The sequence below is a fragment of the Bifidobacterium callimiconis genome (genome assembly GCF_003952005.1).
GTDB classification, from domain to species: domain Bacteria; phylum Actinomycetota; class Actinomycetes; order Actinomycetales; family Bifidobacteriaceae; genus Galliscardovia; species Galliscardovia callimiconis.
Genome location: NZ_QXGJ01000003.1, coordinates 230,370 through 288,040, shown reverse-complemented (window position 1 = coordinate 288,040; position 57,671 = coordinate 230,370). Strand labels below are relative to the sequence as shown.

The following is a 57,671-nucleotide window of genomic DNA, read 5'->3' as shown; positions in this document are numbered from 1 at the left end:
CCGCCGGGCGTGCTGCGAGCTGTTTCGCCGTCATGCCGGTCGTACGCCGAACGAGTATCTGACCGACTATCGCATCGGCAAGGGTCGCGAACTGCTGGCTGGCGGCGATATGGCCGTCGGCGAGATCGCCGCGGCGTGCGGCTTCTCGTCGACCGCCTATTTTGGTTACGTGTTCCGCCGACGCATGGGCTGCTCGCCGAGCGAATACCGTGCGCGGGAGTGCGAATAGGCTGAGTCGGTCGCTGATCGTCGGTTGTCGGTCGTCGGGAGGTCTCGTTCCGTCGATGAGTATTGTCGGTGCGGACGGTTAGCGTGGTAGCCCATGTGTTCCTTGTGTTGCGTGATGGCGGGTGCCTGCCCGCAGACCGGCGGCCTTCCCGGCCGGTGTTAGTCGATGCCGCCATGTTCTCGGACGTGTCTCTGCCGGCGTCGTCCAAATCCGGCGAACCCGGGATATGGCAATATTCATCGTCATCATGACCATCGGCGCACGCCACGTAGTGCACTGCACATGCATTGCACATCGCACACGCATTGCACATCGCACATTCGTTTATTCATTCATCGAATGAAGTGGTTCCCGTGTGCGCCGTAACACAGAAAGCATACCCGAATCATGTCTGGGAATACCCAATCCGTAACGTCCACCGTACCGGAAACCGCATCGGCGGATCCGCGCGAAAACGGCTGGATACGCCACGTCACGCTACTGCTCACCGGTCAGGCGTTCTCGCTGCTCGGCTCCAACATCGTGCAATACGCCATCTGGTGGTGGATCGTCATGCAGGAGAAAAGCGGCTGGTCCATGCTGCTCGCCACCCTGTTCGGCGTGGTGCCGCAGGGTGTCGTGTCGATTTTCGGCGGGTCCATGGCCGACCGGTACGATCGCAAGCGACTCGTCATGCTGCCGGACCTTGTCATCGCCGCCGTCACCGTGCTGCTGTCGGTGAGCTTCGCGACCGGCTGGGCGAATCTGTCGCTGATCTTCGCGGTGCTGTTCATCCGATCGGCGGGCGGCGGCATCCAAACGCCCGCCGTGCAGTCGTTCATTCCCGACGTCGCGCCCGCCGGGAAACTGCTGCGCGTCAACTCGATCTACGGCATCATCAACTCGGCGAACCTCATCGTCGCGCCGGCGGCGGCCGCCGTGCTCATCAACATCGTGCCGCTATGGTCGATCCTGCTCGTCGACGTGACGACGGCCGTGATCGGCGTCGGATTCGTCGCACTGATCCGTGTGCCGAAAAGACCGGCGGCGGTACGGCACGATCAGGACGGCGCGATGCCGGCCGCAACCGACGGCGCGAGTCCGATCGTCTCCGGCATCCGCCGTACGTTCGCTGATCTCCGGGACGGCTTCGCCTACACGATGAAACACCCGTACCTGCGCGGCGTGATCATCGGCGACGCGCTCACCTGCATCATGTCTGTCGCGCCGATGAACCTTACGCTGCTGCTCATGACCCGCGAATATGACGGCATCGATCTGAACCTTGGATTCGTGAACTTCACCACCGCGTCCGACAAGCTCGCCGCCAACGAACTCGGGTGGAGCATCGGCATGCTGATCGGCGGCGCGCTCATGTCGTCGATCGGCGCACGGATGCTGCACAGCAGCCGCATGCAGATGCGTATGGCGGCGTGCGCGGTCTCGCTTGTGGGCCTGAGCATCGTCGGCCTCGGCATCGCGCCGAATCTGCTCGTGTATCTTGTCGTCGACGTGGTGAGCGGCGTGGCGTCGGCCATGTGCCTCGGCCCGGTGCGCACCATCATGCAATCCGAATCCGACGAGTCGATGACCGGTCGCGTGTTCGGACTCGACACCACGATGACGACGTTCGCGCTGCCGATCGGCATGCTCGTCTTCGCGCCCCTCGCCGACGTGATCCCGATCGGCTGGGTGTTCATCGCCGGCGGCCTGCTTACCCTGCCCGGAGCTTGGTACATGCTGCGAATCTCGCGGATCGACATCGACCGCTGACCGGGTACTGCAACGAAAAGCGCGTGACGCGTTGCGGGGCCGTCAGGTCGCCTGGCAGTCGGTGTGGTAGCGGTCGGCGGTGGCGACGCCGTGAAGCATGAGATCGGTCATGATGTCGGCGAGCTCGCCGTCCGGTACGTCCATGTCGTGCAGTACCCACTGGCTGACCACTTCGCAGATCGCGCCAGCCCAATAGGCGGCGGCGTACCGTGGCCCGACCTCATGACGGAAGGCGCTGCCGTTCATGCTCGCACGCATCCGTTCGCGTAGCCGGTCGGCCTGTCCGGCCCGCAGGATCAGCCGGTACTGCGGGGCGATGCGGCGCACGCCGGCCAGCATGGTCAGCCATGCCTCGCGGGTCTGCGTCATCGGATCATATCGGAGCAGACTGCGGTTGATCTCCTCGAAGATGGCGGTCAGGAAACCGTCGAGAATCGCCTCCTTCGAGGCGTAGTTGCGGTAGTAGGCGTTGCGGGAGACGCCGGCCCGCCGCGCGATGTCGGTAACGGTGATGGAGGCGAACGATTTCGTCTCCATCAGTTGAATAAGCGCCCCTTCGATGCATTCGCGCACGAAGGCGTTGGACTCCTCGTTGTTGCGATGCAGCGTGGCCAGTCGGCGGTCGTCGGGGCGCGCGTCGGATCGGACCTCGGTATATCCACCGGATTCACCGGATGAGCGGGAATGGTCGTTCGTCGCCATGTCACAGTTCCTTGCGTTCTGTCATCGCCGAGCCGCAACGGCTTGCGGCGGTTGTTCGTCGATGATTATCGTCGGTGATGTCACATCTGTACCACCATAATCGGGAAAGCGAACAACAGCCATGAACGACGCCCATCGCAGCAAGATCATCCTCGTTACCGGCGCATCCAGCGGCATCGGCAAACGGACCGCGCTCGCACTTGCGGCACAGGGGCACGTCATCATCATGCATGGTCGAAACCCGCGCAAGACACGGGAGGCTCGCGACTGGGTCGTCGAGCGAACCGGCAATCGCAACGTGCACGCCCGCGTCGCCGATCTGTCGCTGATGAGCGAAGTCGCGCGGTTCGCCGATGACATCGCCGCGAGCTTCGATCATCTTGACGTGCTCGTCAACAATGCCGGCGGACAGTTCGGCTCCGTCCGTGAAACCACGGCGGAAGGCCACGAGAAGACGTTCGCCATCAACACGCTCGCGCCGTTCCTCCTGACGAACCTACTGCTGCCGTTGCTGGAACGCAGCCCATCCGCGCGCATCGTCACCGTCGCCAGCGAATCCTACCGTCAGGGCGGGCGCCCGATTCTCGACGACATCGAATTGGAACGCAGCTATTCGATGCCGCGCGCTTACGGTCTTTCGAAGCTGTATGTCTGGTGGCTCATGCGTCAGTTCGATGCGCGGCTCAAAGCGGACGGTGTGCGCAACGTCACGGTGAACACGGTGGAACCGGGGTCCGCGGTGACTGCGCTGCAGCGGGAGTCGATCCGCAAATCACTGTGGATGCTGCCGTTGCTCATCCTATGGCTGCCGTTTATCCGCACCGCCGCCCACGGTGCGCGCACCAGCGTGCTTATGGCGACCGACCCGTCGGTGGAAGGCGTGAGCGGTGAATTCTGGGGCAATGGACGCCGTAAGCGCATCAGCGCCAAATGGTTGTCGGAGGAAGGGGAACGCCGCATCTGGGATTATTGCGCGCATGCCTGCGCGCCGTATCTCGGTGAGGCGTCCACGTTGGCCGGTCGGGGTACGGGCGAAACGGGGTTGTGGCCTGAATCCTGAGGCGTTATGCAGGGGATCTCCGGCGGGATTGAGCCGAATCGATTGATTTGACTTGTCTAACTCGGTGTTCTGTGTGGATTTAAGGGTCATGCGGACACCAATCCTCGAGTTCTGTGCGGAGAAAACGGCATAGGCGAAGTATGGCCGTTGGAATTCCAAGGGTCATACTTCGGATTTTGCTCCAGCGGCGCACAGAACTCGAGGATTGGTGTCCGCGGCCCGGGAAAATCCGCACAGAACTCGAGGATTGCCGTTGATATGGCCCGCACGGGGCGGTTCCAGGGTTGAGGGCGAGAGCGGGGGCGTGGAATCGTCGGATGGGCGCCGCGCGATCAAATCGCTGATCAACGTCGATACGATCCGAGCATGGACCCGAAAGCAATGCCCGATACCTATGGAAAAGCGGCTCCATCGTACGATGGAGCCGCCCGCTATGAATGTATGAATGCGCATGCGTCTCGTGCGAGCCACGAACTACTTGGACAGGAACTCCTGGTAGTTCTTCGCGGCCTCGGTCAGCGCCTCGTCGGAGATGCCGAAGGATGCGAACGTCACGAACGGCTTGACCCAGGTGGCGCCGATGTGGTGGGCGGTGCCGTCGAACGGGATGAGCACCTGATCGATGGTGTAACGGTTGTCGCCGTCCGGCTGGTACTTCGACTCGGGCGAACCGGTGGAGACGGCCACCGCGAACTCCTTGCCCTCGAACGCGTGACCGTCGCCGCCGTACGCCCAGCCGTGCTCAAGCACCTCGTCCTCCCAGGTCTTCAGCAGTGCGGGGGAGGAGAACCAGTACAGCGGGAACTGGAACACCACGCGGTCGGCGGCCTCGACGGCGGCCTGCTCGGCCTTGACGTCGATCTTGCCGTCCGGGTACAGCGCGTACTCGTCGCGCACGGTCACGTTCGGCGTCTTCTCGGCCGCGGCGGCCAGAGCTGCGTTGACGTGGGACTGGCCCTTCAGATCGGGATGGAATACAAGCACCAGAGTCTTCATGGGATATCTCCTTCGCTATATGGATGTCGATGTACGGTTCATACTAATACCTCGAAACGAGATATTGAAGTGCTGCATCCACTTTCTCAGACGATTCGCCGAAACGTTGGTGTATACGTTCTGGGCGAACGTTGGCGGAAAGTGCATGCCCGGAGTGGTCGTCTCGTGTGGTCATCTCGTGTGGTCGTCTCGTGTGGTCGTCTCGCGGGTGGCCGCCGTCGTGGGCGTGGGTGTGGACGCGGGGCGTAGGTGCGGGGCGTGGCAGCGGTCTCACCACGGCAGCGGCTGGCCGTCGCGGAAGAAGCCGCCGGTCGGACCGTCGTCGGGCAGCATGGCGGCCCAGGTCACGCTTTTTGCGCTCACCTCGACCGGGCGACCGAACATGCCCGAGCCGAACGTGTCGGTGATGTCCGGACAGGCCGCGTTGACGAGGATATGGTCCTTGGCCAGCTCCTTCGCGGTTTTGATCGTCAGGCCGTTGAGTGCCAGCTTGGAGAGGCCGTATCCGGAGGCCGGGATGCCCATCGCGCCGTGCAGGAACCCGTACTGCGGGTCGCCGTAGGAGCCGGCGCCACTGGACACGTTGACGATGCGGCCGTGCTCGGACCTGCGCAGCAGCGGGATGAACTTCTGCGTGACGTTCCACGTGCCGATCACGTTCGTGTCGAGCACCGCGCGCATCTCGGCGAGATCCTGCTGCTCGACGGACGCTCCCGCGCGCATCGACGCCGCGTTGTTGACGAGCACGTCGAGCCGGCCGAACCGGCGGCCGATCTCCGCCGCGGCCGCGGAGACGCTGACTTCGTCGGTCGTGTCCATCACCACGTAGTCGGCGGAGATGCCGGCATCGATGAGCTCCTGCGTGAGTTCGGCGAGCTCCGGCCGGCGCGCGGCGAGAATCACGTGGTATCCGGCCTCGCCGAGCTGACGGGCCGTCTCATAGCCCAGTCCGCCCTTGCGGCCCGAGCCGGTGATCAGTGCGATCTGCATGATTGCGTCCTTTCCGTTTCCCGTTGCTGTTTTCGTTGTCGTGCCGTGATGCGTTGCGGTGTTCCGGTGTGCCGGGGTAGTTCAGAACGTGCGGCCGAGCTCGCGCGCCTTGTCCAGATACGGCGTGGCGGCCACCTGACCGGGGGCGAAGACGCCGGCGGCCAGCACCGAGCCGCGGATCTTCCATTCGAGGCTCTCGCCGAAGCACATCTTGTAGTAGGCGAGCACGTCCTTGACGAGCACCTCCTCCGGGCTGGCGCCGGCGACCAGCAGCGCGGGCTCCTTGCCGGCCAGATCGTCGTGCGCGTCGAACGGCATGCGGTCCATCACCGCCTTGAGCTGTGCGGAGAACTGCATCCGGTAGGTCGGCGTGGCGATCACGATGCCGTCGGCAGCCTTCATGGCGTCCATCACCTGCGTCATGTCGCCCTCCGGCTGGTCCGGGGCGGTGTACGGCGCGATGTTCATGTCGGCGATCTCGAGTTTCGTCGCGGTGTTGCCGGCCGCCTCGACGCCCTCGATGAATGCGTCGGCGAGCATGTCGGCGTTACCGCCCTTGGTCGGGCTGCCCTGAATGACGAGGATGTGCTTGCTTATGATTGCTCCTTGCGCGAGATTGCGCGGAATCGAATCGACCGGAATCGCTCCGATTCGCAATAGTCGTTTTCTCGAACCATGTCTAGAATACATAAGTACATATACTTTTCAACCTAGGTATAGAAAACTGATTTTTGGAATACGGCGATGTTAGGATGGGGAAACATGAGCGAAAACGTTGGAATCACCGCGCCGACCTGCGCCATCGGCTATGCGTTCAAGGCGATCGAAGGCAAATGGAAACTGCCCGTCATGTACGTTCTGAGCGAACATGGCACGGCGCGATACAACGAGATCAAGCGCGAGCTCGGCATCACCAACATGATGCTCACCAACACATTGCGCGATCTCGAGGAATTCGGGCTGGTCAACCGCGTCCAGTACAACGAGGTGCCGCCGCGCGTCGAATACTCGCTCACCGACAACGGCTACGCGATCATCCCCGCCCTCAAGGAATTCGAAAAATGGGGCCAGCTGCTGCTCGACGCCAAGCCCGAGGCGGAGGAGGGCGAAAACGAAAACGACTGACGGGAATCTGTTTCCGGATTCCCGTCAGTCTCCTTCACATCGGCGGTCATGCCGTTACCGGCCGGCGCGTGGATCGGCCAGTCCGTGGTTCAGTATGGTGAAATTCGTGAAGTAGCGCTCGCCTCCGTCGCCGGTGGGGGGACTGCGCCTCGAAGCCGACGTTCATCCATCGGTCGAACGGCACCGAGCACAGGCGTGACATGAAGTAATGGTCGCCATCGAAGGAATAGTGGATGGAGAATACGTCGCCCGTGCGGGCGAGCTGAAGCCAGACGGCATCGCCGGGCACGGTGACGCCGTAGCAGTCGTCGGAGGTGCCGTTCGTCACCACGGTCACGACCGACTGGAATCCGTAGTCGCCCTGCTCGAAGCACGCCTTGACCCAGTGGGTGTCGTCCTGATAGGCGAAGAGCGCCCCGCCGTCGAATTTGCTCTCGTGGTGCAGCGACACCTTGGCCCTGCAGATGAAATCTCCTTCGGTCGGCTGGTAGGCGAAGGCCGCGTCGGCGATCACGCTGCCGTCGACGGGGTTCACGAAGAAATCCCTGCCCGGCTCGGCCTTCATGGCCAGCACATTGCCCCTGATATCGAATCTGCAGTCTCCCTGAAGCATGATCGCGTTCCTTTCCGGTCGCCGGGATCGTTCGGCGTGCATGGGTGTCCTCCGCCGACGAATCGCGGCGAATGCGACTACCGCCTCAACGGTGGAGAGGCGATCCGTCTGCGGCAGGGCGACGGCGTGTTCGTGAACTCCGAGACGCTGCACTCGGCGGACAACCCCTCGCCGGGAGCCGTCATGAGCTGCGTCACGTTTTCGCCGCTGTTCCTTACCGGGCAGCCTTCCGGCACGATATATGCCGATCACGTGCTGCCGGTGCTGAACCGTCGGTTCGCCGGCATGCGGCTGCAGGCGGACCGGGACGCCGACGTCGTTGAAGAGATACGCGCCATCACGGCATTGGGTGTGGGCGGTGACACGGTGGCGTTGGAATACGTCGAGCATGTGGCGCGACTGTGGCGTCTGGCGCTTGCCGCGTTCGGGCGTCAGACCATCGGGACCGCGGGCGCGATCGAAATGCGTCGCGGACGGCGGATGCGGACCATGCTCGCGTTCATCCAACAGCATTTCGGCGATGACATCGACGTCGCCGAAATCTCCGACAGCGCGGGAATCGGCCGGACCGAATGCTTCCGTCTGTTCAAGCGCCATACGGGCGCTGGCCCGGGCGACTATCTGTTGGCCTACCGGCTGCGTCGGGCGGCCGTGATGCTGGCATCCGGTGGGGGAGGGGTTGCCATCGTCGGACGACGATGCGGGTTTCGGGATGCGAGCTACTTCGGCAAACGATTCAAGGAACGCTATGGCGTCACTCCGGGCGAATACCGTGCCCGGCATCGAACGTGAGACGCGGCCGTCTATCGCTAGCCGAGCAGTACGAACGCCATGGCGATGGTGGCCAGCAGGGTCGCCACGCCGAACGCCGAGAAGATGATGCCTACGGCCGACGTGTAGTTCGGCACCCGCTGCGCGAACGCGTGCGCCGGATTCGCCGGATCGTAGTACACGGGCATCGTGCTGCCCTGCGGCCACAGCTGCTGCGCCATGGTCCGGTAGTTCGTGACCATGCCGGAGCGTATGTGCAGCACGTCCCTGTCCGACACGTAGGCGCCGGAATCCACGTAGGGGTTCAGCGGCGTGATCTTGGAGGTGGTGACGTATCCACGGAACCGGCGGTTGACCTTATAATCCCGGCCATCCACCTGATAGCCGATCACGGGGTAGAACTGGTCCCCGCCGGGGAAACGGTAGTCGATCACCCAGCCGGTGGTCACGGCCGTGCAGCGACGCGCCCTGCCGCGTTGGACGGCGATGACGGCGATGCCGGCGATAAGCAGAGCCAGTCCGGGAAGTCCGAGGGTGGCGAGCATCAGGATTGCGATCTGCGTGTGCGTCATTGCGGTTCCGTTGCCTTCGTTCGTGTGAATGTTGCGGTATATGGGCTAAATCTACTCCGCTGGCTCCGATTCTTCCAGATGCCCCGATCGATTCGAGACTCCGGTCCGTGCTGCATTCGGTTCCGGCTGATCGTCGGTGATGTCGGGCAGAGAGTTGATGAGGTGCGAGACCGTTTCCGGCAGACGGGTGCGGGCGATCCATTGGGCGCCTTCGGTGTTGAATAATGCGTTGGCGTTGGACAGCACGCCGAGAATGCCGTTGGATGCGAAGTCGACGATGAGCTGTTGGCCCGGGTTGAGCAGTTGGCTATCCAGCCCGATCAGGTCCATCCAGATGTCGACGATGAAGTTCTGCAGCTGCTTGGTCAGCCCGGTCGAGCCGTGCGGTCCGGTGATGAGCGAGACCTTGTGTACGCTGCGCTGGTATTGCGGAACGTTGATGAAGTGGCTGTATTCGTGATGCAGGTCGATGTCGTCCGGTTTGCGGATCAGCCGGGTGATGAATGCGATCAGTCCCGCATCCTGATAGATCGAAGCGATAGCGTCGTCGGCCAGTTCGGCGATGTTCGTGTAGTGGTAGTAGAACGCCGTGCGGTTGAGTCCGCTGGTTCGGGTGACGTCGCTGACGGTGATTCTGTCGTATGGTTTTTCCTCCAGCAGCTTCCAGAACGCGTTCTGCATCTTCACGGTCGCCGGCTGTTCGGCAGCTTTCGGTCGTGCCATGATTCGTCTCCTTCTGGCCGTGTGCTTGGCCTTGTTGAAAACTCGACAGCGTGTCAAATGTTGGGGATTTTTATTCGACACTTTGATGAATAAACTCATTGTACGCATAGGCCGGATCCGTACGGTACGTGGATCGCGACACGCTTCACAACAGGTGCAGGAAAAGAGGAAACCATGCGTACGCACATGCAGCGATATGCGAAATACGTCACTCCGCTGGCGGTCATCGTCCTTGTGTCATGCCTTATGACATTGATGTTCTATCCGATGATGAACGCCAATATGAAAGAACTGCCGGTGGCCATTTTGTCCTTGGACGAAGGAGCCAAAACCGCGCAGGGTGATATGAACGTCGGCGACGTGATGGTCGATAAGCTCACCGAATCCGCGAAATCGTCCGACTCCGACGGGCAGGCGGCGATCAAGTGGACTAAGGTCTCCACGCAGAAGGAGCTTGGCGAGGGATTCGATAACCGTGACTACTATGCGGCCATCGTGGTGCCGAAGGACTTCACGGCCAAGCAGATGGCGGCCAAGCAGGCCGCGGTCAAGCAAAACGTCGAATCGGCCACTGCGCTGGCGCAGGTCATGACGCAGGCGCAGACCCAGGCCGCGCAGCAAGGGCTGACCGGTGAGGCTGCGCAGCAGTTCGTTCAGGCCTCCCTGCAGAAGGCCGCGGCGGAGCAGGCCCAGTCCGCAGGCGCTTCGGAAGCGTCGTCGTCCGCCGCAGCCGAGACCGGCGCGAATGTGAAGCTCGTCATCGACAACGCCAAGAGCCCGCTGATCGCCAATCTGCTTAAGCAGAGCGTGCCCGCCATGCTCGAAAGGACCGGCGCCGCGGTGAAGGTTACGGTGCTCAATGAAGGTGACGTGACGACGAACAGCAGTCTGCCCACTGCGGCGATGATGGGTCAGAACGTGCTCATCATGCCTGTCTACATGATGTCGATGCTCGTGTCGTTCCTGGTTGTAGGTGCATTCGCGCGCAAGAACTACGACGATCGAACTCAGCGTTGGGCGACGTTCGGTGGGCAGCTTGCGGCGGCAGCCGTCTGGGCGTTCTGCGTGGCGCTCGGTGCTGATTGCATCTTCGCCATGCTTGGATCCGGGTGGTTGCCTGGTAGCATGCTTGGATTCCTGTGGTTCGCAAGCTTCGCGCTGATGACCCTGTTCCTTGGTCTGATGAACGTCAACAAGTTCCTTGGACTCGGATGCGGCTTACTTGGCTTGGGGCTGGGTATGACCAGTGGCCTGCTGCCGTACGAACTGCTGCCCGAGTTCTGGCAGAACTGGGTGTACGGCTGGGTACCGCAGCATTTCATCGGCGATGGTGTGCGTGCCGTCCTCTACCGTGGTGGCGGCTGGTGGAACGTTGGGTCCGGGCCGTTGCTGATTATCCTGTGCGTTGGTCTGGTGATCTTCGTGTGCGCTGGCCTGCTGCCGCTTGGACGTCACAGGGCGTCTGAGGTCTCTGACAAATGATGACTTGATTCGGACGGGATAAGAGTCCGAGCGCATTCTTGTTCAATTGGGCCATTCCGAGCTTTTCGGAATGGCCCTTTGTGCGAATCGCGGGCTATCTGCCGGAATGGAGGTTCTTGGCAGGGGTTTGCGGATACCTAACCGGCGATATGGAGGTCCTTCGATTTGAAGAACGCTGCAATATGAGGTTGACGGCGGATAGTTTTATTGGAAAACATGCCTGTTATTGCTTGCGTTGTCTGTGGGTCTACTTTTGGGAAGACCTCCTTTTCGGGGGTTAGGTCTGTGCGAGGGGGCGAAAGGACCTCCATTTCGGCAGGTAGCTCCGCCTGGAGACGGCGGTCGGCCGGCAAGTGGGTTTTCGGTTCGGAAAACTCCACAGGTTCGGCCATATTGTAGATTTAATTCCACACTGTGTTGAATAAGATGACTGTCGGTACCGAACGAGCCGGCGCATGACGCGCAGAATGGCAGGCAAGAACAGACACAACGGGCGCGCATGCGACCCGCAACACCGACGAAGGGAATTCATCATGGCATTCCTGCAATTCCACGACGTGGTACGGCAGTACGGCAGCGGCGAATCCGCCGTCAAGGCCCTCGACCACGCGACATTCGACATCGAACAGGGCGAACTCGCCATCATCCTCGGAGCCTCCGGCGCCGGCAAATCCACGGCGCTCAACATCCTCGGCGGCATGGACCGCGCCACCTCCGGCAGCGTGATCCTCGACGGCGTGGACATAACCAAGGCGTCCGAGGCGCAGCTCACCGACTACCGGCGCTTCGACGTGGGCTTCGTGTTCCAGTTCTACAACCTGGTCCCCAACCTCACCGCCCTCGAAAACGTGGAACTCGCCTCCCAGATCTGCCCCAACGCGCTCGACGCCCGCGAAACCCTCAACAAGGTGGGACTGGGCGAACGCCTCGCCAACTTCCCCGCGCAATTGTCCGGCGGCGAGCAGCAGCGCGTGTCCATCGCCCGCGCGCTCGCCAAAAACCCCAAGCTCCTGCTGTGCGACGAGCCGACCGGCGCGCTCGACTACAACACCGGCAAGGAGGTGCTCCAGCTCCTGCAGGACTCCTGCCGCCAGCGCGGCATCACCGTGGCGCTCGTCACCCACAACTCCGCGCTCGCGCCCATGGGCGACCGTCTGATCCGCTTCCGCTCCGGCAAGGTCACCGAGATCACCGCGAACCCGAACCCCACGCCCATCGCCGACATCGAATGGTAGGGGAGAGCCAATCATGACAACGACAGCAACCGCCCCAGCATCGTCGAAGCGGCGTTCCCATCGCACCGCGCAACACCGCACCGCCCTATGGAAGGACGCCTGGCGGGCCATCGCCGTCAACGGCAAACGATTCGCCGCCATCGTGGTGATCTGCGCCGTCGGCGTGATGATGCTCTGCGGCCTCAACGCCGTGGGCCGCGACATCCGCGGCGGCCTCGACGACTTCTTCGACGCCACCCACATGCACGATATCAGCATCGTCTCCACGCTCGGCCTCGACGATGACGACATCGCCGCGTTGCGCAACGTGGACGGCGTGAACAAGGCCGCCGGCGTACGTTCCCAAAGCGTGACCACCAAAGTGGACGGCAGGCAATCATCCGCCACCGTGACCGCGCTCAACGACCAGAAGCTCGACCAGCCGTACCTGTCCGAAGGCCGACTGCCCAATGCCGATCACGAGATCGCCGTCACGCGCCAGTATCTCGACGACAGCGGCAAATCGATCGGCGATACGCTCACGTTTAGTCCCGACAGCACCGGTAGCGTCGCGACCGCCACAGCCTCATCGGACGACAATGGCGACGGTAACGACTCCGGCACCTTCGCCGACGGCAAGTACACGATCGTCGGCGTGGTGATCGACCCGAACGACATCGTCAACCCGTCCGGCCCGCTCGCCCTCGTCTCCGGCGCGAAGACCGTGTATCCGATGTTCGTCGACGACACGTCGCTCAGCGAAACCGGCGCCGACAACCCCTACACGTCCGCCATCATCACCGTGTCCGGCGCGGCCGCGCTTAACACCTACGATGACGATTACCTGACCAAGGTCGATGACGTGCGGCAAAACATCGAACACATCCAGTCCACTCAGGAGCGTCATCGCACCGACACGGTGAAGGCCGCCGCCGTCGACGCCGCGCTCGCCCAGCTCGACGATCAACGGCAGACCATCGCCGCCATGCCCGACGGCAATCCCATGAAGACCGCCGCCGAACAGAAGCTCGACGACGCCGAACAGCAGATCCGCAGCAAGGTCAGCGACGCTATCCCGAATGCCGCATGGATCCTGCGCGACCGCAGCGCCATCACCAGCTACGAGGACGTCAAGACCCAAAGCGCCATGATCACCCGCCTTGGCACGATGTTCCCCGCCCTGTTCCTCATCATCGCGCTGCTCGTGAGCCTCACCGCCATCACGCGCATGGTAGAGGAGGACCGCCAGCTCATCGGCACCTACAAGGCGCTCGGCTACACGCGCGGCGAAACCATGCTCAAATACCTGGTCTACTCGATGGCCGCATGCCTGACCGGCGGCGTGATCGGCGACCTGCTGGGCCTGGCCGGACTGCCGTTCGTGTTCACCCGACGCATGCTGTCGCGCATCTACGTGCTGCCCGAATACCCGCTGCTCGTCAACTGGGCGCTCGCCGTGGATGGCGTGCTGCTGTTCGTGATCGTGATCACCGGCAGCGCCATGGTCGCATGCGGCGGCTCGCTGCGGCTCGACCCGGCCGAACTCATGCGCCCCAAGGCGCCCAAGGCCGGCCGCACGATCTTCCTGCAGCGCATCGGATTCGTATGGAACCACCTGTCGTTCCTCGGCAAGGTGACCGCACGCAACCTGTTCCGCTACAAGAGCCGTGCGCTCATGGTGATCGTCGGCGTGGTGGGATGCACCGCGCTCATGACCGCCGGATTCGGCATGGGCAACTCCGCGCTCACGCTGATGCCCCGCCAATACGGCGAGATCTCCACGTACGACATCATGGCCGTGACCAAGCCGGCCGACCATGACGACGCGCAGAAATCACTCGACGGCAACGACAATGTGACGTCCACGCTGCCGCTGCAGGTGGGGTCGGTCACGCTGTCCGCAGCGCAGGATGGCGACGAGTCCGGTTCGTCGCAGTCCGGTTCCGCCCAGTCCGGTTCGGATTCCAAACTGACCGCACAACTCATGGTCATACCGGACGACGAATCGATCGACGACTACCTTGACCTGCACACCGCCGACGGCACGCCGATCTCGCTGGACAAGACCGGCGTGGCGGTGACCGCCAACGCGGCCAAGACATTCGGCCTATCGTCCGGCGACGGGATCGCCCTGACCGACGCCATGGCCAACACCGCCGACATGACGGTGACCGGCGTGGCCCAGTACTACACCGGCAACGTCGTGGTCATGACGCAGACCGCGTACGAGAAGGCGTTCGACGCCGACATCGCGGTGAATGCCGACCTGATCCGCGCCAAGGGCGACGCCGACGCGAAGATCGCGCTCGCCGACGACCTCGCCGGGCAGGACCAGTACCTGTCGGTGGTCAGCGCGGCCAAGCAGCAGCGCGACTTTGCCAAGAGCTTCGCCATCTTCTTCGTGATGATCGGATTCATCGTGGTCATGGCCGCCATCCTCGCGGTGGTGGTGCTCTACACGCTCGCCTCCACGAACATCTCCGAACGCGAGCGCGAACTCGCCACCATCAAGGTGCTCGGCTTCCGCAGGCGCGAGGTGCACGGCTACGTGAACAAGGAGATGATGCTGCTCAGCGCCATCGGCATCGTGATCGGTCTGCCGTGCGGGCGCGCGCTGCTCGGATTCCTGGTGAGCAGGCTCGACCTGCCGGGCATGAACATCGTGCCCAACGTGCAGTGGTTCTGCTATGCGGCGGCCGCGGCGCTGGCGTTCCTGTTCACCGTGCTGGTGAGCCGTGCCACCAACCGCTCTCTCGACCGCATCGACATGGTCGGCGCGCTCAAGAGCCCCGAGTGATCGATTTGCTCCTGTGACTATACGGCTGTGCGGCACGGTCGCCGCCATGCCCGGAATGAATGTCCGGGCATGGCCGGCCGACATTGGACGGTATACCGTTCGGTGGGTAATGGGATCACAACCGCGTGGCCGAGATCGCCGAGCGTCGCGGCACCTCCATGACTACCGTGGAGCTCAAGCTCACCGACGAGGAGATCGCCTACCTCGAGGAGCCGTACGTGCCCTCGCCCTCGTCGGCGTCATGGCCATCAACCACTGAGTCCCGCGGTGCGTATCGCCTGTGTACACAAGGCGTATGCCGAGACAAAGTCGTGGCATACGCCGGACCCCTCTAATGGATACGGGCATATGCATGGCAAAACGGTGACATTTGGATCTATATATAGAGATAAAGTCATATAAATTTCGATATGATGGGAGTAATCGATCTATTGATGTCAGGTGTCTGAGGGGTCGCTATGAACACTGATTTTCTCGAGGGACTGCCATTGCACGCGTTGAATCCGTTCATGCCCGGCGCCGGCAAGCAGCCTCCGGAACTGGTCGGTCGCACACATGATCTTGAGCTTATGGATCGAATGATCGCCCGCACCAGACTCGGTCTGCTGGACCGAGGGATCATCTACAGCGGACTGCGGGGTATGGGCAAGACGGTACTGTTGCTCAAACTCAATGACATGGCCTTCGAGCAGGGCATGGTTACGGTGCAGATTGAAGCAAATGGCGATGCTGAAGCGGAATACGACGAACTGATGCACGAACTGTCGCTGTCGATCATGCGTATCAGAAAGCCCGACATCAGGCAACGGCTGGCGGATGTGTTCTCGCATGTGGAGTCGATATCGTTGGATTTCGTGCTCGGTTCGGCAAAGGTCGAATTGCGTGGTCCGGATGCGGCGGAACGATCGGTCCGAGCCTCCTCATACCGGCTGGAACTGCTGATCGAAGGCCTTGCCGCGGAGCTTGGGAACAATGGTCTGGGATTGTTCCTGTTCGTGGACGAGTTCCAGGACATGTCCGCTGACGTGATGATGACGTTGATCACCGTGCAGCATAAAACGGGGCAGCGCAATCTTCCGTTCTATGTGATCGGGGCAGGTCTGCCGAATCTGCCGGGCGTGCTGACCAAGACCCGCTCCTATGCCGAGCGACTGTTCGAATATCGTGTGATCGGACGTCTGGATGCCGAGGCCGTGGCCGATGGCTTCCAAAAGCCGGCACATGAACTCGGCTATGCGTTCGATCATGAGGCATTGTCTCGTCTAGTCGAATTGTCAAACGGATATCCGTATTTCATTCAGGCATACGGCAAGGCGACATGGGACGCCTCGGACTCCAATCCGATTGCCGTCGACGCCGTGAAACGAGGCGAACCGGTTGCCCGTGCCGAACTGGATCAGGGGCTGTACGTATCCCGTTGGCAGCGGGCCACTCCCTTGGGACGAGAGTACCTTGCCGCAATGGCCGCGATCGGCGAGACATGTACGTCATCGCAGGTCGCCAAACATATGAATCGCAGCGTCTCCGATCTGTCATCGATCCGCTTGGCGCTTATCGAACTGGGATTGGTGTATTCGCCGGAACGCGGCCGAATCGCATTCACCGTGCCGGGTATGGACGAGTTCATTCGTCGTGTCATGCCTGCGGAAGTCCAGTCCTATGACGGGCGGTCGTGAATCCTGCCGCGATGGCGTGACGGAACGTGACATGTCCGGCAGCATTCGCGTAGTAGCTGGGCCGCCGCCCCATGCTGTTTTGTCTTCGGCCGTCTTATCGGAGACTTCCGGAAAGGGGGTCGCGCGCGTTTCCGGTCGGGGGGTATTTCGTATGGTGAGGGGATGACGTTACCTGTTACCTCATGTCCGGTCGATTCGGGCGGTTTCATCGGCGCCATCTCCCAGTGGCTGGTCGGCCTGATGAGCACGATGGGCGGCTTCGGCGCCGGATTCGCCGTGTTCCTTGAGAACCTGTTCCCTCCGATTCCCAGCGAGGTGATCCTGCCGCTGGCCGGACTCACCGCGGCTCAAGGTCATATGGGCCTGGCCGAGGCGATTATCGGCGCCACCTGCGGTTCGGTCGCCGGCGCGCTTGCGTTGTATGGCATCGCTCGGGCGGTGGGTGCGGAGCGCATCCGCCGCCTGTTCGACCGCATGCCGCTGACCGACGCCTCCGACATCGACAAGGCGAACGAATGGTTCGCCCGTTATGGATCCGTCTCGATTCTTGTCGGTCGTGTGATTCCGGTGGTACGCAGTCTGATCTCCATCCCCGCGGGCATCGTCAAGACCAATCCGCTGCGGTTCACGCTGCTGACCGCGATCGGCTCGGCCGTGTGGAACACGTTCCTGGTGATGGCCGGCTATCTGCTTGGCGGCCAGTGGTGCGGCATCCTCACGATCCTCGACCGTCTCGAATATGTGGTGATCGTGGCCGCGGTCGTGTTCGTCGTCTGGTATGTAGCCCGCAAACTGCGCACCCGTCGCGGCCGGCACGCCCGCAAGTAGTCGGCTGACGGCTCGGTGGTATGCACAAGGGCGATTCTTCGGCCATTATGGTGGCTATCTCGCGATTTGGAGGTTCTTGCGGCGTTGTGCAGCCATCTATCCTCCGATTTGGAGGTCCTTCCTCCGGTAGCAGGCCTTACCGAGATGCTACCTAGGGATAGTTTTCCAGCGAAAGCTATCTGAACTGTTTCGCTATGCGAGCGGTGCTATTTGGGCAAGGGCCTCCAAATCGGAGGATAGGTCCCGAACCATCCTCCGATCAACTACACGACTCGTAGATAGCCCTGCATTTTCCCGTGCCGGGTCGCTCTCCTGAGCTTCTTGGTCTCTTCTCAGCTTTATTTTTCACTACCGGCCGTGTGCCTGCGGCAGAAGATGACGGCCATGGCCAGACCGACCACGGTGAGACCCACCATGGCGAGGAAAGCGATGCTCGCGCCATGTGGATCGTCGCCGCACGCCACCATGACCGCCACGAAGACGGCCGAACCGAGCGCGCCGGCGATGGTGCGCAGTGAGGTGAGCAGGGCGCTGGCGTCACTGGCATACCGGCGCTCCACCGAGGCCAGACCCCATGTGGCGGCCGGCATCATCACCATGGAGACGCCGAGCGAACGCACCGCGAACACCACGGCGATCCACCACACCGGCGTGGACTCGGTGAGGAACCCGAACGGCAGCATGGTCACGGCCAGCAGCGTCATGCCGCCGATGGCCAGCGGGCGGATGCCGAACCGGTCGAACACCCGACCCGTGATCGGGCTCGTCAGCGCCATGACCAGCGAGCCGGGCAGCATGGCGAGCGCGGAGACGGTGACCGACGCCCCGGCCATGCGCTGCATGTAGATCGGCAGGATCGTGGAGCCGGCGATCAGCACCGCGTAGAGGAACATGCTGAGCAGCACCGCCACGGTGAAGTCGCGCGTGGCGAAGATGCGCAGTTCGAGGAACGGCCTCTCGATGTGGAACTGGCGTACGGCGAATACGGCAAGGCACGCCACGCCCAGTGCGAGCGCGCCCGCCACGTTGAGGCCGAGGAACGGCTTGACGCCAAGGTTGCTGGAGCCGAGCTGGAGTCCCACGAATCCGAACGCGCACAGGATGAACGACAGGATGTCGAGTCGCGCGTCGGCGGTGGTCTCCAGCACGTTGCGCATGACCGGCAGGGCAAACAGGAGCACGATCACGGAGATGCCGCCGGACGCCCAGAAGATCGACTGCCAGCCCCAATGGTCGACCATGATGCCGGAGATGGTGGGCGCGATCACGGGTGCGGCGCTCACGGCCAGCCCGTAGGTGCCCATGGCCGCGCCCACACCGGCGCGCGCGTACAGGGCGAGGATGATGACCTGCGTCATGGACAGCGAGATGCCCGAGCCAAGCGCTTGGATCACGCGGGCGATCATGAGCATGGCGAAGTTGGTGGAGACGGCCGCGGTCAGCAGACCCGCGGCAAACATGGCGAGACCGACGAGGAACAGCGGCTTGGTGGGGAAGCGCTTCATCAGGAACGCGGTGGCGGGGATGATCACGCCCATGGCGAGCGAGAATCCGCTGGTCAGCCAGTTGCCCAGCACGGCGGAGATGTCGAGCCCGGTCATGATGGCGGGCAACGCGGTGGTGAGCGACGTCTGCGCGAACGCGCCGGCGATGCACGCGGCGAGCAGTACCGAGAAGATCAGCGTGCGCTGACGGTCGGTGATGTCGGGCTCCTGTTGCGCTGCGCTCGTGTCGTTTGCGCCGCTTGCGTCGGTCGTCATGATTCCGGTCCCTCCTCGTTCCTTATGGTCTTTCGTTTGCCGCCGGCGTCGTGCCGATGCCGGTCAGGCGTTCGTCTTCGGACGTTCCCTAACGAAGAACGACAGCACGAACGCGGCCAACGCTACGCCGGTGGACACCACGAACACCATATCCACGCCGTGCGCGAGACCGGCCTGTGCGGATCCCGCCTGCGCGGCAGGCAGCGTGTTCATGGTCATGATCGTGAAGTACAGGGCGATGCCGATGGCGGCCATCGTCTGGCGCAGTGTGTTGTTCATGGCCGTGCCGTGGGGAATGAGCGGACCGGTCAGCTGGTTGAGTGCGGTGGTGGTCAGCGGCATCAGACAGAACGCCACGCCGGCCATCATCAGCGTGAAGAACACGGCCGGATACCATGCCGGCGTGTCCGCTCCCATGCGCGACAGCGCGAACGCCGAGGCGGCGACCAGCGCGATCGCGGGCGGCGCGAGCCTGTGGATGCCGAAGCGGTCGAACAGCTTGCCGGCGATCGGGTTGAATACACCTTCGGCCACGCCGCCGCCCATGAGCAGCAGGCCGGACTGCAGCGCGGTCATGCCGAGCGAATTCTGGATGTACATGGGCAGGATGTTCATCGTCGTGATGAACGTGACGAACACCAGTACCACCACGATCATCGACAGGCTGAACATCGGGCGGGAGAACACACGGAAGTTGAGCATCGGCTGCTTGAGACGCAGCTGCCGGCCGATGAACACGCACAATGCCACGGCGCCCATGATGAGCGAGCCCAGCGTCTCGCGTGCCGTCCAGCCCTCCTGACCGGCGAGGCTGAAGCCGAGCAGCAGACCGCCGAAGCCCAGTGTGGACAGGATGATCGACGGGATGTCGATGCTTGGATTGGTCTGTCTGGTCACGTTCCTCACCGTGGGGATGGCGGCGGCGAGCACGGCCACGGCGATCACGATCAACGGTACGAACAGGAACCGCCACGGCAGGAAGTCGATGATCAGGCCGGACAGCGTGGGGCCGAGCGCCGGGGCGAACGCGATCACCAGGCCGAACCAGCCCATCGCCGTGCCGCGCTTCTCCGGCGGGAACGTGAGGAACAGCACGGTCTGCAGCAGCGGCATGAGGATGCCGGCGCCGCACGCCTGCAGCACGCGGCCGGCGAGCAGCACCCAGAATCCGGGGGCCGCCGTGCACACGACCGTGCCGAACAGGAACATGCCCACCGCGTAGAAGAACAGTTGCCGCGTGGTGAACTTCTGGATCAGGAACGCGGTGATCGGGATCATGATGCCGTTGGTGAGCATGAATCCGGTGCTCAGCCACTGGGCGGTGTTGCTGGTGATGCCGAACTCGCGCATCAGATGCGGCAGGGCCGACGTCATCAGCGTCTGGTTGAGGATGGCGGTGAACGAGCCGACCATCATGATGATGATCGGCAGGATCGGATGCTTTCCGGTTTTTTCGGGCTTTTCCGATCGCTTGGTTTCGGGCATGGCTGGCATGGTAGGGCACCTCGCAGATATCTCATGATCGGAATCCAGCCGATTTCGGTCGTCATGCGATGCCACCGTGATTCGTCCGTCTCCGCGTGCCGGTGCGATGCCGGGCGAATGCGGATGGCGCGGCGAAGAAATCCTGACACTGATGGTCAGACACGGATGGAAGACGTAGCCCCCGCGAGGATTCCCCGTATAAAATCCGCGTATCAGTCTATCGATGCCGCGGACAAGCGCTTGCGAGGGCGGCTATTCCCCTTTCCCTAGGTGCTTCGCGCTCGCGGCAGACATCTATCTTCGCTTCCCTAGGCACTTGCGTCAGTAGATGACATTATGGGATCGGAGAATCGCTGTTGATGCGTGACGGTTTTCGGCACTTTTATGATGAAAACTGCCTAATCGTGCTGGCGTCTATTTTGGGAAGCACCTAGGGAGCGAGGGGTAGACCATTGCCGGCAAGCGGAAGTACCTAGCGAACGCAGGATAGGCCCTGGACGGGTCTCGGGATACGACTGTCCAATCGACGATGGATAATGAAACCGATTTCATAACTCGGGAGTCCGGCCCATGAGCATGGAAGCCATGCGGATCCGCGACCACCCAATGAGGATCACTGAAAGAAAGGCATGATCATGTCAGCAAACAGCAGTGCGAACGGCAGCATCGCAGGCGGCGCCGGCAAGCCCACCCGCACCGACATGCTCGCACATATGGGCAGCATCCAGCAGGCCGCTTACGTGCGTCCGATCGAATACCAGGAGGGCCGTGCCCACGGCCTGCGCGCCATCGAGGTGAAGAACGGGCCGCTGCGCTTTATGTCCATGGCTGACCGTGCGCTGGATGTGGCGCAGATCGAGTACCGTGGCGAGAACCTCACGTTCCTGTCCAAGCCCGGGCTCAACGGGCGCAACCAGTTCGACACCAACGGTCTGGAGGCGCAGCGCTCAATCATGGGCGGCCTGTTCTTCACCTGCGGGTTCGAGAACATCTGCGCGCCGTACGTCACGCCCGAGGGAAGCGACTACCCGGCCGGCAGCTATCCGATGCACGGCCGCATCCGCACCACGCCCGCCGAGCACGTCTGCTCCGACGCCCACTGGAACGAGAATGGCGACTACGTGCTGGAGCTGAGCGGCGAGATGCGCGAGGCCGAACTGTTCGGCGAGAACATGGTGCTTCGCCGTCGGATCACCAGCGTCTACGGCACGCCGTCCATCACGGTCGAGGACGAGGTGACCAACGAGTCCTTCCGCAACGAGCCGCTGATGTGGATGTACCACTGCAACTTCGGCTGGCCGCTGCTGAACGACGGCGCCCAGGTGATCATCCCGAGCCGTAAGGCCACACCGCGCGACGAAACCACCGCCGCCGACACCACGCCGTGGAGCGAGATCGGCGCGCCCGAGGCCAACAAGCCGGAAAGCGTGTACCTGCACGATCTGGCCGCCGACGCCAACGGCCGCAGCTTCGCCGCCGTGGTGAACCGCGCCCTCGGTCTCGGCGTCGTCATCGACTTCGCCGCCAAGGACTTCCCGTACTTCATGGAATGGAAGTCGATGGGCTCCGGCGACTACGTGGTCGGCCTCGAGCCGTCGAACTCCAGCGTGCACGGCCGCGGCTGGCATGAGAAGCGCGGCGACCTGCACATGATCGCCCCGCAGACCAGCGAGCGTAAGACCGTCACCTTCACCGTAATCGAGGGCAGCGAGGCTATCGACGCGATCATCGCCCGCCGCGACGCCCTGCTCGCGTAGCGCTTCGACGTTCTTCTACTTGGCGAGCCACTGCGCGTAGCGTGCGGCGGCTTCGTCGATCTGCGCGTCGGTCTGCTCGGGCGTGCAGCCGTACACGGCGAACGGCTCGCCCCAGCTGCCCTCCACGTATTCCGCGGTGATGCGCATGGGATTGAGCACCTCGTCGATGGTGGCGCGGAACTTGCCCTCGGGCGTGTACTCGTCGGCCGTGCTGCCGCAGCTCACCGCGCATCGGAACTCCTTGCCCACGAGCTTGTCTCCGCCGGGGCCATACGCCCAGCCGAAGGCGAGCACGTCATCCTCCCACTGCTTGAGCAGCGCGGGGGAGGAGTACCAGTACATGGGGAACTGCCAGACGATGCGGTCCGCCTTGAGCAGTGCGGCCTGCTCGGCGGCAACGTCGATCGCCGTGGCGCCCGGATGCGGGCCGGCCGCCGGATACGTCGCATACTCGTCCACCACGGTCACATTGCCCACCGTGCGCGCGGCCGCGGCCAGCGCCTTGTTGACGCGCGACGCGCCCTCAAGATCCGGGTGAAACACCAGCACCAGCGTCTTCACAGGCGCGGTGAGGGACGGGTTCCCGTTCGTCGTGGTTGCTGCGTTTGCTGCGGTTTCGGCCATATCTGCTCCTTCGCGGATCGTTCTACGTACCCATCCACCATACCGCCGTTCGTCGCCGTTACGCCGAATGCGTCGGAATCGAATCCGCCACACTGCCGATGACCTGCGCCGGATTGCCGGCCACGATCGCGTTCTCGGGCACGTCATGCGTGACGATCGCGCCGGCTCCGACGATCGCGTTGTCACCCACTGTCACGCCCTGCAGCACGATCGCGCCTGCGCCGATCCACACGCGCTCGCCGATCGTGATGGACCGGGAGATGGTGGTGGGGCGGTTGTACGGGTTGCGGTCGTGGTTGGTGGTGATGAGCTGCACGTTCGGTCCGATGAATGTGCCGTCGCCGATGGTGATGCCGCCGCGGTCCATCATCACGCATCCCCAGTTGACGAACACGTTGCGGCCGACGGTGATGTTGTGGCCGAAGTCCGTGTGGAACGGCGGGTTCATGCGGAACGACGGGTCGACCGGATGGCCGACGATCCGTTCGAACATGTCGTGCGTCTCCTCCGGCGTGTGGTAGCCGGTGTTGAGTTCGGCGCACAGCCGCATGGATTCGTGGATGATCTCGCTGATCGCGGCGTATTCGGGGTCCGACGGCGACACGGGCATGCCGCTGCGATCCCGTTCGAGAATGTCGGGGATGTTGGGGTTGGCGGGACTGTCGGGGTTGGCGGGACTGTTCGGCATGATCATTCCTTTTCGAAGACGGTTCTCCGCGCAATTGCGGCGCCGGGGTTAGCCGGGTCTGCCTTCATTGAACCGCCCACGACAAGGAATATCCAATAGGTATCATTCATGCCGACTCATGCCCATAAAGCATGATGCCCCTATCAGAGTGTGCTCCCTCCGAGGGAGGGAGCTGTCACGCGACCGCGTGACTGAGGGAGGGCCGCCATCCGAATAAGCCCCTGTCTCCGCTCCCAGCTCATCTACACCACGCCGCCATCCGCCCCGCCATCGTCTACGAATTCACGAACCGCTCGAACTCCGCCGCCGCGGGGGAGCGCACCCCCTGCTTCTTCCACACGAACACGGTACCGCACGTCAGCGCCGGACTCAGCGGGATCACGCGCACGCCGGGGTAGGTGTTGCCAAGGTCGTAGCACATGAAGAGGCCCATGCCGTTGGCGGTCATGTTCGCGCCGTTGCTGGGCAGATTGCAGTAGCCGGCGATGACGAGTCGTTCGGCTCGTTCGGTACCGAACCAGTTGGCGAGCACCTTGCGCACGGATTCACGAGCGGGCAGGATCAGCGGCGCGCCGGCAAGGTCGTCGGGTGTGATCGCCTCGCGTGCGGCCAATGGATGATGCTCCGGTACGAGTATGCCCCAATGATCGGGGATATCGGGGCGGAAGTATTCGTATTGGCTGACGTCGATGGGTTCGGTGAGCAGGCCGAAGTCCATGAGTCCCTGTTCGATCCGGTCCTGGATGACGTCGGATGTGGTGCTGGTCACCTGGAATCGGACGTTCGGATGGAGGTTGCGGAAGGCGGCCATGCGCTGCGAGAGGAAGGTCATGGCGCGGACCTCGCCACATCCGATCACGATTTCGCCGCTGAGCTCGTTCTCGGATTGTTTGAGTTCGATTTCGGTTTTGTCGGCCAGCGAGATGATGGTCTGCGCCCGTTCGCGCAGCAGACGCCCCTCGTCGGTGAGGGTGATGGTGTGCGGTCCGCGATGGAAGAGCGTGACGCCGAGCTCCTCCTCGAGCTGCTTGAGTTGACGGGAAAGGGTGGGCTGGGAGACACGCAGTAGCTGCGCCGCCCAGGTGATGTTGCCTTCTTCGGCTACCGCCAGAAAATACCGCAACACCCGCAGCTCCATATTCCCTCTTTCCCTAATTACACTGGCTCCCCTCAGAGAGAGGAGCCAGCGGACCGTGCCTGAAGTGAGATAACGCGTGCGGCTTCAAGACGCAGCGGATGAAGTCGTACAACGGTACGTCAAGCCTGCTGTAATACCGACGACGCACGCATTACGTCATTTTCCTTCCTGAAGTGAGATAACGCGTGTGTCCGCAAGGCGCGGAGGGCGAAGGCGTACGACGGTACGTCGAGCCCTCCGTAACGCAGCGGACACTCCATTACGTCACTGTCCTTCCTGAAGTGAGATAACGCGTGCGGATTCAAGGCGCAGCGGATGAAGGCGTACAACGGTACGTCGAATCCGCTGCAACGCAGAAGACGCTCCGTTATCTCACTTCAGGGCTTTGGCACCGATGTCGTGGCGATAAAACAGCCCCGGCGTTTCGAGCGAGTCGATGATCGCGTACACCTTGTCCTGTGCGGCCTGGAGGGTGTCGGCGGTGGTTTCGACGAGGAGGACGCGGCCGGAGTTGGCGACGAGGTGGTCGCCGTCACGCTGGACGCCGGCGTAGTAGACGTGGGAGTCGGAGTCGACGGGGATGGAGGGGACGTGGGCGCCCTTGATGACGTTGACGGGGTAGCCGTCGGAGGCGAGGACGACGCCGAGGGTGGCGCGCTGGTCGTCCCAGGTGAAGACCGGAGTTTCGTCGTTGAGGAGGGCCCAGATGCCGGCGCCGAGGTCGGAGGTGAGCTTGGGGAGGACGACTTCGGTTTCGGGGTCGCCGAAGCGGGCGTTGAATTCGATGACCTTGGGGCCGTCGGCGGTGGCGATGAGGCCGGCGTAAAGGATGCCGTTGAAGGGGGTGCCTTCGTCGACCATGGCGGCGGTGACGGGCTTGACGATGGTTTCGATGGCCTGGTCGATGACGCTCTGGGCGATCTGGGGGACGGGGCTGTAGGCGCCCATGCCGCCAGTGTTGGGGCCTTCGTCGTTGTCGTAGGCGCGCTTGTGATCCTGGGAGATGGGCATGGCCCAGAATTCCTTGCCGCGCACGAAGCTCATGAGGGAGAACTCCTGGCCTTCGAGGAACTCCTCGATGACGACGGATGCGCCGGCGGCGCCGAAGCGGTGGTCGACGAAGATGTCTTCGAGGGCCTTGTAGGCGTCGTCTTCGGTCATGGCGACGGTGACGCCCTTGCCGGCGGCGAGTCCGTCGGCCTTGACGACGATGGGGGCGCCCTTGGCTTCGACGTAGGCGCGGGCGTCGGCGAGGTTGTCGAAGGTGGCGTAGGCGGCGGTGGGAACGTTGTGGCGTTCCATGAGCTCCTTGGCGAAGGTCTTGGAGCCTTCGATCTGGGCGGCGACCTTGTTGGGGCCGAACGCCTTGATGCCGGCGGCTTCGAAGTCGTCGACGAGGCCTTCGATCAGCGGGACCTCGGGGCCGACGAACGCCCAGTCGATGCCGTTCTGCTTGGCGTATTCGATGAGTTCGGCGTGGTTGGATTCGTCGATCTGGACGAGCTTGATGCCGTCGGATTCCATGCCGGGGTTGCCGGGGGCGCAGTGCACTTCGCTGACGGTGTCGCCCTTGAGGAGGGTGTGGGAGATGGTGTGTTCGCGGGCGCCGGAGCCGATGACGAGGACTTTCTGACCCATGGTCCTTGTGTTCCTTTCAGATTCAGATGGGATCAATCAGTGCAGTGGGAAGCCCCCGCGGTTGGGCGGGGGCTGATGGTCGAGGATGGTGAACTTAGTGCAGTTCGATCTGCGTGCCTTCGGCGGGCTTGATGGAGCCGATCACGTAGGCGGGCTCGTCGTGCTCCTTGAGAATGGCGAGCGCTTCGTCGGCGCGGTCCTTGGAGACGGCGAGCACCATGCCGATGCCCATGTTGAAGATGTTGTACATCTCCATGTGGTCGATCTCGCCGGCCTTTTCGAGCACGTCGAAGATGGGGAGGACGGGCCAGGTGCCGAGCTGGATGCTGGCGGCGAGGCCGTCGGGGATCATGCGCGGGATGTTTTCGATGAAGCCGCCGCCGGTGATGTGGGCGACGCCCTTGATGACGCCGGCCGCGAAGAGCGGCTTGAGGGTCTTCACGTAGATCTTGGTGGGGGTGAGCAGCACGTCGCCGAGCTTGGCGTCGCCGAGTTCGGGCAGTTGGGTGTCCACGGTGTAGCCGGCCTGTTCGAACAGGGCCTTGCGTACGAGGGAGAAGCCGTTGGAGTGCACGCCGGAGCTGGGCAGACCGATGAGCACGTCGCCGTCGGCGATGGTGGAGCCGTCGATGATGTCGGACTTTTCGACCACGCCGACGGTGAAGCCGGCGAGATCGTACTCGTCCTCGTCGTACATGCCGGGCATTTCGGCGGTCTCGCCGCCGATCAGGCCGGCTTCGGCCTGCACGCAGCCGTCGGCCACGCCGGCCACGACCTGCTCGAGCAGGGCCGGGTCGTTCTTGCCGCAGGCGATGTAGTCGAGGAAGAAGAGGGGCTGTCCGCCCTGGGCGGCGATGTCGTTGACGCACATGGCCACGCAGTCCACGCCGATGGTGTTGTGCTTGTTGGCCATCTTGGCGACGACGAGCTTGGTGCCGACGCCGTCGGTGCCGGAGATCAGGACCGGCTCCTTGTAGCCGAGGGAGGCCAGGTCGAACAGGCCGCCGAATCCGCCGATGCCGCCGACCACGCCGGGACGGTTGGTACGGGCGACGTGCGACTTGATGCGCTTGACGACCTCGTAGCCGGCCTCGACGCTGACTCCAGCATTCTCATACGCTTGGGGCATGATGCACCTTTCTGGGTGATATCGATGGGGTATCGATGTATTTTTGATGATTCGTGAAAATCCGGGTTGGTTATGACCGATACGGCCGTCGGTCGGCTATTCGTTGTCGGGGTCGGTGGTGTCGTCGGCGTCAGCCGTCTCCGCACGCTGGCAGGAGTACTCGTTGCCGATGTACTTGCTCTTGTACAGCGCGAACTCGGGCAGGCGCACGCGATCCTCGGCGGTGAGCGACTTGAGGAAGTCCTGCTCGTAGTCGTCGAGCGCGGTGGGGTAGTCGCCGTTGAAGTAGGCGACGCACAGGCCGCCGTACGGGGCCTCGGTGTTCAGTCCGATGCTTTCGACGAGTCCGTCGAGGGAGAGGAAGGCGAGCGAGTCGGCGCCGATGTATTCACGGATCTCCTCGACGCTCTTCTTGCCGGCGATCAGCTCCTTGGTGGTGGAGATGTCGATGCCGTAGAAGCACGGGTACTTGAGCGGCGGCGAGCTGATGCGCATGTGCACTTCGGCGGCGCCGGCCTCGCGCAGCAGCTGGACGATGCGCTTGGACGTGGTGCCGCGCACGATGGAGTCGTCGATCACGACGACGCGCTTGCCCTTGACCACGCCGCGCACGGCGGACAGCTTCATGCGTACGCCTTGTTCGCGCAGTTCCTGCGTGGGCTGGATGAACGTGCGGGCCACGTACTGGTTCTTGATCAGGCCCATCTCGTTGGGCAGCCCGCTGGCTTCCGCGTAGCCGGATGCGGCGGACAGGGAGGAGTTCGGCACGCCGATGACCATGTCGGCCTCGACGGGGGACTCCTGGGCGAGACGGGCGCCCATGCGCTTGCGGGCGGAGTGCACGTTCACGCCGTAGATGTCGGAGTCGGGGCGGGCGAAGTAGATGAACTCCATGGAGCAGATCGCCAGCTGGGTCTTGTTGGTGTACTGCACGATCTTGTAGCCGTGGTCGTTGACCACCACGATCTCGCCGGGGCGGATGTTGCGCACGAGCTCGGCGCCTACCACGTCGAGCGCGCAGGTCTCGGAGGCGAGCACATAGGCGCCGTTCTTCATGCGGCCGAGGCTGAGCGGACGGAAGCCGTTCGGGTCGAGCGCGCCGATCATGGCGTCCTCGGTCATGATCAGGTAGGCGAAGCCGCCGTGCACCGTGTTGAGGGACTCCTTGAGCTTGTCCATGAACGTGCGCTGGTTGGAGCGACGGATCAGGTGCATGAGCACTTCGGTGTCGGAGTTGGAGTGGAAGATCGCGCCTTCGTCCTCGAGGTTGCGGCGCAGGGTGCGGCAGTTGGTGAGGTTGCCGTTGTGGCACAGGGCCATGTCGCCGTCGTGGAAGCGGAAGATGAACGGCTGGATGTTGTCGGTGGACCCGGAGCCGGCGGTGGCGTAGCGCACGTGGCCGATGGCCCGGTTGCCCTTGAGTCGGGCGATCTCGCGCTCGTCGCCGAACACCTGGGTGAGCAGGCCGAGTCCGCGGTGGCCGATCAGATGACCGTTGTCGTTGGAAACGATGCCGGCACCCTCCTGGCCTCGATGTTGCAGGGCGTGGAGCCCGAAGTAGGTGAGGCGAGATGCATCGGGGTGTCCCCAGACGCCAAAGACGCCGCATTCTTCATGAATTTCTTCCAGTTCGGCGGACAAGCAACCGCTCCTTCCGTAGAAAAGTCAAGGGATTCGTCGCTTCCCAAACTCTACCAACCAAGGGCTACAACAGTTCACTTCCGCGTCGCCGCCCATACACCATGTTCCCGTTTCCCGTGCGGGAAGTCCGCATTCCGGACCTACGACATCCGTATCAGACCTCATGACTTCACCTCTCTGGCTCCCCTCCCCGAGGGGAGCTGTCGGCAACGCCGACTGAGGGGAGTATCGCCCCGACTCCACTATCCTGCATATTTCTCCGTCATGCGCTATACTAAAAATGCTAATTCTCAGTAAGAGCGGACTCGTTAGCCGCTTTGAATGCTAAGCAGATTTTCTGCAGGGGCAGGCCGAAAGACCTGCCCCGTTTTTGTTTTCGGCCTTCGTCATGCATAATGGAATCAGCAAGGAGGCTATATATGGCTGAACAACCATACAAATTGGGAATCGATGTTGGACTATATTCTGTGGGTTTGGCTGCGGTCGAAGTGGATGATGAGGGGATGCCGGTTCGCATCCTGAATATGCAGAGCGTCATCCACGACGGTGGTGTGGACCCTGAAAAGAACAAAGACGCCATTACTCGTAAGGCGCAGTCCGGCGTGGCGCGGCGTGTTCGCCGTATGCGCAGACGTCGTCGGACTCGGTTGAGGAAGCTTGACGAGTTGCTCGAGGCCGCGGGGTATCCGATCATCGACCCCGAATTGTTAACACGTCCGTTCGAGGAATGGCGAGTCCGGAGTGAACTGGCAACACGGTTCATCGAGGATGACGGGCTTCGTCAGGAGAACATTTCAATAGCAGTCCGTCATATGGCACGACATCGTGGCTGGCGCAATCCGTACAAGCGGGTTGATTCCCTGCTTGTAGACAATCCGTATTCATCGCAGTATGAGGAGCTCGTTCGTCGGGCGGAGGAGCGGTTGGGCAGACCCTTGCCGGAGAATTGCACGCCTGCGCAGGTTGTGGATGCGGTCCTGTCCAATGGTTTCGCAGAGGCTCCACGTCTGCGAACCAAGGTCAACGCGGCGGAGAAGGTTGCCGCCGAGGGATTATTGCCCGTTCGACTGATGCAGGAGGATAACGCGAACGAGCTCAAGCGTATTTTCACCATGCAGCGGGTGCCTCGGGATGAGTGGCAACCGCTGTTCCGTCAGGTGTTTGCCGCGGTGTCGCCGCGGGGATCGGCGGAGGCTCGTGTCGGTCGGGATCCACTGTCGCCGAATAATCCTCGCGCTCTGAAGGCGTCCCTGGTGTTCCAGCGATACCGCATCGTCAACGTCATCACCAATATCCGGATCGCGGAGGGACGAACAGAACGACCGCTGACGGTGGATGAAAAGAAGACGGTGTTCGAAAACCTTTGCTCATCCTCTCAGGACGACATCAACTGGACTGACATCGCTGATCTTCTGGGATTGAAGCGTTCTCAGATCCGTGGCGTAGGCAAGCTGACACAGGATGGAGAAGAACGTGTTTCAACCCGGCCGCCGCGCCTGACCTCGGTGCAGCGGATTCATGATGCCAAGGCGAAGATCCGCAAGCCGCTGCTGAGTTGGTGGGCCGCTGCCTCGGATCCTGCCCGAGAATCGATGATTCGTCTGCTTACCAATACGATGGACGTGGATCGGGTTAGGGACGATCTTGATTACGCCGAAGCCATCGAATTCATCGATACGTTGGATGATGAGGGACTGACCCAGCTGGACTCCATTGATTTGCCCACTGGACGCGCCGCGTATTCGGAAGACACGCTGTCGAAGCTGACCGAACGCATGCTGAACACCGACGATGATCTGCATGCGGCGAGAAAGGCAATGTTCGGGGTCTCCGACAACTGGCGGCCCCCAATGGACCCGATCGCCACTCCGATAGGTAATCCGGCCGTCGATCGCGTACTGAAGATCGTGAACCGTTACATCGTCAACTGCCAACGACGGTGGGGCGACCCCGAAACGGTGCAGATCGAGCACGTTCGTAATGCATTGGGATCCGTTGCGTTCGCACGTAAGGATAAGCGTGATTACGAGCGACGAAACGAAAAGCGATCTGCATACCGCGATGTCCTCGGCAGGCAGTTGCGTGAAGCCGAACGGTATGACCATGTAAGAAACTCTGACATCCGACGGCTGGAAGCCATACAACGTCAGAACGGTCAATGCCTGTATTGCGGCAGAGGCATCAACTTCCGTACCTGCGAGATGGACCACATAGTCCCTCGAAAAGGGGCTGGTTCCACAAACACCAGAACGAATCTGGCCGCAGTCTGCGCTGAGTGTAACCGAATGAAGTCGAATACGCCTTTTGCGGTGTGGGCTAGGACCCCTGCGGCCCGTCAACGAGGAGCAAGCCTGACCGAGGCGAAAAAACGTGTTGACGCCTTCCTGTTCGAAGATAAGTCCATGAACCCACGCGAGCAACGTGCCTTCAAACAAGGAATCAAAGGCAGACTCGAACAAACCGAATCGGACCCGCCGATCGACAACCGTTCAATCGAATCGGTTGCATGGATGGCCGATGAACTGCATCGTCGTATCGACTGGTACTTCAATGCCGCGCAATACCAATCGGATTCCGGCAGAGCGGATGAACGGACGCATACGACCACGGTACGAGTATTCCAGGGGAAGGTCACCGCGCTCGCGCGGCGGGCCAGCGGTATCGAGGGGCGGATCCGTTTCATCGGGGCAAATACCAAGACTCGTTTGGACCGTCGTCATCATGCGGTGGATGCCGTGGTTATCGCAATGATGGGCCCTCGCGTCGCGCAGACGCTGGTGGAACGTGATTCCATACGTGAGTCCCAGCACCTCATGGGAGTGGCTCCGGATGAGACTCCGTGGAAGGAGTATCCCGAACCGTCGAACGCCGGTTATTTCTCCTATCATCGCTGGCTTGCGTCCATGGAGAAACTGCTGTGCCTCATGAACGAGGCACTTGACAACGACCACGTTGCGGTCTTCCAGTGGCAGCGATATTCGCTGGGTAATTCGATCGCTCATGATGCCACCATCCATAAGCTGCTCAAGGTGCGGCTGGGTGACGCCATCGACACGGAACTAATTCGTCGTGCATCCACGCCTGCGTTGTACTGTGCACTGACAAGATTGCCGGATTATGACCCGGTTAGGGGTCTATCTGGTGATGATTCGCGCCACATTGTCGTCAATGGCGAACATCTGGGACCGGATGACAGTATCGGGTTCTTTGCATCGCAAGCCGCCCAGATCGCCGTACAGGGCGGTTCCGCGGAGATCGGCTCGACCATTCACCACGCACGTGTATACCGATGCTGGACGGTGAACGCGAAGGGAGTCCGCAAGTATTTCTTCGGCATGATCCGAGTGTTCCAGACCGATCTGATGCATTCACGTCAGAGGGATCTGTTTTCGGTTGCGCTTCCCCCACAGACGATTTCCATGCGGTACGGGGAACCGAAGACCGTGAAGGCTGTTCAAGACGGGCGGGCTGAATATTTGGGATATCTGGTAGTCGGCGATGAGATCGAAATGGACCTCTCGTCCGTTCCGCTAGGTGGCCAGATAGGTGAATTTGTTCAGTTTCTTGAGGAACTGGGTGCTTCTGGAAGCAGTAGTTGTAATCGATGGGTATTCGTTGGCTTTGATTCTCCTTCCCGTCTGATATTGAAGCCGAGAATGATTGCCGCAGAGGGATTGGAAAACCTTGAAAAAAAGGGAGTTGAGATACCGGAGGCTGTCCGTAAGGTAATCAAGCTTCCTGGCTGGCGCGTAGTGGTGAATGGATTAGGGGATTACCGAGCACGAGTAATTCGCCGCAATGCATTTGGAGAACCGCGATGGTCGTCATCCGCCGGTTTGCCAATCTCTTGGTCTTGGCAACAATGACATGGACGTGAGGTAATCATGCAGAGCCAGTGGAGAGTGATCGACTGCACCGATCTCGAAGGAAGAATCTCGTACGTTCGCGGCAATATGCGGGTGCGGCGAGATGGAGATGACGATGCAGTGGATATTCCACTGGCTCAGACCGCAGTCGTGCTGCTGGGCCTTCGTGTATCCTGTTCGGCTGCCGTCTTGCATGAGATGGCGCGGTTCGGCGTATCGGTCATGCTGTGTGATTGGCGTGGTGTTCCCGATGCCGCGCTTCATGCATGGACCGATCTGCCGACCACGGTCACACAACGGCAGCTTGCGCAGGTGGATATGTCGTTGCCCCGGAAGAAGAACGCTTGGGCCCGCATCGTGCAAGCGAAGATTCGTGGGCAGGCGGCTTGTCTGGATGCTTTGGGCCTTGACGGTGGTGGCGCTATTCGTGGAATTGCTGCTTCCGTACGGTCGGGAGATCCGTCGAACTGCGAAGGACAAGCCGCGCGAGAATATTGGAAGTGCGTATTTCCTCAGGACGTTTCCTTTTCGCGTGTTCCAGGTAAAGGAAGCGGGCGGAATGCGCAGCTGGATTATGCATATACGGTATTGCGAGGGTTCACGATCAAATCGGTCATTTCTGCAGGATTGATCCCATCAATTGGGGTGAACCATCACGGTCGAGGCAATTACTTCTGTTTGGCCGATGATCTGTTGGAAGTGTATCGGCCAGCTATTGATCATTCAGTTGCACAACTTTCGGCAGCTGACTCCCTTGAAGACAAGGCGGTGAAAAAGTACTTGGTCGATTCGGTAAATCAGCAGTTCAATGGCACGGGACTGACTATACCGAGCTCGCTGAACGACTTTGCTCAGCAATTCGGCCTGTACTGCGAAAAGAAGATTGATCGGCTGCTGGTGCCCGAGTACTTAGGTGTGCTATGAAAACGGATGAGGACAGTGGTGGTATGTGGTGTTTGGTCATGTTCGATCTGCCGGTAAAAACCAAACAGCAGCGAAAAATCGCAACGGATTTCCGCAACATGCTGCTCGACATGGGATATTGCATGGTGCAGTTCTCCGTCTACGCGCGCTACACACCGACGCAGGCAGGTAATCGAGCGACGGTTCGCGCCATTAAAGAGAACATGCCGCCCAAGGGCATGATTCGTATTCTGCATATCAGCGACCATCAATGGTCATCAGCCTTGCGGTTTTCCGGTATGCAACAGGACAAGTCTGAAGAGACCCCTGATGTGTTCACGCTTTTCTGAACGCAGAAACCCCGAGAATCCTTGAAAAATAATCCCTCTTGATCGACTATCAAGTCTATCAAGAGGGATGAATGCTAATTCCCAGCGCGGCATACGCGTTGGTCATCCGATTTCCAAGTCTATCAAGAGGGATGAATGCTAATTCCCAGCGCAACCGGGAACGAATCAACGCACGACGCAAGTCTATCAAGAGGGATGAATGCTAATTCCCAGCATATATACCCATGTTCCTTGTTTGCGACCAAGTCTATCAAGAGGGATGAATGCTAATTCCCAGCTGTGTGGCCCACGGACAGCACAGACAGCCAAGTCTATCAAGAGGGATGAATGCTAATTCCCAGCTTCAGCCATTGCTTCAAGCTTCTATGAGGATAGCAGATAGTAGAACCAACGATATAATCGAACATATGTTTGAGCAACGGAATGCGGGGCGCACCTACATCGCGATCGATCTTAAGTCGTTCTATGCGTCGGTGGAGTGTGTGGCGCGGGGACTGGATCCGCTGACCACGAATCTGGTGGTGGCGGACGTGTCGCGCACCGAGAAGACGATCTGTCTGGCGGTGTCGCCGTCGCTCAAGGCATATGGGCTGCCCGGCCGCGCGCGACTGTTTGAGGTCGTGCAGAAGATGCGCGAGGTCAACGCCGACCGTCGTCTGCACGCGCCCGGCCGACGTTTGATCGACGAATCAACAAACGCGAACGAGCTCGCTGCGAACCCGAACCTCGCCGCCGGCTACATCGCCGCCAAGCCGCGCATGGCGCACTATCTCGAATGCAGTGCGAACGTCTACGCGATCTATCTCAAATACGCGGCGGAGGAGGACATCCACGTTTATTCGATTGACGAAGTCTTCATCGACGCCACCCGCTATCTGCGCGCCGCCGGCATGAACGCGCACGCGCTGGCCCGCACCATCGTGCGCGACATCCTCACCCAGACCGGCATCACCGCCACCGCGGGCATCGGCACCAACATGTACCTCGCCAAGGTCGCCATGGACATCGTCGCCAAACACATGCCCGCCGACCGCGACGGCGTGCGCGTGGCCGAACTCGACGAACACTCATACCGCAGACTGCTGTGGAGTCACACGCCGCTCACCGACTTCTGGCGGATCGGCCGCGGATACGCGAAAAAACTGCAGGCGCACGGCCTCAACACCATGGGCGACATCGCGCGCTGCTCGCTCGGTCGCGCCTCCGACTACTACAACGAGGACCTGCTCTACCGGCTGTTCGGCGTGAACGCGGAACTGCTCATCGACCACGCGTGGGGGTGGGAGCCGTGCACCATCGCCGACATCAAGGCGTACAGGCCCGCCGACACGAGCATCAGCTCCGGGCAGGTGCTGCAGCAGCCGTACGACTACGCGCACGCGCGGCTCGTGGTCAAGGAGATGACCGACCTGCTCGTGCTCGAGATGGTGTCCAAACGGATGGAGACCGACCGCGTGACCCTGGCGATCGGATACGATGCGAGTAATGTACGCGGCACGGCCGACGGTCACGGTCCGGCAAAAAGTCCCGGTCCGACCGAAACCGACTGGTACGGACGCACGGTTCCCAAACCGGTGCACGGGTCGGTCGACCTAGGCGACTACACGTCGTCCACGCGGCGAATCCTCGACGCCATGACCGGCATATACGACCGGATCGTGGACCCCGCGCTGAGCGTGCGACGCATCACCGTCGTCGTCGAACGACTGCACGAGATCGGCACGCCGATGCCCAAAGGTCATCGATACGAGCAGCCCGACCTGTTCTCGGATGACGGGAATGCAGGAGAATTGCATGAGGCCAATGGGTCGGACGATGCGGAACGTATGGACGGATCGGTCAAACGTCCGAATGCGGTCTCGCCGAACACGACCCCATTGAACGCCACCGATCGAGCTGGTGACGAACGCCGCGAACACGACATCCAGCAATCCCTGATCGACATCAAACGCAAATTCGGCAAGAACGCCGTACTCAAAGGCATGAACCTCGAGGAAGGCGCCACCGGCCGACTGCGCAACAGTCAGATCGGCGGACACGCGGCGTAAAACGTAAAAGAGATAGAAGGAGACAAGCCATGGCATTGAACGAAACCCACCGCTACGACGACATCATCGACCTGCCACACCACCAATCGACCCGTCATCCGCACATGCCTATGCGCAACCGCGCCGCACAGTTCATGCCATTCGCCGCGCTCGCCGGCTACGACGACGCCATCGCCGCCGTAGCCGAGCGCGTGCGAACTCAGGATGACTGATTCCGTCGCACACAACCGGAAGGGAACCGTTGAGTGCGACGAATCGGGACAACGGCAGCGTTGCAATCTCAAGGGAAACGATATTCCTGAATCACGCACTCTACGGAAGCCGTGCCAAAGAGTGCGTCGGAAAGAGACGCCTCCGGCCGCTTTGCACCGCCAATAATCTCGCTCTATAGCAACGCCGATGCGGAATCGCCGCAAAATCGGTATATTCAAGCGCGGTTCGGCAGGAACCATGGAACTCGTCGTCGACGGCAAAGGAAGGAACCTGCAATGTCCGATTCGGAAGCTGAATCGCAATCCACACGCCAGTCGCGCCAGTCAGCCCAATGCCCGGTGCCGTTCGCGCCGATCGCCGAATCCATACCGCCCAACGTGTTCGCCGTCACCGACCAGAAGGTCGCGCAGGCCGTGGCACGCGGCGTTGATGTGATCGACCTCGCCAAGGGCAATCCCGACGCCTATCCGGTCACATTCATCCGCGACGTCGCCAAACAGGCCATCGATGATCCGGCCAACGCGCGCTACACGCCGTTCGACGGCAAGCCCACGTTCCTCAAGGCCGCCGCTGACTGGTACCGTCGCGTACACGATGTCAACCTCGACTGGCCCACCCAACTGTTCGCCGTGGAAGGTGCGGTCGACGGTCTCGCCGGGCTCTACGCGATCCTCATCGACCGAGGCGACGCGGTCTCGTTCGTCGACCCGTACTATCCGTCGTACCACTGCATGGCCGTGATGCACGGCGCCGAGGAAGTGCTGCTGCCGGCGCTCGCCGACCGTGGTTTTCTCCCCGATCTGGATGCGGTGCCGGCGGAGACCTGGGATCGGGTCAAGATGCTCGTGCTCAACTATCCGAACAATCCCACCGGGGCGCAGGCGCCGCTGTCGTTCCTGCGCCGGGCGGTCGAACTGGCGCACGAGCACCGGTTCGTGATCGTGCACGACTACGCGTACTCCGGACTGGGAGTCGGCGTGAATGGCGACGTGAACGCGCCGGACGCCCAGCAGCACAGCATTCTCGAGGTGCCGGGCGCGTGTGATGTGGCCGTGGAGGTGTGCTCGCTGTCGAAGATGTATGCGATGGCCGGCTGGCGCGCCGGATTCGTGGCGGGCAACGAGGCCGTGGTCGCGCGGCTCAAGCTGTACCACTATCAGATGGGATCCATGATCACCGGCAACATTCAGGATGCCGGCGTGGTCGCGCTGGAATCCGACCAGTCGTGCGTGGCGGAGTTGGCGCAGCGGTATGCCGCCCGACGGCGCATCGTGGCCGACGGTCTGCGCGTGGCGGGTCTCGACGTGTTCGACTCCGCCGGCGGCATCTATGTGTGGGCGCGCGTGCCGGGCAGCTGGACGGGGGAGAGCCTAGCCGATCATCTGCTTGACCAGGCCGCCGTCGCCGTGCTGCCCGGAACCTGCTTCGGCAAGGTCGGGCGCGACTACATCCGTCTGAGCCTGCTCAAATCCGAGCCCGAACTGCGCGAGGCCGTGCGGCGCATCGCCGCCACGCTGTAGATGGTTCCGATCCGGTTTGGGTCTGGGGTTGGACGGTTCTGGTTCTCGGGGCACAATGCGGGCTGATCCGAGCTCTGATCCGTAACGCCATCCGCAGTCAGGTCGCAATGAGCTCTGTACCAAGGACCGTAATCGGTGGTCGGCTGATAGCCAGACCACCGACTGGTTACGTTCCGTCTTGCGTTGATAACGGAACGTAACCGTAGAGGCCGCTTCGATTACGTTCCGTTGTGAGCCGGAAGCGGAACGTAACCGAGATGGTAATTACGGTTATGTTCCGCATGGAATCGATGGCGGAACGTAACTGAGAGCGTTGGATGGCAGCCGAGGCCAGCGTCAGCCCACGTGGCGCTCGAAGCGGTGGAATCCGAGGATGCCTTCGATCTCGGCCATCGCATCGTCGGGGATGACCAGGCCGGACGCCTTGAGGTTGCTTTCCAGCTGACTCGGCTTGCTGGCGCCGGCGATCACGCAGCTGATCTCCGGATGCTGCAGAATCCACGCCAGCGACAGCACCGCCAGGCTCACGCCGAGCTCGTCGGCCACCTTGCGCAGCTGCTCCACCTTGTCCAGATTCTCGTCGGTGAGCAGATCGTTGATCTGATGGTCGGCCTGCCACGTGGCGCGCGACCCGGCCGGCAGCGGCTGGCCCTTGCGGTACTTGCCGGTGAGCAGACCCTGCGCGAGCGGCGAGAACGTGGTGATGCCGATGCCGTGGCGGCGGCACGTGCCCATGATCTCGTGCTCGATGTAACGGTCGATCATGTTGTACTGCGGCTGCACCACGGTGATTGGATACAGGTTGTAGCGGTCGATGATGCGCTGTGCCTCCTCAAGACGCGCGCCGCCCCACTCCTCGGAGACGCCGTAGTAGAGCACCTTGCCCTGCGCCACAAGGTCGCTCATCGCGCGCAGCGTCTCGGTCAGATCGGTGGTCTCGTCGAAGCGGTGGCAGTAGTACAGGTCGATGTAGTCGGTCTGCATGTTCTTCAGAGTCTGGTCGATGCTCTCGAAGATGTGCTTGCGGGACAGGCCGCGGTCGTTCACGCCGTCTCCGGTGGGGAAGTACACCTTGCTGGAGATGACGAGCTCCTTGCGCGGGTACTGCTTGAGCGTTTCGCCGAGGAACCGCTCGGCGTCGCCGCCCGAGTAGGCGTCGGCGCAATCGAAGAAGTTGATGCCGGAATCGTAGGCGAGGCGCACGATGTCGCGCGCCGTGTCGATCTCGGCGGAGTCATTGAGCTGCGTCACCCAGCTGCCCAGTGCGATCTCGCTGATCTTGAGTCCGGACTTTCCTACGCTGCGATACTTCACGAATGCTCCTTGGTTGTGCGGAATACCTTCTGTAATCAGTTACATACCCAGAGTAGGCCTTCAACCGTACTTGAACGCAAATTCTTGTGAAGCCGGTTTATCTGGTGCGGCACCGAGCCTAGCCTGAAAGTTTGGCCAGGAGCTCTCCATGCGGAAGGTGAGGGCTCGGATCCCCGCAGTCGGCAGATGATTTCGGCTATCTCCAAGTTCTGATGTGATTGAAGGGACTTGCAGACATCAATCCGAAAGTTCTGAAGTTCCTGACGGGGAACCTCCGGGTATGAATGGTGCAATTGCAACGTTCATACTCCGTTTTCGGGCTCGGGGAACTTCAGAACTTGGAGATAGGTGTCCGCAAGGGACGTAAATCACTTCAGAACTTGAAGATTGCCGGTCCCCGCAGAGTATTTCGGGACTCATCGACGACGCTGGGCGAGCAGGACGAGCGATTCGGTGGCCGTACCGGTGTTTTGTCGACCTAATTCCGAGTTCTGTGCAGATTCCTGCAGGGCACAAACATCAACCCTCGAGTTCTGTGCGCGAAATTCGTCATATCCAGAGTATGATCCTTGATATTTCAGACCTTGTACTTCGCATATTCTCCCGATGACGCACAGAACTCGGGAATTGATGTCTGAGGCACTCCGGAATCCGCACAGAACTCGGAGATTGCTCGAGCCTCGAGCCTGAGACAGGTGATACTTCGAATGCGACAACGCGACAAGGTCATTATCATGACCCGGTCCGCGGGGAACCTCGGTCGGGAACCTGCGGTCTCTCTGTCCCCCGTCACGGGGCTGCCCTACACCAGTGGGCGCACTATCTAAGACGCGGATACGTGAAGGAGACCGCTACAGAGGCCTGCCACGTTCCGACGCATGCGCCGCATCGCGAACAAGACCGACAGACGGCTCGCCACGATTTGGCGTGGGAGTCTAGAGCTCGGACGTATCCGGCGGATCTCGGAGAACCCCGAGAAACAGAGGAGTTGCGCCGTTGTCTCCGGGCAGATCGGCATGGAGCTCGTAAATGAAGGGCCGATCCACACGCACGGTCACCGTCGTGTCCGGCTCCGGCGGCGGCCCGCCTGCGGGGATGGCGAACATGGTGTATGCGGCGGCCTTGGCGCCTTCCTCGGTGACCTCCATGCGCGTCTCCTGAATGGCCTGACCGATGTACAGGGGTTCGTCGGCCATGGCGGAGAAGTCCGCACGGTCGGGGTCGAATGCGCGTGTGATGCCCAAGACGTTCAGACATGTCCGTAATGCAGCGGTATCGAATGTGGAACCGGTGACGAATCGCGGCATGATCAGGTCCACCAACCGTCGCCAACTGCTTGTTGCCGGCGTATCAAAAGCCTTATTAAGCAATGGCGCATTGTTCAGAAGCCGGTCAAGGCCGACGGACTCGTCGGGCAGGATGATGCTCACGCCACCTTGCCCGCCTCTGAACGAAAGTGTGACCTTGATCCATCCGTCGCCATGCGCGTACCCGATGGTGGTTGACGTCTTGTGCATCATGGGCGTAGGCGCGTCGCCGTGTGTGCCATGAAATGGTTCGGGCCGGGTCAGCTTCCTGTCGAACGTGCTGTACCAGCGACCGTCGGAAACCAGTGCATTCAGCAGCACCAGCACGGATAGCGGATCCACGTTGATGTTCGGTTTGAGCATGCCGTTGGTGTGCTCGCCCACCCAATCCGACATGCGGCGACTGGTGGTCTGGCCGAATAGCTCGTGGTCGAATACTTCGGCCTCGCATCGTCGAATGCCGGCAAGCCATTCTTGGTGCGGAGTGATTCCATCGCGAACCCATAACGAGTCGGCGATCCGATGGATGCCGGTGGCGTTGAGCGCACCGCGGAAGTCTTTCAGATCGTCCGTGGTCGCGTCCTTGGAATGCAGCGCGGTCTCCAGCTCCTGTCGGGTTTCACCAGTTGCGCCCGTGGCAACCAGAGTCAGAGCCATCCACAGCGAAGTCGGCGAGTAGTTGACGTTGCCGTCACCGGCCAAGAATACGGGAGCAGAGGCATGGGCGAATCCACGGATTGCATCCGTCACGCAATCGGGAGCCAACGGCGGAGGCATCACGTCCTCGTCCTCGTCGTCGCTCCAGTTCTCGTTGTCCTCATCGTCCCAGTCGTCATTCTCGTTATCGTCCCAGTCGTCATCCGCCCGAGTCTCTTTGCCGATCACGAATTCCTCTTCGTCGTCCATCGTCATCCATTCCTCCTCGAACAGAAAGCCAACGCTGCGCATACGCAGCCGCAGTGGCACGTGCATCTTCCACGATACCCGAAGCATTCGTATCCGGCGCTCATTCGAACGTCCTCAGATGACGCATCCAGCCGAATTTGGTAGTCGAAGCGCGACGTAGTGGTTGGCCTGGTAGTCGAAACGTGACGTTTCGGACGCTGTATGAGGACGCACGCTGTCCCGTTCGGGCTACCAAGTTCGGCTGAACGCGGCTGGATTCGGTCAGACTACGCCAGACTGCCAAAATCTCCGTCGGATTTGCGATGAACGGTGGGACGACAGAGGGGGTGCGGAACCGAGACAGGTTCCGCACCCCCTCTGGATTTAGGTGAAGCGCGCGCGAATCTTATGCGGCGAAGTACTCCACGCCGGCTTCGAAGAGCGGCTGGTACTTGTCGCCGGGCACGTTCACGTAGAGGCCGTTGCCGGAGCGCTCCGAGTGGCCCATCTTGCCGAACACGCGGCCATCGGGGCTGGTGATGCCCTCCACCGCGAGCAGCGAGCCGTTCGGGTTCACATCCAGGTCCATGCTCGGCACGCCGTTCTCGTCCACGTACTGCGTGGCGATCTGGCCGTTGGCCTTGAGCTGCGCCAGCACCTCGTCGGAGGCCACGAAACGACCCTCGCCGTGGGAGATGGCCACGGTGTGCACGTCGCCCACGTTGGTGCGGGCCAGCCACGGGGACAGGTCGGAGGCCACGCGGGTGCGCACCAGACGGCTCTGGTGGCGGCCGATCGTGTTGAACGTCAGCGTCGGGCATTCGGCGGTCATCGGCACGATGTCGCCATACGGCACCAGACCCAGCTTGATGAGCGCCTGGAATCCGTTGCAGATGCCCAGCATCAGACCGTCGCGGTTCTTCAGCAGGTCGCGCACCGCCTCGGTGACGGCCGGGGCGCGGAAGAACGCGGTGATGAACTTGGCGGAGCCGTCGGGCTCATCGCCGCCGGAGAAGCCGCCGGGGATCATCACGATCTGGCTGCGCCTGATCTCCTCGACCAGCGCGGCGGTGGACTCGGCCACGGCGGCCGGCGTGAGGTTGTTCACGATCAGCGTGGTGGCCTCGGCGCCCGCGCGCTCGAAGGCGGCGGCCGTGTCGTACTCGCAGTTGTTGCCGGGGAACACGGGGATGACCACGTGCGGCTTGGCAACCGGGGAGCCCACGTACACGGTCTTCTTCGGCGCGTTGAAGCTCACGGCCTCGACGGCGTCGCCATGACCACGGTACGGGAACACCTCCTCCATGCCATGCTCCCAGGACTCCTGCAGCACGGCCAGATCAAGATCCTCGCCGGCGGCGTGCAGCACGTAGTCCTCAGTGGTCTCGCCGATCTTGCCCATGCACACGAGGTTCGACACCGCGGGCAGCTTGCCGTTGTCGGCCAGCTCCACGATGAAGCTGCCGTACGCCGGGGTGAACAGGTCGTCCACGGCGATCGAGTCGTCGAGCGCCACGCCGATGCGGTTGCCCAGCGTGTCCTTGAACAGGGTCTCGGCGGTGCAGCCATAGCCCGGAGTGGACACGGACACGACCTGACCGTCCTCGATCAGACCCTCGACCGCGGCCAGCACCTCGATCAGGCTCTCCGGATCCGGGGTGAGCCCGTCGGCCTGGTAGCGCGGCGCGATGCGCACCAGCGTATGGCCGGCCTTCTTGAACTCGGGAGAGGTGGCGCGGTCCATCGGGCCGACGGCCACGGCGAAGCTCACCAGGGTCGGAGGCACATCGAGGTCCTCGAAGCTGCCGGACATGGAGTCCTTGCCGCCGATCGCGCCCACACCGAGGTCGATCTGCGCCATGAGCGCGCCGAGCACGGCGGCCATGGGCTTGCCCCAGCGCTTGGGATCCTCGCGCAGCTTCTCGAAGTACTCCTGGAACGTCAGGTAGGCGTCCTCGCGGCGGAAGCCGGCGGCCACCAGCTTGGAGATGGACTCCACCACCGACAGGTACGCGCCGGTGAACTGGTTCTTCTCCATGATGTACGGGTTGAAGCCCCAGGCCATCGCGGAGGCGGTGGTGGTCTCGCCGAACACAGGGAACTTGGCGACCATGGCCTGCGACGGGGTGAGCTGACGCTTGCCGCCAAACGGCATGAGCACGGTGGCCGCGCCGATCGTGGAGTCGAAGCGCTCGGACAGACCCTTGTTGGAGGCCACGTTGATGTCGGTGACCAGGTCGTGCATGCGCTCGGCGAGCGTGTCGCCCTTCCACGGGGTGGCGTAGGTGCCGCCCTGCTCCACGTGAGCGTCCATGTACTTGGGGGCGCCGTTGGAGTTGAGGAACGCACGGCTCAGGTTCACGATGGTGTCGCCGTTCCACGTCATGACCATGCGCGGATCCTCGGTGACGGTGGCGATGACCGTGGCCTCGAGGTTCTCCTCGCGGGCGTAGCCCAGGAACTCGTCCACGTCGTCGGCGGCCACGTCCACGGCCATGCGCTCCTGCGATTCGGAGATGGCCAGCTCGGTGCCGTCAAGACCCTCGTACTTCTTGGTGACCTTGTCGAGATCAATGGTCAGACCGTCGGCGATCTCGCCGGTGGCCACGGACACGCCGCCCGCACCGAAGTCGTTGCAGCGCTTGATCAGACGGCAGGCGTCGCCGCGGCGGAACAGACGCTGCAGCTTGCGCTCGATCGGGGCGTTGCCCTTCTGCACCTCGGCGCCGCACTCCTCGAGGGAGTCGATGTCGAGCTGCTTGGAGGAACCGGTGGCGCCGCCGATGCCGTCACGGCCGGTACGGCCGCCGAGCAGGATGATCTTGTCGCCGGGGGCCGGGGTCTCGCGACGCACGTGGTCGGCCGGGGTGGCACCCACTACGGCGCCGATCTCCATGCGCTTGGCCACGTAGCCGGGGTGGTAGAGCTCGTTGACCTGACCGGTGGCCAGACCGATCTGGTTACCGTAGGAGCTGTAGCCGGCGGCCGCGGTGGTCACGAGCTTGCGCTGCGGCAGCTTGCCCTCAAGCGTCTCGGACACCGGCACGGTCGGATCGGCGGCGCCGGTCACGCGCATGGCCTGGTACACGTAGGAGCGGCCCGACAGGGGGTCGCGGATGCAGCCGCCGATGCAGGTGGCCGCGCCACCAAACGGCTCGATCTCCGTGGGGTGGTTGTGCGTCTCGTTCTTGAACAGGAACAGCCAGTTCTGGTCCTCGCCGTTCACGTCCACCTTCACCTTCACGGTGCAGGCGTTGATCTCCTCGGACTCGTCGAGGTTCTTCAGCACGCCCTTGGCCTTGAGGTACTTGGCGCCGATCGTGCCCATGTCCATGAGGCACACGGGCTTGGCGTCGCGTCCCAGCTCGTGGCGGATGGCCATGTACTTGTCGAACGCAGCCTTGACCACGGCGTCGTCGATCTCGATGTTCGTCAGCTGCGTGCCGAACGTCGTGTGACGGCAGTGATCCGACCAGTACGTGTCGATCACCTTGATTTCGGTGATGGTGGGGTTGCGCTTTTCGCCGGCGAAGTACTCCTGGCACACCTTGATGTCGGCCAGATCCATGGCCAGCCCGCGGTCGGCGATGAACTGCTCGAGACCGGCCTCGTCCAGATCGAGGAAGCCGTCGATGACCTCCACCTTGCCGGGCACGGCCACATCCATCTTCAGGGTGTCGCGAGTGGCGAGCGAGGCCTCGCGGGCCTCGACCGGGTTGATCACGTAGTGCTTGATCGTGGCGACGTCGGCGTCGGTGAGCGCGCCCTCGAGCACGTACACCTTGGCGCTGCGCACGTCCGGACGCTCGCCCTGGCTGATCAGCTGGATGCACTCGCTGGCGGAGTCGGCACGCTGGTCGAACTGGCCGGGCAGGAACTCGGTGGCGAACACCTTGGCGTCACCGAAATCGGGCAGCTCGGCGAACACGTTGTCCACCTGCGGCTCGCTGAATACGACGGGCGTGGCCTCGGCGAACAGCTCCTCGCTGATGCCCTCCACGTCGTAACGGTTGATGATGCGAAGGCCGGTCAGCGCATCGATGCCGAGGATCGTGCGCAGTTCGTTGCCCAGCTGCTGGGCCTCGACGTCGAAACCGGGCTTCTTTTCCACGTAAATGCGAAAGACCACTGCGGTTTTCCTTTCTCAATTCATGTGGCTCCCCTCCGGGAGGGGAGCTGTCGCCACAGGCGACTGAGGGGAGGTCGTCACGATGAAGCGATACCTCCCCTCAGTCAGCTGACGCTGACAGCTCCCCTCCCGGAGGGGAGCCACAACTAACGGTTACTTGACCTCGATGCCTTCGGACTTGGCCAGCTCGGCCAGACGGGATTCGATCTCCTCATAGGCAGGGATGATCGAGCCCAGACCGCGGCGGAACAGATCCTTGTCCAGGTGCTCCACCTTGCCGGAGTGATCGCGCTGATCCCACAGACGGCAGGAATCGGGGGTGATCTCGTCGGCCAGCAGCAGCGTGCCGTCGGAGGTGCGGCCCATCTCGATCTTGAAGTCGACGAGCTTGACGTCGATCTTGGCGAAGATGTCGATCAGAGCCTCGTTGATGCGGCGGGCGAGCGGGGCGATCTCGGCGAGATCCTCGCGGGTGCACACGCCGAGGGCGACCAGGTCGTCGTCGTTGACGAACGGATCGTGCAGATCGTCGTTCTTGAGGAAGTATTCGAGCACCGGCTCCTTGAGCGGCAGGCCCTCCTCGACGCCGAGGCGCGAGCAGAAGTGGCCGGCCGCGGTGTTGCGCAGCACGATCTCCAGCGGGAACATGTCCATCTTGCGCACCAGCTGGGCGGTGTCGTCCACGCGCTTGACGAGATGGCTGTCGATGCCGCGGTTCTTGAGCAGATCGAAGATGATGGTGGTGATGAGGTTGTTCAGACGGCCCTTGCCGGTGAAGTCCTCCTTCTTCTCACCATCGCCAGCCGTGGCCGTGTTCTTGTACTCGACCCAGAGCACCTCGGGATCATCGGTTGCGTACAGCTGCTTGGCCTTGCCCTCGTAGAGCTTTTCCAGTTTCTCCATCATTGCCTTTCTCACAACGGTATCTCACAGCGTTATCGGAGTGGAAACTTGGGGTGAATGATCGTTCTCACAGTATCAAGCGGCGGCTACAAAACACAGGGGCGACACGGGGTCGTCGTGGGGGTCTCCGGTGCCGCGCCGCCACCATGCGGCACCGGTCCCACCATGTGATCGCGGAGCGTCAGAACGCCGTGCGCAACATCGTGCGCAACGCCGTGCGCAACACCGCGTCTGGACGCCACGCGATCACGACGTCAGAACACGGTCACGTCCAGCGCGTCCGCAACCCGCCCTGCCTTGGCACGCGCGTCCGCCTCGGTGTCCGCCACGGCGAGCGCCACGGCCATGCGTCGGTGGCCGTCCACGCCCGGCTTGGCGAAGATGCGCAGATCCGTGTCGGGCTCGGCGAGCGCCTTGGCAACCGAACCGAACGACACCTCGCCCTTGCCCGCCACAACGATCGCATGGCTGGCGGCGACCTTGGACGGGTCGCGCAGCGCCACCGAACGCGCGGAGACGGGCACGCCGAGCACGGCGCGGGCGTGCAGCGCGAACTCGCTGAGGTTCTGGGAGATCATGGTGACCATGCCGGTGTCGTGCGGACGGGGGGAAACCTCGTTGAACAGCACGCTGCCGTCGACGAGCACGAACAGCTCCACGCCGTACACGCCCCAGCCGGTCTCGCCGTGCTCGCGGGCGAGGTCGACCAGGCCGCGGACCATGCGCACGGCGTAGTCGTCGGCCTTGATGCGCACGTCGTCAGGGATGGGGGAGCCCTGCCAGGATTCGCGGTAGTCGCCGTCTTCCTGACGCTGGCCGATCGGCGCGCACGCCACGATGCCGCTCGAGGAGGCCACGGTGAGCACGGTCAGCTCGTAGTCGAGCGGGGCGAACGCCTCCACCACCACGCGGCTGACGGCATGCTCCTTGGCGGTACGGCCTTCGGTCTGCGCCACCTGCCAGGCGTGGGCCACGTCGTCGGGACCGCGCATTACGGACTGGCCGTGGCCGGACGAGCTCATCACCGGCTTGACCACGCACGGGAACCCGACCTCGGCGGCTCCGGACTCCAGCTCCTCCTCGGTGCCGGCGAACCGGTACGGGGTGGTGGGCAGTTCCAGCGTTTCGGCAGCCAGGCGACGCAGGCGCTCGCGGTCCATGCAGATCTGCGCGATCTGGCAGCTGGGCACCACCTGCACGCCGTCGGCGGCGGCGCGGGAGAGTTCGGCGGTGGCGATGGCCTCGACCTCGGGGATGATGATGTCCGGTTTGACGTCGGCGATCAGCGCGTTGAGCTCGTCGGCGTTGGCCATGTCGAGCACGCGGGCCTCGTGTGCCACCTGCTGCGCGGGCGCGCCGGCGTACGAGTCGGCGGCGATCACACGTGCGCCGAGACGCATGAGTTCGATGGCGATCTCCTTGCCCAGTTCGCCCGAGCCGAGCAGCAGTGCGCACGTGCATGGGGCGGAGTCGCCGAGCGGAGAACCGAGGGGACGATCAGGGACGTGATCGGAATGATTGGTGGAACAGACGGATTCAGCAACGGGATTCGTATCGGTCATGACTCCATTGTGCAATAACCGCTCGAATACGCCGAAACGACAACGCCGACGGGGTCATACGAACCATCCGTCGGCGAAGTGCAAGTGTAATGATTGAACAATCAGATGCCGAAGACTTCCTTGGCCACCTTCTCCAGAGTGTCGCCACCCAGCTCGGCGATATCGTTCTTGGTGGCGTTAATCTTGCCCAGAGCCTCGTCGGCCTGCTCGTACGTCCAGTCCAGACCGGCCTCCTTGGCCACGGCGAGCACATCGTCCACGACAACGACGTTCTTGAGCTTCTCAACCAGTGTCTTCTCGTCCATGAGAACTCCTTTTACTGCATGGTATTATCACGTCGGTCCCCGCAGTCGTGGCCGGCAATGCTGCCGGGAATCACCCACCGGAATCGGCAATTCCTGTAGTAATCCTCTCCGCGCCGCTTGTAAAGTCGATGCCCGCGTTTGCCCGCGAATATTGCATGTGATTCGCATCACATTCGCCGCCGCCAGTTTGCTAGTGTGATCACACTAACGAACTGGCCACTGGAGTATGGCGGGCAGGGCAGGGGCGGTTTGCTGGTGTGATCACACTAACGGACGGGGCACAAGCGAACTGGATGCCACGGGCGGCGCGTGCTGCGTTCAGGCGTGATCGCATCGGCCACGCTCAGCCCACGCGGATCGTGCCGAGCAGCGCCGCATGATCGGTGCCGGACACCTTCACGTTCTTCAGATCCGACGCGGCGAGCCCCCGGTCGAGCACGATGTGGTCGATGGAGAACATCATCGGCAGATACGGCCGGTCGCTCGGCCACGAGAACGTGAACCCGTGGCCGGACTGTCTGGCCGCATCGGTGAACCGGTCGCCGAGCATGGCGCGGAACGGTGCATGATCGTACGTGGCGTTGAAATCGCCCATGAACACGTATGTGCTGCCGGATCGCGCATCCAGCGCGCCGATCTCGTCGATGCTACGCTTCCACAGATTCCAGTAGCCGTTCACCGGCGAGGTGGTGTGCACGGACACGAACCGCAACGTCCTGCCATCGGACAGGCTCACGGTGCCGGCCGGCATGAACGACGCGCTCGAATTGACCTCGTCCTTGACCGGGTTCGCCAACGGCATGGCCGACCATACGCCGTTGCCGTACTTGCCGTCGGCGGACGCGGTCTTCGAATACGGCAGATAGTTGGCGATGCCGGCCTTGCCCAGCTCCTCCACGAACGCCTTGGTGGTCTCCTGCAGGGCGAGCACCTTCACCTGCTCGTCGCGCACGAGCCGCACGATCTCACCGGCATCGGCACGCCCCTTGTACACGTTGCACGTCATCACGCGCAGCGTCGTCGCGCTCGCCCCCGACGACGACGCCGACGCCGACGAATTCGCCCCGACCACGCTGGAGAAGAACGGCCCCTGCCAGTACGCCTGCGCGCCGAGGCACGCCACCATGAGCACGATGAGCAGACGTCGGCGCCCGATCACGGCGAACAGCAGCGCTAGCGCGGCGGTGAGCGCGAACCACGGCGTGGCGGCGACGATGTTGGGCACGTACGGCATGGTCGACATGCCGAGCGGCAGCAGTCGGGCCGCAGTGCCAACCGCCGTAGCCGCCGCGAGGATCACGGCCAGCGCCGTGCAAGCGATCCTGCCCATCGCGCCCTTGTTCATTGATCCGCCGTCCTTTGATTGCTGATTGATCGATCGTGATTATGGCCGCCGTATGTATCGGTGATATTCGACCGTTATAGCCTCGTCTGAGGATCATGGCCGTAGTCGTATCGAAAGTCCTTGCAAAAAGAGCCGAAGACCATGACCATGATCTTCGGCTCTTTTCTCTGTGCCCGAGATGCGATTCGAACGCACGACACCCGCTTTAGGAGAGCGGTGCTCTATCCCCTGAGCTACCCGGGCAACGGCGTTCCATCATACCGCATGTCCACGAAAACGCGAAATGCCCGTGCGGGACGCCGATCGTCGCGTTCGTGGCGACGATGTCCCGCACGTTCTCGGACGCTCGGCGAGCCGACGTTTTCCGCCGTTTTGTCGGTTGTGCTGATAGTGTTCTAATCAGTGGCGCATCTGACCAGACAAGGGAGGAACATGCGTAAGGAAACCCATAGGCCGGCCATCGTGGACGTGACCGGTTCGGAGACCATTTTCTCGATTCTCGACGACCGTGCGAACCGTGCCCCGGACGATTCCCTGGTGGAATACAAGAACGCCGACGGATGGCAGTCGTTCTCCGCGGCCGAATTCCGCGACGAGGTGGTCGCTCTGGCCAAGGGGCTGATCGCCAAGGGCGTGAAGAAGGGCGACGCCGTGTCGATCCTGTCGCACACGCGTTGGGAGTGGACGGCGCTTGACATGGCGATCATGGCGATCGGCGCGCTGACCATCCCCGTGTACGAGACCAACTCCGCCGCGCAGGTCCGTTCGATCTTCAACGATTCGCGGGTCACGCTCGCGTTCGCCGAAGACGACGGTCAGCGCGACAAGATCGAATCCGTGCGTGACCAGTGCGCGTACCTCAAGGACGTGTACGTGATCGACCTCGGCGCGCTCGACACGATCAAGACGTTCGGCCGTGGCGTGAGCGACGACGAGTTCCGTGAGCGTGCGAACGCCGTGACCGGCTCCGATCTGGCGACCATCGTGTACACGTCGGGTTCCACGGGCACGCCCAAGGGCATCGAACTGACGCACACCAACTTCTATTCGATTGTCGCCAACGGCAGCGAGACCATGTTCGACGTGGTGATGAAGCCGGGCCGTCGTCTGCTGCTGTTCCTGCCGCTGGCGCACGTGTTCGCCCGCTACATGCAGTTCGTCTGCTTCTACGGCAACGTGACGCTCGGCTTGTCGAGCAACCTCAAGACGATCCTCGCGGACTTCAACGCGTTCAAGCCCACGTTCATCCTCGCCGTGCCGCGTATCTTCGAGAAGGTGTACAACGCGGCCAGCCAGAAGGCCGGCCAGGGCGCGATGGGCCGTATCTTCGCCCGTTCGGCTGACGTGGCGCGCGAATGGTCGCGCGAACAGCAGCAGGCTCAGGAGACGGGCGGTCGCATTCCGCTGTGGCTGAGCGTGAAGCATTTCGTGTACTCGCGCATCGTCTACCGCAAAATCCGCGCAGTGTTCGGCGGCAACGTGGAGTTCGCGATCTCCGGCGGTGCCCCGCTCGACGCGTCGATCGCGCACTACTTCAACGGTCTCGGCCTGCCGCTGCTCGAAGGCTACGGCATGACCGAAACATGCGCGCCGGCCTGCGTGAACCCCACCATCGGTTACAAGATCGGCACGATCGGACTGCCGATGGCCGGCATGAGCTTCGGCATCGACGATGACGGCGAACTGTGCATCAAGGGCGACAGCGTATGCGCCGGATACCACAACCATCCCGAGATCACCACGCAGCAGATCGTCGACGGATGGCTGCACACCGGCGATCTGGGCGACATCGACGCCGACGGATTCATCAAGCTCACCGGTCGCAAGAAGGATCTGATCATCACGGCCGGTGGCAAGAACGTGAGCCCCGGCATTCTCGAGGCATCGGTGATGAGCTCGCCCGTGGTGGCGCAGTGCGTGGTGATCGGCGACCGCAAACCGTTCATCGCCGCACTGATCACCATTGATCTGGCAGATGCGAACGCCTGGCTTACGTCGCAGGGCGCCGAACCAGTGGCCGACCTTGACGAGGCCGCACGCAATCCGATCATTCGCGCCGAGGTGGAGCGCGCCGTGGACACCGCCAACGGACTGGTCTCACGCGCCGAATCGATCCGCAAGTTCGAGATCCTGCCCGACGAGTTCACCGAGGAGAACGGCATGACCACGCCGTCGATGAAGGCCAAGCGCGCCGTGATCGTGGAGCACTACCGCGACCTCATCGACAAGGTCATCTACGTGCCCCGCAAGAAGAAGTGACGACGCCGTCAGTCGCAGTGGAATCGGCTGCGCCGATGCAGTGCCGTCGCATTCCCGCATGCGCGGGGTCACCTCATCAGTCACGCGTACGCGTGACAGCTTCTTCGGCAAGACTTGACGGACTTCGTCCGACATCTTTCTACTCGCCTGTCGGCTCGTCTGGGGCCTACAAACGCTTCCAGCGTTTGCTTTACGTCCTCAGCCTAAGGGGAAGCCGGTGTTATCCATATCAGCCTGAATGGTTGTATGCCGCCTTCCCCTTGAGGGGAAGGCGTCGGCGCAGACGACGGATGAGGTGACCGTTCCCGTCATCGCAGGGACGCAGCAACACAGTGGGAACGCAGCAACACAGTGTCGGCCATGAGTGTCGGCCATAGACCGATTCCGCAACGACCACTTCCTCATCGTTCCCGCTACCTGTGTCGTTTCACACCAATGCAAAATTCCCGCACCATTACGGCCCCTCGGTCGGGCACGCCAATGATGCGGGAATTTTGGTTTCGCGGTCGTTGCGGCCGCCCCCGCTACTTGCTCTTGCTCGCGCGCGGCGCGTCGGGGCCGGCGTACTGGGAGGTCAGCAGCGCGTTGGTCACCTCGTCGTAGAGGTTCTTGAACCCGGCGGGCGTGCTGGCCGGCAGCACCACGGTCTTGCCGTTCGGCGACTCCGACAGCGAGCGCATCACGTCGAGATACTGGTTGAACATGACGATCTGGTTCACCTCGCCGATATCCATGCCCACATCCTGCAGGCTCTTGATCTGATCGACGATACCGTTGGCGATCTCACGACGGTAGTTCGCCTGGCCTTCACCCTGCAGACGCACCTTCTCCGCGTCGGCCTGCGCCTGCGTCTCGATGGCGATACGCTGCGCCTCCGCACGCTGACGCGTGGCCTCCTTCTCACGCTGCGCGGCGTTGATCGAATCCATCGCCTGCTTGACCTGGCCGGACGGATCGATCGCGGTGATCAGCGTCTTGACCACGGTGAAGCCGAAGCGCTGCATCTCGTTGCCCACCGTCTGCTGCACGTCGAGCGCCACATTGTCCTTGCGCGCGAACGCGTCGTCCAGCGTCAGCGCCGGGATGGCGGAACGCAGCGCGTCCTCCATGTAGCTGCGCAGCTGCGCAGCCGGATTCTGCAGCTCGTAGTACGCCACGGCCACGTTCTTCGCGTCCACGCGGAACTGCGTGGACGCCACCACCGTCACGAACACGTTGTCCAGCGTCTTGGTCTCCAGCTTCACGTCCAGCTGGCTCACCCGCAGGTTCATCTTCTGCGCGATGCGGTCGATGAACGGAATCTTGATGTGCAGGCCCGCCGTGGACACGGTGTGGAACTTGCCCAGACGTTCGATCACATACGCATTCTGCTGCGGCACGATATACAGGCTGGCGAACAGCAACACGATGATCAGCGTCAGCACCACGATCAGCACGACCAGCCCGATGATTCCACCGATAGCCATGATTATCGACCCCTTCCCGAGTCCCGCACGGCCATCAACAAACACCGTCGCCTCAGTGTGACGGCACCGGGCCGTGCCCTTTCATTGTCCCATACGAAGGGGCACCCATCGTCGTACAACACGACAAACCGATTCATTCTGTCGAACGTTGCCCGCCGATACGGTCCGAATGCCAACGCGATCGGCCCGCGCGACCTACATTAGGGGAATGGCATACAGTCAAGACGACGGGAACATGTCGCCGCAGAGGCGGACGGCGCCGAAATCCGCGCAGGCGGCCCCACCGGAGCAACGGCCGCTGACCATCGCGCTCGTGCTCGACACCTTCGGCAACCGCGGCAACGGTACATCCAACTCCGCACTCCAATTCGCCGAGGAACTCGAACGGCAAGGACACGCCGTGCGGCTTGTCGGCGTCGGCGCGCCGGAATACCGGGCGCGCATCAACCGCGTGCCGCTGGTCTCATGGGTGGCCGCCAAACAGCAGATGCTCTTCGCCCGGCCCGACGACGCACTGTTCCGTCGCGCGTTCGACGGCGTGGACGTCGTACACATCTACATGCCCTTCCGATTCGGCCGCCGCGCGCTCGCCGTCGCCCGGCAGATGGGCATCCCCGTCACCGCCGGCTACCACATCCAGCCCGAAAACATCATGTACTCGGCAGGACCGCTCAAACTCATCCCCGGCATGTCGTCGTTCATCTACCGATTCTTTCACCACTGGCTCTACGGCAAGGTCGACCACATCCACGTGCCCACCAACATGACCGCACGGCTCCTACGGGAGCACGGGTATCAGGCGCGACTGCACGTCATCTCCAACGGATACGCGCCACGCTTCACCGGCAAATCCTCCTACCCGGCGACGGTACGGCCGCCGTTCGTCGTGATCGCATCCGGCCGGCTCTCCCACGAAAAGGACCAGATGACGCTGATCCGCGCGCTCGCCACATGCCGTCACCGCGACGACATCCGGCTCGTGATTGCCGGCACCGGACCATTGCGCCGATACCTGCGCCTGCGCGCCCGGCACATGCTCGCCCGCCCGGCCGACATCGGCTTCCACGACAACGCGACCATGCCCGATCTGCTGCGATCGGCCGACCTGTTCGTCCACCCGTCCATCGCCGACCTCGAATCAGTAAGTGTGATCGAGGCCATGGCCTGCGGCTTGCCGCCCGTGATCGCGCAATCCGACCTGAGCGCCGCACAGCAGTTCGCACTCACCGACGAATCCCTGTTCCCCGTGCGCGACGTCCAGGCGCTCGCCGACCGTATCGACTGGTGGTACGAGCATCCCGACGAGTGCGCGAGGTGGGGGCGTGAGTATGCGCGGCATACGCGGGAGTGCTATTCGGTGCGTTCGTCGGTGGAACGATTCGTCGCGATGGAACGTGAGGCCATCGCCGACGAGCGGCGGATGCGCCGGATGAATGACGATGCACGATGATGGTGAGAGCGTAGGGCGTATATACGGCGTATATGACGCGTTGCGCGTGACGTCGTCGGAATGCCGACGGCGGTGTTGGGATGTGTCTGGTCGTGTTGGATGACGCCGAACAGTGTTGGGAGGTGTGCAAAACGTTGATATTTCAACGAATATACCGGCTTGATCGTTCTTGTCGGCGGGCCGATGACCAGCGCGACACGCCGAGTTGGACAGCCTCTGAGATTCGTGTATAGTAATCACCTGTTGCGCTCGTTCAGCTCGCTGAATGAAGACGACATGGTGGCTATAGCTCAGTTGGTAGAGCATCTGATTGTGGTTCAGAAGGTCGCGTGTTCGAGCCACGTTAGCCACCCCGAGGTGATCCCCGGAGCCGAAAGGCTTCGGGGATTTTTCGTATATGCGGTTGCGGGATGACGTACGTGGACGGGGCAGGGCGGGATGATTGAACCTTGTGGGGCGGTGATCCCTTCCCTCAGTCCGCCTTGCGGCGGCCAGCTCCCTCCCGCGGAGGGAGCACGCGCTCTTTATCCTCGTGCGGCATCTTACTCGTGTGCTCCCTCCAAGGGAGGGAGCTGTCATGCGCAGCATGACTGAGGGAGGGCTCACCTCCGCACAAAGCCTCGGCCGCCTCACAGGCCAATCCTCGAACACGACTCAACCTACGCAATCTAGGTAAGGAGCGCGTGCTCCCTCCAAGGGAGGGAGCTGGCCGCCGTAGGCGGACTGAGGGAGGGGCGCCGGGCCTATAAGCCAAAGCGACGCGCGGTTTGGCTTATAGGCCCGGCAATCCTGCCTACTACTGCTCCAGGTTGCTCTGGGTGCCGGCGGTGGCGCCGGCGCTGGCCTGATCGGCCTGGGCGGCGTCGAGCTGGGCGCGTACGTCGTCGAGCAGGGACTGCGCTCGGCGGGCCAGCGCCTCGCCCAGCTGCCACTGACGCATCGAGGCGTCCAGATCGAGTCCGCCGGCCTCCAACGCCTGCACGGCCTGGATGAGCTGGTCGCGGGCCTGCTCGTAGCTCAGCGAATTGATCTTCTCGAGTTCCTCGGCGCTCAGCGAGGGGAGGTTCGAGACGGACTTGGTGTCTGCGTTCTGATCGGTCATGATGTGCTCCTTGGGTGTGGCATCGTCCTGCGTGAACGATGCAGCGGTCGTATCGGTTATTCCTATATATAGGAGTCGTATCGTGTTGTTTCACGATCTCGACGATGTTTCATGTTGTTGTTTCATGCGAGACGTTGTTTCACGCCGTGAAACGTCATGCTGTGAAACGACGTACCGTGTGGTGGTCCATTAGTGATCCACCGTGCGGCGTTCTACTGCACGGTCGCGTGGATCGAACCGTGACGCAGCGTGACGGCGAGCTCGTCGCCGCTCTTCACATCGTCGGCGTCGGTCACCACATGGCCGCTCGTGGTCTGGATCACCGCGTATCCGCGGTCAAGCGTGGACTGCGGGCTCAGCGCGGTCAGCGATGCGTGCAGCTTCTCCACGGTCAGCGAGGCGTCGTCGACGATGCGACGCATGCCGATGTCCAGACGCTGCCGGGCGTCGTCGACGAACCGCTGCGGACGGTCGAGCATCGTCAACGGCTGCGTCAGACTCGGACGGTTCGCATAGCCCTCGATCAGACGCATCTCGTTGTCCACGCGGGCGCGGATGCGGTCGCGCATACGGCGACGGGCCTCATCCACGATCTGCAGCTGCTCGTTCACGTCCGGCACGATGCGCTTGGCCGCATCCGTCGGCGTGGACGCACGCATATCGGCGGCCAGATCGATCAGCGTCCAGTCGTCCTCGTGGCCGATGGCCGACACGATCGGCGTGACGCAGGCGGCCGTGGCGCGCACCACGCCCTCGTCCGAGAAGCCCATGAGATCCTCGAAGCTACCGCCACCTCGAGCCACGATGATAACGTCCACGCTCGGATCCGCATCAAGCCGCTGGATCGCGGCGATCACGTCCGGCGGGCAGCTGGGGCCCTGCACATGCGCGTGCACGACCGTGAACTCGATCGTGGGCCAGCGCAGCCGGGCGTTGGTGATCACATCGCCCTCGGCTCGCGCCTGCGGTGCGCACACCAGACCGATGCGCTTGGGAAACGCGGGAATCGGGATCTTGTTCTCGGCGTCGAACAGTCCCTCGCCCTTGAGCCGCTTGCGCAGCTCCTCGATCTGGGCCATCAGGTCGCCCTTGCCCACGCGGCGGATGTCGTCGCCCATGAAACTCAGGCGGGTCTGCTTCATCCACACGTCGGGACGGCCGTGCAACACCACACGGTCGCCCTGGCGGAATTCGCGGGCCATCTGCGCGAAGCGGCCGAAGCCGGTCACGCTCAGCGAGATGTCCTCCGTGTTGTCACGCACGGTGAGATAGGCGGACCCGGCGCGACGTGTGTTGATCTCCGAGATCTGCCCTTCGATCCACGTGCCGGGCCATTTGGCCACGGCGTCGTGAT

45 protein-coding genes, 2 tRNA genes and 1 CRISPR repeat array (2 of these 48 cut by a window edge) are annotated in these 57,671 nt (G+C 62.4%); of the genes, 21 read left to right on the top strand and 26 right to left on the bottom strand.

Annotated elements, in window-relative coordinates:
* Both D2E23_RS04590 and D2E23_RS04585 read left to right on the top strand, forming a co-directional pair.
* Window positions 1–229: the end of an AraC family transcriptional regulator gene (locus D2E23_RS04590; RefSeq protein ID WP_126029802.1), read on the top strand. It extends 758 nt beyond the left edge of the window; only the last 229 of its 987 coding nucleotides appear in the window; the start codon falls outside the window, past its left edge; it ends in the stop codon at window positions 227–229.
* Between the two features lie 387 nt (window positions 230–616).
* Window positions 617–1,981, top strand: a complete 1,365-nt coding sequence (locus D2E23_RS04585; protein WP_126029801.1) for an MFS transporter — start codon at window positions 617–619, stop codon at window positions 1,979–1,981.
* A 42-nt stretch (window positions 1,982–2,023) separates the two neighbouring features.
* Here the strand turns inward: D2E23_RS04585 and D2E23_RS04580 are convergent, their stop codons facing one another.
* On the bottom strand, window positions 2,024–2,683 hold the full coding sequence (locus D2E23_RS04580; protein ID WP_126029800.1) for a TetR/AcrR family transcriptional regulator: 660 nt from the start codon (window positions 2,681–2,683) through the stop codon (window positions 2,024–2,026).
* A 121-nt stretch (window positions 2,684–2,804) separates the two neighbouring features.
* Here D2E23_RS04580 and D2E23_RS04575 point away from each other — a divergent pair, with 121 nt between their 5' ends.
* Complete coding sequence (locus D2E23_RS04575) at window positions 2,805–3,743, top strand: SDR family NAD(P)-dependent oxidoreductase (protein ID WP_126029799.1); 939 nt, start codon at window positions 2,805–2,807, stop codon at window positions 3,741–3,743.
* Between the two features lie 474 nt (window positions 3,744–4,217).
* Here the strand turns inward: D2E23_RS04575 and D2E23_RS04570 are convergent, their stop codons facing one another.
* The 3 genes from D2E23_RS04570 to D2E23_RS04560 all read right to left on the bottom strand — a co-directional run bounded on the left by D2E23_RS04570 (window position 4,218) and on the right by D2E23_RS04560 (window position 6,386).
* Window positions 4,218–4,739: an NAD(P)H-dependent oxidoreductase gene (locus D2E23_RS04570; RefSeq protein WP_126029798.1), complete on the bottom strand. Its 522-nt coding sequence runs from the start codon at window positions 4,737–4,739 to the stop codon at window positions 4,218–4,220.
* Window positions 4,740–5,009: 270 nt separating this feature from the next.
* On the bottom strand, window positions 5,010–5,729 hold the full coding sequence (locus D2E23_RS04565; RefSeq protein ID WP_126029797.1) for an SDR family NAD(P)-dependent oxidoreductase: 720 nt from the start codon (window positions 5,727–5,729) through the stop codon (window positions 5,010–5,012).
* A gap of 81 nt (window positions 5,730–5,810) precedes the next feature.
* Window positions 5,811–6,386, bottom strand: a complete 576-nt coding sequence (locus D2E23_RS04560) for a flavodoxin family protein (RefSeq protein ID WP_164520672.1) — start codon at window positions 6,384–6,386, stop codon at window positions 5,811–5,813.
* 105 nt (window positions 6,387–6,491) lie between these two features.
* On the opposite strand from D2E23_RS04560, the gene D2E23_RS04555 reads away from it, so the two are divergent.
* A complete protein-coding gene (locus tag D2E23_RS04555) occupies window positions 6,492–6,854 on the top strand; it encodes a winged helix-turn-helix transcriptional regulator (RefSeq protein WP_126029795.1) in 363 nt (120 codons plus the stop codon).
* 46 nt (window positions 6,855–6,900) lie between these two features.
* On the opposite strand, the gene D2E23_RS11580 is transcribed toward D2E23_RS04555, so the two are convergent.
* A complete protein-coding gene (locus D2E23_RS11580) occupies window positions 6,901–7,467 on the bottom strand; it encodes a DUF1349 domain-containing protein (RefSeq protein WP_164520671.1) in 567 nt (188 codons plus the stop codon).
* Window positions 7,468–7,503: 36 nt separating this feature from the next.
* Between D2E23_RS11580 and D2E23_RS11575 the strand changes: the two genes are divergently transcribed.
* Window positions 7,504–8,259 (top strand): helix-turn-helix transcriptional regulator, encoded by a 756-nt coding sequence (locus tag D2E23_RS11575; protein WP_164520670.1) that lies wholly within the window; start codon window positions 7,504–7,506, stop codon window positions 8,257–8,259.
* 17 nt (window positions 8,260–8,276) lie between these two features.
* Here D2E23_RS11575 and D2E23_RS04545 read toward each other — a convergent pair whose 3' ends face one another.
* Together D2E23_RS04545 and D2E23_RS04540 are read right to left on the bottom strand one after the other, a co-directional pair.
* Complete coding sequence (locus D2E23_RS04545) at window positions 8,277–8,810, bottom strand: DUF3592 domain-containing protein (RefSeq protein ID WP_126029793.1); 534 nt, start codon at window positions 8,808–8,810, stop codon at window positions 8,277–8,279.
* Window positions 8,811–8,861: 51 nt separating this feature from the next.
* On the bottom strand, window positions 8,862–9,533 hold the full coding sequence (locus D2E23_RS04540; RefSeq protein WP_164520669.1) for a TetR/AcrR family transcriptional regulator: 672 nt from the start codon (window positions 9,531–9,533) through the stop codon (window positions 8,862–8,864).
* A gap of 174 nt (window positions 9,534–9,707) precedes the next feature.
* On the opposite strand from D2E23_RS04540, the gene D2E23_RS04535 reads away from it, so the two are divergent.
* The 6 genes from D2E23_RS04535 (at window position 9,708) to D2E23_RS04510 (ending at window position 17,530) form a co-directional block, all read left to right on the top strand.
* The gene (locus D2E23_RS04535; protein ID WP_126029791.1) at window positions 9,708–11,015 is read left to right on the top strand and encodes a YhgE/Pip domain-containing protein; all 1,308 of its coding nucleotides are present in this window, start codon (window positions 9,708–9,710) and stop codon (window positions 11,013–11,015) included.
* 533 nt (window positions 11,016–11,548) lie between these two features.
* Entirely contained in the window at window positions 11,549–12,250 is a 702-nt protein-coding gene (locus D2E23_RS04530; RefSeq protein WP_126029790.1) for an ABC transporter ATP-binding protein, read from the top strand.
* A 13-nt stretch (window positions 12,251–12,263) separates the two neighbouring features.
* Entirely contained in the window at window positions 12,264–15,026 is a 2,763-nt protein-coding gene (locus tag D2E23_RS04525; RefSeq protein ID WP_126029789.1) for an ABC transporter permease, read from the top strand.
* A gap of 125 nt (window positions 15,027–15,151) precedes the next feature.
* Window positions 15,152–15,361, top strand: a complete 210-nt coding sequence (locus D2E23_RS04520; protein WP_126029788.1) for a hypothetical protein — start codon at window positions 15,152–15,154, stop codon at window positions 15,359–15,361.
* 123 nt (window positions 15,362–15,484) lie between these two features.
* The gene (locus tag D2E23_RS04515; protein WP_126029787.1) at window positions 15,485–16,702 is read left to right on the top strand and encodes an ATP-binding protein; all 1,218 of its coding nucleotides are present in this window, start codon (window positions 15,485–15,487) and stop codon (window positions 16,700–16,702) included.
* Window positions 16,703–16,864: 162 nt separating this feature from the next.
* Complete coding sequence (locus D2E23_RS04510) at window positions 16,865–17,530, top strand: DedA family protein (RefSeq protein ID WP_126029786.1); 666 nt, start codon at window positions 16,865–16,867, stop codon at window positions 17,528–17,530.
* A gap of 338 nt (window positions 17,531–17,868) precedes the next feature.
* On the opposite strand, the gene D2E23_RS04505 is transcribed toward D2E23_RS04510, so the two are convergent.
* Complete coding sequence (locus tag D2E23_RS04505) at window positions 17,869–19,290, bottom strand: DHA2 family efflux MFS transporter permease subunit (RefSeq protein WP_126029785.1); 1,422 nt, start codon at window positions 19,288–19,290, stop codon at window positions 17,869–17,871.
* Between the two features lie 63 nt (window positions 19,291–19,353).
* On the bottom strand, window positions 19,354–20,784 hold the full coding sequence (locus tag D2E23_RS04500) for an MDR family MFS transporter (RefSeq protein WP_206431991.1): 1,431 nt from the start codon (window positions 20,782–20,784) through the stop codon (window positions 19,354–19,356).
* A gap of 626 nt (window positions 20,785–21,410) precedes the next feature.
* Between D2E23_RS04500 and D2E23_RS04495 the strand changes: the two genes are divergently transcribed.
* On the top strand, window positions 21,411–22,532 hold the full coding sequence (locus tag D2E23_RS04495) for an aldose 1-epimerase family protein (protein WP_126029784.1): 1,122 nt from the start codon (window positions 21,411–21,413) through the stop codon (window positions 22,530–22,532).
* Between the two features lie 15 nt (window positions 22,533–22,547).
* On the opposite strand, the gene D2E23_RS04490 is transcribed toward D2E23_RS04495, so the two are convergent.
* From D2E23_RS04490 to purF, 6 genes are all read right to left on the bottom strand, one after another.
* On the bottom strand, window positions 22,548–23,156 hold the full coding sequence (locus D2E23_RS04490; RefSeq protein WP_126029783.1) for an NAD(P)H-dependent oxidoreductase: 609 nt from the start codon (window positions 23,154–23,156) through the stop codon (window positions 22,548–22,550).
* 58 nt (window positions 23,157–23,214) lie between these two features.
* Complete coding sequence (locus tag D2E23_RS04485; protein ID WP_126029782.1) at window positions 23,215–23,844, bottom strand: sugar O-acetyltransferase; 630 nt, start codon at window positions 23,842–23,844, stop codon at window positions 23,215–23,217.
* Window positions 23,845–24,118: 274 nt separating this feature from the next.
* A complete protein-coding gene (locus tag D2E23_RS04480; protein WP_126029781.1) occupies window positions 24,119–24,982 on the bottom strand; it encodes a LysR family transcriptional regulator in 864 nt (287 codons plus the stop codon).
* A gap of 372 nt (window positions 24,983–25,354) precedes the next feature.
* Window positions 25,355–26,620: a phosphoribosylamine--glycine ligase gene (gene purD / locus D2E23_RS04475; RefSeq protein WP_126029780.1), complete on the bottom strand. Its 1,266-nt coding sequence runs from the start codon at window positions 26,618–26,620 to the stop codon at window positions 25,355–25,357.
* A gap of 94 nt (window positions 26,621–26,714) precedes the next feature.
* A complete protein-coding gene (gene purM, locus D2E23_RS04470; protein ID WP_126029779.1) occupies window positions 26,715–27,749 on the bottom strand; it encodes a phosphoribosylformylglycinamidine cyclo-ligase in 1,035 nt (344 codons plus the stop codon).
* A gap of 96 nt (window positions 27,750–27,845) precedes the next feature.
* Window positions 27,846–29,390, bottom strand: a complete 1,545-nt coding sequence (purF, locus tag D2E23_RS04465) for an amidophosphoribosyltransferase (RefSeq protein ID WP_126029778.1) — start codon at window positions 29,388–29,390, stop codon at window positions 27,846–27,848.
* Window positions 29,391–29,809: 419 nt separating this feature from the next.
* On the opposite strand from purF, the gene cas9 reads away from it, so the two are divergent.
* The 6 genes from cas9 to D2E23_RS04435 all read left to right on the top strand — a co-directional run bounded on the left by cas9 (window position 29,810) and on the right by D2E23_RS04435 (window position 38,290).
* Window positions 29,810–33,256: a type II CRISPR RNA-guided endonuclease Cas9 gene (gene cas9, locus D2E23_RS04460; protein ID WP_126029777.1), complete on the top strand. Its 3,447-nt coding sequence runs from the start codon at window positions 29,810–29,812 to the stop codon at window positions 33,254–33,256.
* A gap of 18 nt (window positions 33,257–33,274) precedes the next feature.
* A complete protein-coding gene (gene cas1 / locus D2E23_RS04455; RefSeq protein ID WP_126029776.1) occupies window positions 33,275–34,180 on the top strand; it encodes a type II CRISPR-associated endonuclease Cas1 in 906 nt (301 codons plus the stop codon).
* A complete protein-coding gene (gene cas2, locus D2E23_RS04450) occupies window positions 34,177–34,509 on the top strand; it encodes a CRISPR-associated endonuclease Cas2 (protein ID WP_126029775.1) in 333 nt (110 codons plus the stop codon). Before cas1 ends, cas2 begins: the two co-directional genes overlap by 4 nt.
* Before the next feature lie 50 nt (window positions 34,510–34,559).
* Window positions 34,560–34,851: direct repeats of the CRISPR family, unit length 36 nt; unit sequence CAAGTCTATCAAGAGGGATGAATGCTAATTCCCAGC.
* Window positions 34,852–34,916: 65 nt separating this feature from the next.
* Window positions 34,917–36,557, top strand: a complete 1,641-nt coding sequence (locus D2E23_RS04445) for a Y-family DNA polymerase (RefSeq protein WP_126029774.1) — start codon at window positions 34,917–34,919, stop codon at window positions 36,555–36,557.
* Window positions 36,558–36,586: 29 nt separating this feature from the next.
* Window positions 36,587–36,769 (top strand): hypothetical protein, encoded by a 183-nt coding sequence (locus tag D2E23_RS04440; protein ID WP_126029773.1) that lies wholly within the window; start codon window positions 36,587–36,589, stop codon window positions 36,767–36,769.
* Between the two features lie 276 nt (window positions 36,770–37,045).
* Window positions 37,046–38,290, top strand: a complete 1,245-nt coding sequence (locus D2E23_RS04435; RefSeq protein WP_126029772.1) for a pyridoxal phosphate-dependent aminotransferase — start codon at window positions 37,046–37,048, stop codon at window positions 38,288–38,290.
* Between the two features lie 336 nt (window positions 38,291–38,626).
* On the opposite strand, the gene D2E23_RS04430 is transcribed toward D2E23_RS04435, so the two are convergent.
* The 8 genes from D2E23_RS04430 to D2E23_RS04395 all read right to left on the bottom strand — a co-directional run bounded on the left by D2E23_RS04430 (window position 38,627) and on the right by D2E23_RS04395 (window position 50,283).
* Window positions 38,627–39,604, bottom strand: a complete 978-nt coding sequence (locus tag D2E23_RS04430) for an aldo/keto reductase family protein (RefSeq protein ID WP_126029771.1) — start codon at window positions 39,602–39,604, stop codon at window positions 38,627–38,629.
* A 935-nt stretch (window positions 39,605–40,539) separates the two neighbouring features.
* Window positions 40,540–41,823 carry a serpin family protein gene (locus tag D2E23_RS04425; RefSeq protein WP_164520668.1) on the bottom strand — a complete coding sequence of 428 codons (1,284 nt, stop codon included), beginning with the start codon at window positions 41,821–41,823 and terminating at the stop codon, window positions 40,540–40,542.
* 379 nt (window positions 41,824–42,202) lie between these two features.
* Window positions 42,203–45,925 (bottom strand): phosphoribosylformylglycinamidine synthase, encoded by a 3,723-nt coding sequence (locus D2E23_RS04420; protein WP_126029769.1) that lies wholly within the window; start codon window positions 45,923–45,925, stop codon window positions 42,203–42,205.
* 153 nt (window positions 45,926–46,078) lie between these two features.
* Window positions 46,079–46,828 carry a phosphoribosylaminoimidazolesuccinocarboxamide synthase gene (gene purC / locus D2E23_RS04415; RefSeq protein ID WP_093960030.1) on the bottom strand — a complete coding sequence of 250 codons (750 nt, stop codon included), beginning with the start codon at window positions 46,826–46,828 and terminating at the stop codon, window positions 46,079–46,081.
* A 254-nt stretch (window positions 46,829–47,082) separates the two neighbouring features.
* Entirely contained in the window at window positions 47,083–48,390 is a 1,308-nt protein-coding gene (gene purT / locus D2E23_RS04410; RefSeq protein WP_126029768.1) for a formate-dependent phosphoribosylglycinamide formyltransferase, read from the bottom strand.
* Window positions 48,391–48,491: 101 nt separating this feature from the next.
* Entirely contained in the window at window positions 48,492–48,695 is a 204-nt protein-coding gene (locus D2E23_RS04405; protein WP_093960032.1) for a hypothetical protein, read from the bottom strand.
* A gap of 343 nt (window positions 48,696–49,038) precedes the next feature.
* Window positions 49,039–50,040 (bottom strand): endonuclease/exonuclease/phosphatase family protein, encoded by a 1,002-nt coding sequence (locus D2E23_RS04400; RefSeq protein WP_240541489.1) that lies wholly within the window; start codon window positions 50,038–50,040, stop codon window positions 49,039–49,041.
* 170 nt (window positions 50,041–50,210) lie between these two features.
* Window positions 50,211–50,283, bottom strand: a tRNA-Arg gene (locus D2E23_RS04395).
* A 189-nt stretch (window positions 50,284–50,472) separates the two neighbouring features.
* Here D2E23_RS04395 and D2E23_RS04390 point away from each other — a divergent pair.
* Window positions 50,473–52,299: an AMP-dependent synthetase/ligase gene (locus tag D2E23_RS04390; protein WP_126029767.1), complete on the top strand. Its 1,827-nt coding sequence runs from the start codon at window positions 50,473–50,475 to the stop codon at window positions 52,297–52,299.
* 524 nt (window positions 52,300–52,823) lie between these two features.
* On the opposite strand, the gene D2E23_RS04385 is transcribed toward D2E23_RS04390, so the two are convergent.
* Complete coding sequence (locus tag D2E23_RS04385) at window positions 52,824–53,765, bottom strand: SPFH domain-containing protein (protein WP_206431990.1); 942 nt, start codon at window positions 53,763–53,765, stop codon at window positions 52,824–52,826.
* 235 nt (window positions 53,766–54,000) lie between these two features.
* Here D2E23_RS04385 and D2E23_RS04380 point away from each other — a divergent pair, with 235 nt between their 5' ends.
* Together D2E23_RS04380 and D2E23_RS04375 are read left to right on the top strand one after the other, a co-directional pair.
* Window positions 54,001–55,215: a glycosyltransferase gene (locus D2E23_RS04380; protein ID WP_126029766.1), complete on the top strand. Its 1,215-nt coding sequence runs from the start codon at window positions 54,001–54,003 to the stop codon at window positions 55,213–55,215.
* A gap of 279 nt (window positions 55,216–55,494) precedes the next feature.
* Window positions 55,495–55,567 (top strand) — tRNA-His (locus D2E23_RS04375).
* Between the two features lie 444 nt (window positions 55,568–56,011).
* On the opposite strand, the gene D2E23_RS04370 is transcribed toward D2E23_RS04375, so the two are convergent.
* Both D2E23_RS04370 and xseA read right to left on the bottom strand, forming a co-directional pair.
* On the bottom strand, window positions 56,012–56,317 hold the full coding sequence (locus D2E23_RS04370; RefSeq protein WP_126029765.1) for an exodeoxyribonuclease VII small subunit: 306 nt from the start codon (window positions 56,315–56,317) through the stop codon (window positions 56,012–56,014).
* Between the two features lie 212 nt (window positions 56,318–56,529).
* Window positions 56,530–57,671, bottom strand: partial view of an exodeoxyribonuclease VII large subunit gene (xseA, locus tag D2E23_RS04365; RefSeq protein ID WP_126029764.1) — the 3' portion only. 124 nt of this gene lie beyond the right edge of the window; the window shows 1,142 of its 1,266 coding nt (coding positions 125–1,266); the start codon falls outside the window, past its right edge; the stop codon is at window positions 56,530–56,532.

Excerpts from the sequence above, each read along its gene's own strand:
- D2E23_RS04585 (WP_126029801.1), top strand. The coding sequence starts at position 617 with ATGTCTGGGAATACCCAATCCGTAACGTCCACCGTACCGGAAACCGCA.
- D2E23_RS04580 (WP_126029800.1), bottom strand. The coding sequence starts at position 2,683 with ATGGCGACGAACGACCATTCCCGCTCATCCGGTGAATCCGGTGGATAT.
- D2E23_RS04575 (WP_126029799.1), top strand. The coding sequence starts at position 2,805 with ATGAACGACGCCCATCGCAGCAAGATCATCCTCGTTACCGGCGCATCC.
- D2E23_RS04570 (WP_126029798.1), bottom strand. The coding sequence starts at position 4,739 with ATGAAGACTCTGGTGCTTGTATTCCATCCCGATCTGAAGGGCCAGTCC.
- D2E23_RS04565 (WP_126029797.1), bottom strand. The coding sequence starts at position 5,729 with ATGCAGATCGCACTGATCACCGGCTCGGGCCGCAAGGGCGGACTGGGC.
- D2E23_RS04555 (WP_126029795.1), top strand. The coding sequence starts at position 6,492 with ATGAGCGAAAACGTTGGAATCACCGCGCCGACCTGCGCCATCGGCTAT.
- D2E23_RS11580 (WP_164520671.1), bottom strand. The coding sequence starts at position 7,467 with ATGCTTCAGGGAGACTGCAGATTCGATATCAGGGGCAATGTGCTGGCC.
- D2E23_RS04545 (WP_126029793.1), bottom strand. The coding sequence starts at position 8,810 with ATGACGCACACGCAGATCGCAATCCTGATGCTCGCCACCCTCGGACTT.
- D2E23_RS04540 (WP_164520669.1), bottom strand. The coding sequence starts at position 9,533 with ATGGCACGACCGAAAGCTGCCGAACAGCCGGCGACCGTGAAGATGCAG.
- D2E23_RS04535 (WP_126029791.1), top strand. The coding sequence starts at position 9,708 with ATGCGTACGCACATGCAGCGATATGCGAAATACGTCACTCCGCTGGCG.
- D2E23_RS04530 (WP_126029790.1), top strand. The coding sequence starts at position 11,549 with ATGGCATTCCTGCAATTCCACGACGTGGTACGGCAGTACGGCAGCGGC.
- D2E23_RS04525 (WP_126029789.1), top strand. The coding sequence starts at position 12,264 with ATGACAACGACAGCAACCGCCCCAGCATCGTCGAAGCGGCGTTCCCAT.
- D2E23_RS04515 (WP_126029787.1), top strand. The coding sequence starts at position 15,485 with ATGAACACTGATTTTCTCGAGGGACTGCCATTGCACGCGTTGAATCCG.
- D2E23_RS04510 (WP_126029786.1), top strand. The coding sequence starts at position 16,865 with ATGACGTTACCTGTTACCTCATGTCCGGTCGATTCGGGCGGTTTCATC.
- D2E23_RS04505 (WP_126029785.1), bottom strand. The coding sequence starts at position 19,290 with ATGACGACCGACGCAAGCGGCGCAAACGACACGAGCGCAGCGCAACAG.
- D2E23_RS04500 (WP_206431991.1), bottom strand. The coding sequence starts at position 20,784 with ATGCCAGCCATGCCCGAAACCAAGCGATCGGAAAAGCCCGAAAAAACC.
- D2E23_RS04495 (WP_126029784.1), top strand. The coding sequence starts at position 21,411 with ATGTCAGCAAACAGCAGTGCGAACGGCAGCATCGCAGGCGGCGCCGGC.
- D2E23_RS04490 (WP_126029783.1), bottom strand. The coding sequence starts at position 23,156 with ATGGCCGAAACCGCAGCAAACGCAGCAACCACGACGAACGGGAACCCG.
- D2E23_RS04485 (WP_126029782.1), bottom strand. The coding sequence starts at position 23,844 with ATGCCGAACAGTCCCGCCAACCCCGACAGTCCCGCCAACCCCAACATC.
- D2E23_RS04480 (WP_126029781.1), bottom strand. The coding sequence starts at position 24,982 with ATGGAGCTGCGGGTGTTGCGGTATTTTCTGGCGGTAGCCGAAGAAGGC.
- purD (WP_126029780.1), bottom strand. The coding sequence starts at position 26,620 with ATGGGTCAGAAAGTCCTCGTCATCGGCTCCGGCGCCCGCGAACACACC.
- purM (WP_126029779.1), bottom strand. The coding sequence starts at position 27,749 with ATGCCCCAAGCGTATGAGAATGCTGGAGTCAGCGTCGAGGCCGGCTAC.
- cas9 (WP_126029777.1), top strand. The coding sequence starts at position 29,810 with ATGGCTGAACAACCATACAAATTGGGAATCGATGTTGGACTATATTCT.
- cas1 (WP_126029776.1), top strand. The coding sequence starts at position 33,275 with ATGCAGAGCCAGTGGAGAGTGATCGACTGCACCGATCTCGAAGGAAGA.
- cas2 (WP_126029775.1), top strand. The coding sequence starts at position 34,177 with ATGAAAACGGATGAGGACAGTGGTGGTATGTGGTGTTTGGTCATGTTC.
- D2E23_RS04445 (WP_126029774.1), top strand. The coding sequence starts at position 34,917 with ATGTTTGAGCAACGGAATGCGGGGCGCACCTACATCGCGATCGATCTT.
- D2E23_RS04440 (WP_126029773.1), top strand. The coding sequence starts at position 36,587 with ATGGCATTGAACGAAACCCACCGCTACGACGACATCATCGACCTGCCA.
- D2E23_RS04435 (WP_126029772.1), top strand. The coding sequence starts at position 37,046 with ATGTCCGATTCGGAAGCTGAATCGCAATCCACACGCCAGTCGCGCCAG.
- D2E23_RS04425 (WP_164520668.1), bottom strand. The coding sequence starts at position 41,823 with ATGACGATGGACGACGAAGAGGAATTCGTGATCGGCAAAGAGACTCGG.
- purC (WP_093960030.1), bottom strand. The coding sequence starts at position 46,828 with ATGGAGAAACTGGAAAAGCTCTACGAGGGCAAGGCCAAGCAGCTGTAC.
- purT (WP_126029768.1), bottom strand. The coding sequence starts at position 48,390 with ATGACCGATACGAATCCCGTTGCTGAATCCGTCTGTTCCACCAATCAT.
- D2E23_RS04405 (WP_093960032.1), bottom strand. The coding sequence starts at position 48,695 with ATGGACGAGAAGACACTGGTTGAGAAGCTCAAGAACGTCGTTGTCGTG.
- D2E23_RS04400 (WP_240541489.1), bottom strand. The coding sequence starts at position 50,040 with ATGAACAAGGGCGCGATGGGCAGGATCGCTTGCACGGCGCTGGCCGTG.
- D2E23_RS04390 (WP_126029767.1), top strand. The coding sequence starts at position 50,473 with ATGCGTAAGGAAACCCATAGGCCGGCCATCGTGGACGTGACCGGTTCG.
- D2E23_RS04385 (WP_206431990.1), bottom strand. The coding sequence starts at position 53,765 with ATGGCTATCGGTGGAATCATCGGGCTGGTCGTGCTGATCGTGGTGCTG.
- D2E23_RS04380 (WP_126029766.1), top strand. The coding sequence starts at position 54,001 with ATGTCGCCGCAGAGGCGGACGGCGCCGAAATCCGCGCAGGCGGCCCCA.
- D2E23_RS04370 (WP_126029765.1), bottom strand. The coding sequence starts at position 56,317 with ATGACCGATCAGAACGCAGACACCAAGTCCGTCTCGAACCTCCCCTCG.